The sequence below is a fragment of the Pseudoalteromonas sp. DSM 26666 genome, from assembly GCF_900116475.1.
GTDB classification, from domain to species: domain Bacteria; phylum Pseudomonadota; class Gammaproteobacteria; order Enterobacterales; family Alteromonadaceae; genus Pseudoalteromonas; species Pseudoalteromonas tetraodonis.
The window spans coordinates 145512-203182 of record NZ_FPAR01000001.1; the positions used below are offsets into that span (position 1 = coordinate 145512).

Annotated in this window: 44 protein-coding genes and 1 riboswitch (2 of these 45 cut by a window edge); of the genes, 18 read left to right on the plus strand and 26 right to left on the minus strand. The window is 40.8% G+C overall.

Annotated elements, in window-relative coordinates:
• From BM380_RS00685 to BM380_RS00705, 5 genes are all read right to left on the minus strand, one after another.
• Positions 1–870 carry the 5' portion of a sigma-54-dependent transcriptional regulator gene (locus BM380_RS00685; RefSeq protein WP_090492319.1) on the minus strand. Its footprint begins 459 nt before the window's first position, so only the first 870 of its 1329 coding nucleotides appear in the window; its start codon is at positions 868–870; its stop codon lies off the left edge, out of view.
• Positions 871–955: 85 nt separating this feature from the next.
• Positions 956–2161, minus strand: coding sequence for an ABC transporter permease (locus BM380_RS00690; RefSeq protein WP_175527442.1), 1206 nt, complete (start codon positions 2159–2161; stop codon positions 956–958).
• Positions 2162–2175: 14 nt separating this feature from the next.
• Positions 2176–3489, minus strand: coding sequence for an ABC transporter permease (locus tag BM380_RS00695; RefSeq protein ID WP_090492323.1), 1314 nt, complete (start codon positions 3487–3489; stop codon positions 2176–2178).
• Between the two features lie 3 nt (positions 3490–3492).
• The gene (locus BM380_RS00700) at positions 3493–4203 is read right to left on the minus strand and encodes an ABC transporter ATP-binding protein (RefSeq protein ID WP_013465175.1); all 711 of its coding nucleotides are present in this window, start codon (positions 4201–4203) and stop codon (positions 3493–3495) included.
• A 35-nt stretch (positions 4204–4238) separates the two neighbouring features.
• A complete protein-coding gene (locus tag BM380_RS00705; RefSeq protein ID WP_090492325.1) occupies positions 4239–5495 on the minus strand; it encodes an efflux RND transporter periplasmic adaptor subunit in 1257 nt (418 codons plus the stop codon).
• A gap of 726 nt (positions 5496–6221) precedes the next feature.
• On the opposite strand from BM380_RS00705, the gene gltB reads away from it, so the two are divergent.
• Together gltB and BM380_RS00715 are read left to right on the plus strand one after the other, a co-directional pair.
• The gene (gene gltB, locus BM380_RS00710; RefSeq protein WP_090492327.1) at positions 6222–10679 is read left to right on the plus strand and encodes a glutamate synthase large subunit; all 4458 of its coding nucleotides are present in this window, start codon (positions 6222–6224) and stop codon (positions 10677–10679) included.
• A 9-nt stretch (positions 10680–10688) separates the two neighbouring features.
• Positions 10689–12104 (plus strand): FAD-dependent oxidoreductase, encoded by a 1416-nt coding sequence (locus BM380_RS00715; protein WP_013465171.1) that lies wholly within the window; start codon positions 10689–10691, stop codon positions 12102–12104.
• Between the two features lie 224 nt (positions 12105–12328).
• Here the strand turns inward: BM380_RS00715 and BM380_RS00720 are convergent, their stop codons facing one another.
• From BM380_RS00720 to nadK, 4 genes are all read right to left on the minus strand, one after another.
• On the minus strand, positions 12329–12646 hold the full coding sequence (locus tag BM380_RS00720; RefSeq protein ID WP_013465170.1) for a hypothetical protein: 318 nt from the start codon (positions 12644–12646) through the stop codon (positions 12329–12331).
• A 48-nt stretch (positions 12647–12694) separates the two neighbouring features.
• Positions 12695–14368 carry a DNA repair protein RecN gene (gene recN / locus BM380_RS00725; RefSeq protein ID WP_090492329.1) on the minus strand — a complete coding sequence of 558 codons (1674 nt, stop codon included), beginning with the start codon at positions 14366–14368 and terminating at the stop codon, positions 12695–12697.
• A 75-nt stretch (positions 14369–14443) separates the two neighbouring features.
• Complete coding sequence (locus BM380_RS00730; RefSeq protein ID WP_013465168.1) at positions 14444–15001, minus strand: hypothetical protein; 558 nt, start codon at positions 14999–15001, stop codon at positions 14444–14446.
• A gap of 279 nt (positions 15002–15280) precedes the next feature.
• Complete coding sequence (nadK, locus tag BM380_RS00735) at positions 15281–16165, minus strand: NAD(+) kinase (protein ID WP_024602951.1); 885 nt, start codon at positions 16163–16165, stop codon at positions 15281–15283.
• 339 nt (positions 16166–16504) lie between these two features.
• On the opposite strand from nadK, the gene BM380_RS00740 reads away from it, so the two are divergent.
• Positions 16505–17470 carry an HrcA family transcriptional regulator gene (locus BM380_RS00740; RefSeq protein ID WP_090492331.1) on the plus strand — a complete coding sequence of 322 codons (966 nt, stop codon included), beginning with the start codon at positions 16505–16507 and terminating at the stop codon, positions 17468–17470.
• Positions 17471–17528: 58 nt separating this feature from the next.
• On the plus strand, positions 17529–18140 hold the full coding sequence (gene grpE, locus BM380_RS00745; RefSeq protein WP_013465165.1) for a nucleotide exchange factor GrpE: 612 nt from the start codon (positions 17529–17531) through the stop codon (positions 18138–18140).
• A gap of 27 nt (positions 18141–18167) precedes the next feature.
• Here grpE and BM380_RS00750 read toward each other — a convergent pair whose 3' ends face one another.
• The gene (locus BM380_RS00750) at positions 18168–19367 is read right to left on the minus strand and encodes a Bcr/CflA family efflux MFS transporter (protein WP_090492333.1); all 1200 of its coding nucleotides are present in this window, start codon (positions 19365–19367) and stop codon (positions 18168–18170) included.
• Between the two features lie 170 nt (positions 19368–19537).
• Between BM380_RS00750 and BM380_RS00755 the strand changes: the two genes are divergently transcribed.
• The gene (locus BM380_RS00755; protein ID WP_090492335.1) at positions 19538–20335 is read left to right on the plus strand and encodes a M48 family metallopeptidase; all 798 of its coding nucleotides are present in this window, start codon (positions 19538–19540) and stop codon (positions 20333–20335) included.
• Between the two features lie 77 nt (positions 20336–20412).
• Here the strand turns inward: BM380_RS00755 and BM380_RS00760 are convergent, their stop codons facing one another.
• Positions 20413–21201, minus strand: coding sequence for a nucleoside-binding outer membrane protein (locus BM380_RS00760; RefSeq protein ID WP_024602952.1), 789 nt, complete (start codon positions 21199–21201; stop codon positions 20413–20415).
• A gap of 118 nt (positions 21202–21319) precedes the next feature.
• Positions 21320–22633, minus strand: a complete 1314-nt coding sequence (locus BM380_RS00765) for a Na+/H+ antiporter NhaC family protein (protein WP_013465160.1) — start codon at positions 22631–22633, stop codon at positions 21320–21322.
• Positions 22634–23204: 571 nt separating this feature from the next.
• On the opposite strand from BM380_RS00765, the gene dapB reads away from it, so the two are divergent.
• The 5 genes from dapB (at position 23205) to BM380_RS00790 (ending at position 30492) form a co-directional block, all read left to right on the plus strand.
• Entirely contained in the window at positions 23205–24002 is a 798-nt protein-coding gene (dapB, locus tag BM380_RS00770) for a 4-hydroxy-tetrahydrodipicolinate reductase (RefSeq protein ID WP_090492337.1), read from the plus strand.
• Between the two features lie 362 nt (positions 24003–24364).
• On the plus strand, positions 24365–25501 hold the full coding sequence (gene carA / locus BM380_RS00775) for a glutamine-hydrolyzing carbamoyl-phosphate synthase small subunit (RefSeq protein ID WP_090492339.1): 1137 nt from the start codon (positions 24365–24367) through the stop codon (positions 25499–25501).
• A gap of 16 nt (positions 25502–25517) precedes the next feature.
• On the plus strand, positions 25518–28736 hold the full coding sequence (carB, locus tag BM380_RS00780; RefSeq protein ID WP_016900400.1) for a carbamoyl-phosphate synthase large subunit: 3219 nt from the start codon (positions 25518–25520) through the stop codon (positions 28734–28736).
• A gap of 50 nt (positions 28737–28786) precedes the next feature.
• Positions 28787–29263 (plus strand): transcription elongation factor GreA, encoded by a 477-nt coding sequence (gene greA / locus BM380_RS00785; RefSeq protein ID WP_010388635.1) that lies wholly within the window; start codon positions 28787–28789, stop codon positions 29261–29263.
• 170 nt (positions 29264–29433) lie between these two features.
• Positions 29434–30492 carry a S66 family peptidase gene (locus tag BM380_RS00790; protein ID WP_013465157.1) on the plus strand — a complete coding sequence of 353 codons (1059 nt, stop codon included), beginning with the start codon at positions 29434–29436 and terminating at the stop codon, positions 30490–30492.
• Between the two features lie 44 nt (positions 30493–30536).
• Here the strand turns inward: BM380_RS00790 and BM380_RS00795 are convergent, their stop codons facing one another.
• Positions 30537–31193: a nitroreductase family protein gene (locus BM380_RS00795; RefSeq protein ID WP_090492341.1), complete on the minus strand. Its 657-nt coding sequence runs from the start codon at positions 31191–31193 to the stop codon at positions 30537–30539.
• 127 nt (positions 31194–31320) lie between these two features.
• Between BM380_RS00795 and BM380_RS00800 the strand changes: the two genes are divergently transcribed.
• Positions 31321–32262 (plus strand): LysR family transcriptional regulator, encoded by a 942-nt coding sequence (locus BM380_RS00800; protein WP_175527443.1) that lies wholly within the window; start codon positions 31321–31323, stop codon positions 32260–32262.
• A 20-nt stretch (positions 32263–32282) separates the two neighbouring features.
• Here BM380_RS00800 and BM380_RS00805 read toward each other — a convergent pair whose 3' ends face one another.
• From BM380_RS00805 to BM380_RS00815, 3 genes are all read right to left on the minus strand, one after another.
• Positions 32283–33173: a dienelactone hydrolase family protein gene (locus BM380_RS00805; protein WP_090492345.1), complete on the minus strand. Its 891-nt coding sequence runs from the start codon at positions 33171–33173 to the stop codon at positions 32283–32285.
• Positions 33174–33301: 128 nt separating this feature from the next.
• Positions 33302–36451 (minus strand): efflux RND transporter permease subunit, encoded by a 3150-nt coding sequence (locus tag BM380_RS00810; RefSeq protein ID WP_090492347.1) that lies wholly within the window; start codon positions 36449–36451, stop codon positions 33302–33304.
• A gap of 3 nt (positions 36452–36454) precedes the next feature.
• The gene (locus tag BM380_RS00815) at positions 36455–37630 is read right to left on the minus strand and encodes an efflux RND transporter periplasmic adaptor subunit (protein ID WP_024602956.1); all 1176 of its coding nucleotides are present in this window, start codon (positions 37628–37630) and stop codon (positions 36455–36457) included.
• A gap of 171 nt (positions 37631–37801) precedes the next feature.
• Between BM380_RS00815 and BM380_RS00820 the strand changes: the two genes are divergently transcribed.
• Positions 37802–38065, plus strand: coding sequence for a YkgJ family cysteine cluster protein (locus BM380_RS00820; protein WP_008109286.1), 264 nt, complete (start codon positions 37802–37804; stop codon positions 38063–38065).
• A gap of 329 nt (positions 38066–38394) precedes the next feature.
• On the opposite strand, the gene BM380_RS00825 is transcribed toward BM380_RS00820, so the two are convergent.
• On the minus strand, positions 38395–40248 hold the full coding sequence (locus BM380_RS00825; RefSeq protein WP_090492349.1) for a TonB-dependent receptor plug domain-containing protein: 1854 nt from the start codon (positions 40246–40248) through the stop codon (positions 38395–38397).
• A gap of 202 nt (positions 40249–40450) precedes the next feature.
• Here BM380_RS00825 and BM380_RS00830 point away from each other — a divergent pair, with 202 nt between their 5' ends.
• Positions 40451–40957, plus strand: coding sequence for a peptide-methionine (S)-S-oxide reductase (locus BM380_RS00830; protein WP_090492351.1), 507 nt, complete (start codon positions 40451–40453; stop codon positions 40955–40957).
• A 5-nt stretch (positions 40958–40962) separates the two neighbouring features.
• On the opposite strand, the gene BM380_RS00835 is transcribed toward BM380_RS00830, so the two are convergent.
• From BM380_RS00835 to BM380_RS00855, 5 genes are all read right to left on the minus strand, one after another.
• Entirely contained in the window at positions 40963–41775 is an 813-nt protein-coding gene (locus tag BM380_RS00835) for a hypothetical protein (RefSeq protein ID WP_033103309.1), read from the minus strand.
• Between the two features lie 63 nt (positions 41776–41838).
• A complete protein-coding gene (locus BM380_RS00840) occupies positions 41839–42390 on the minus strand; it encodes a DUF4136 domain-containing protein (RefSeq protein WP_013465143.1) in 552 nt (183 codons plus the stop codon).
• Positions 42391–42494: 104 nt separating this feature from the next.
• Positions 42495–45287, minus strand: coding sequence for an AAA family ATPase (locus BM380_RS00845; RefSeq protein WP_013465142.1), 2793 nt, complete (start codon positions 45285–45287; stop codon positions 42495–42497).
• Positions 45284–45832, minus strand: coding sequence for a condensin complex protein MksE (locus BM380_RS00850; RefSeq protein WP_028835095.1), 549 nt, complete (start codon positions 45830–45832; stop codon positions 45284–45286). Before BM380_RS00850 ends, BM380_RS00845 begins: the two co-directional genes overlap by 4 nt.
• 5 nt (positions 45833–45837) lie before the next feature.
• Positions 45838–47109, minus strand: a complete 1272-nt coding sequence (locus BM380_RS00855) for a hypothetical protein (protein ID WP_090492353.1) — start codon at positions 47107–47109, stop codon at positions 45838–45840.
• Positions 47110–47305: 196 nt separating this feature from the next.
• Here BM380_RS00855 and nhaD point away from each other — a divergent pair, with 196 nt between their 5' ends.
• Together nhaD and lysC are read left to right on the plus strand one after the other, a co-directional pair.
• Positions 47306–48553 carry a sodium:proton antiporter NhaD gene (gene nhaD / locus BM380_RS00860; protein ID WP_013465139.1) on the plus strand — a complete coding sequence of 416 codons (1248 nt, stop codon included), beginning with the start codon at positions 47306–47308 and terminating at the stop codon, positions 48551–48553.
• A gap of 98 nt (positions 48554–48651) precedes the next feature.
• Positions 48652–48824, plus strand: a riboswitch (Lysine riboswitch).
• A 75-nt stretch (positions 48825–48899) separates the two neighbouring features.
• The gene (gene lysC, locus BM380_RS00865; protein WP_175527436.1) at positions 48900–50291 is read left to right on the plus strand and encodes a lysine-sensitive aspartokinase 3; all 1392 of its coding nucleotides are present in this window, start codon (positions 48900–48902) and stop codon (positions 50289–50291) included.
• On the opposite strand, the gene BM380_RS00870 is transcribed toward lysC, so the two are convergent.
• Positions 50268–51026 carry a 4'-phosphopantetheinyl transferase family protein gene (locus BM380_RS00870; protein ID WP_090492356.1) on the minus strand — a complete coding sequence of 253 codons (759 nt, stop codon included), beginning with the start codon at positions 51024–51026 and terminating at the stop codon, positions 50268–50270. The genes lysC and BM380_RS00870 overlap by 24 nt on opposite strands.
• A 166-nt stretch (positions 51027–51192) precedes the next feature.
• On the opposite strand from BM380_RS00870, the gene BM380_RS00875 reads away from it, so the two are divergent.
• Positions 51193–52515 (plus strand): sodium-dependent transporter, encoded by a 1323-nt coding sequence (locus tag BM380_RS00875; RefSeq protein ID WP_090492358.1) that lies wholly within the window; start codon positions 51193–51195, stop codon positions 52513–52515.
• Positions 52516–52610: 95 nt separating this feature from the next.
• Here the strand turns inward: BM380_RS00875 and BM380_RS00880 are convergent, their stop codons facing one another.
• Complete coding sequence (locus BM380_RS00880) at positions 52611–53591, minus strand: 2-hydroxyacid dehydrogenase (RefSeq protein ID WP_090492360.1); 981 nt, start codon at positions 53589–53591, stop codon at positions 52611–52613.
• An 88-nt stretch (positions 53592–53679) separates the two neighbouring features.
• Complete coding sequence (locus tag BM380_RS00885; RefSeq protein WP_013465134.1) at positions 53680–54222, minus strand: glutathione peroxidase; 543 nt, start codon at positions 54220–54222, stop codon at positions 53680–53682.
• Positions 54223–54342: 120 nt separating this feature from the next.
• On the opposite strand from BM380_RS00885, the gene BM380_RS00890 reads away from it, so the two are divergent.
• On the plus strand, positions 54343–55224 hold the full coding sequence (locus tag BM380_RS00890) for an NAD(P)-dependent oxidoreductase (RefSeq protein WP_090492362.1): 882 nt from the start codon (positions 54343–54345) through the stop codon (positions 55222–55224).
• A gap of 238 nt (positions 55225–55462) precedes the next feature.
• Here the strand turns inward: BM380_RS00890 and sbcB are convergent, their stop codons facing one another.
• Positions 55463–56908 (minus strand): exodeoxyribonuclease I, encoded by a 1446-nt coding sequence (gene sbcB, locus BM380_RS00895; RefSeq protein WP_090492364.1) that lies wholly within the window; start codon positions 56906–56908, stop codon positions 55463–55465.
• Positions 56909–57157: 249 nt separating this feature from the next.
• On the opposite strand from sbcB, the gene BM380_RS00900 reads away from it, so the two are divergent.
• A protein-coding gene (locus BM380_RS00900) for an alpha/beta fold hydrolase (protein WP_064662553.1) crosses the window boundary here: on the plus strand, positions 57158–57671 show its 5' portion. Its footprint extends 299 nt past the window's final position; 514 of the gene's 813 nt are visible here — the first part of the coding sequence; the start codon lies at positions 57158–57160; its stop codon lies off the right edge, out of view.

The following is a 57671-nucleotide window of genomic DNA, read 5'->3' on the forward strand; positions in this document are numbered from 1 at the left end:
TATTACACGGACATTAACTTTTCGAGTTTGGGTTGAACCTAAGCGCTCGAATTCTCCCGTTTGTAAAATCCGTAGGAGCTTCATTTGCCCTGATAAAGGGAGATTACCTATTTCATCTAAAAATAATGTGCCACCGTCAGCTGCTTCAAATCGACCAATCCTTTGTTTTGTGATCCCAGTAAAAGCGCCTGCTTCTGCACCAAATAATTCTGCTTCTATTAGTTGATGGGGAAGGGCACCTGCATTGACCGTAATAAACGCAGCATTTTGGCGAGGTGAGTTTGCTTGAATAATTTGTGCTATGCGCTCTTTACCACTGCCATTTGGGCCTGTTATTAATACTGAGACATCAGATTTGGCGACTTGTAATGCCATTTTAACTAATTGCTCCATGGCCGTACTGCGATAAATTAAACCTACTAAATTAGCATTTTCTAAAGATGCATCCCGCTCTTGCTGGTGGCGCAATAAGGTTTGATTTTGTTTTTTTGTCTTTCCTAGTTCAATTAGGTTTTTAACACAGGTAAGAAGCTTGGCATCATCCCATGGTTTTGGTAAATAATCAGCCGCACCGGCTTTGACAAGTTCAACGGCTGTTTCAAGCTCGGTCCATGCAGTGATCAGAATAATGGGCAGATGGGGATTTAGCTCTCTGAGTTGATAAAAGAGTAACTTTCCCTCTTCTCCTGAAGTTGTGTCGTTACTAAAGTTCATATCTTGAAGTACAAGTGCAATACGCTGGTATTGCACAATTTGAATAGCTTCAAATGGGCTATTTGCAGTAACCACTTTATAGTCGTGAATCTCTAGCAATAATGACAGAGCATCTAAAATTGCAGGATTGTCATCAACGATAAGTATTTTTTCCATGTTAATTTAATCGCTGTTTATTATTATTTAAATATTGAAAATGCTACACCGCGTTTAGCCAGTGTAGCATAGGTTGGGAGCTGTGCTATATGGTTCGGGTTGCGATACTCGGCGAAATATTTGCTGCGCGTTTAGCTGGGCCAAATACAGCCAAAAGACTCATTGTAAACACCATGATTGCCGTGACAGCAATATAACTTGATGGTAATGCCGCTATTGAAAAATGTTGCATTAATAACTGACCGAGTAAAAGTGCTGAAATAGCACCTAAAAATAAGCCAGCAATGCAAATCAGCGCATTTTCAACTAAAAAATAATTAACAATTGCAGATTTACGAGCGCCTAAAGCACGACGGGTTCCAATTTGCTTGGTACGTTTATTTATATTAAATAGCGTCAAACCAAAAATGCCCAGTGCGGTTACCAATACCAGTATGGTTATGAGCACAATTAACATACGCATCATCAATGTGTCTTCAGCCATGTATTCGGCTTTATCTTGGTCAAGGCCCCGAATTCGAATAATTACACGTTTGTTGTAATTTTCTAGCATCTCGTCTTCAATTCGTTTAGCAATATTTGCCCGCTCATTGGCTGCTGTGCGAACTAAAAAATTCCCCGAGATATTAGGATTTATATAAGGAATTAATGCGACATTATTTGGGCGGCTGTCTTTGAGCCATGGGCCTTTTGCATGCTTAATTACACCAATGACTTTCATTGGAATATCACCAAGGAATATTGTTTTTCCTAATCCATCTTCATCAGGAAATAGCTCATTTAATAATGCCTGTGTCACAATGGTAACATTGGCTCGCTGATCATTATCGTTAGTTACAACAACTTCGTCTTCTCTAAAATTGCGTCCAGCAATAAGTTCAACCCCAAGCGTGTTAATTGCATGATCATCTGTAAAAAAGTAAGCAGTTCTTGCAGAAAGCCCAGGCTCAGGGGCTGAGTTTATACTGAAGTCAGAAGAGCTACCACTTCCCGATAAGGGGATGTTGTTTATATAGGCGGCGTCTTTCACTGCGGGTAAAGCTCTTAACATCGCTTCATCAAGTTCAAATTGTTGGTGGCTTTTGACATCTTTGCCAAAGTGCATGACATGAAAAGCAAGTATTTCATCTTCGGGGTATCCTGTATCCTGATTAAGATAAGTCATTCTATCTTGAATAATAAACGCTGCGTTACTGACAATAGCAGTAGTAATAGCTATTTGGATAAGTAACAGCAGCGCACCAACTTTAGATCGACACAGTGCATGGAAAATAGGTTTAATTTCTAACATCATAGTGTTCGTCCTTATTGGCTTTTTAGGTAAATTGCAGGATTGGTTTTACATACCAGCCAAGCAGGGTAAAGCCCAGCTATTATGCAGGTGCTAATTGCAATGAGTGGGGCGCTCAATAACATGGTTAAATCCATGGTCGCTAAGCTTTCGTAGTAGCTATAGCTTTGGCGAACACCCAATAAGCCAAACTGGGCAAGGACAATACCAAGTAGCCCACCTAATAGTCCTAGCATGGCGACTTCGATAATATGTTGCATAAAAATCTGTCGCTTACTGGCTCCAAGTGCACGGCGTACACCGACTTCTGGAGCTCGACGTAAAAATTTTGCAAGTAATAAGCCGAGAATATTCGCCAAACATACAGCCAAAAACATAAAACTAAGTGCGACTAAAATTTTGTTATCTTCACTGACCACGTTGTTATAGGCCATCCACTGGTTAACATCTCGAATACTGTAAGCTAACTCTTTGCGATTAAAACGACCAAGCTTTTGTTGCTCTTGCATGTAGGCTAATAAATAATTTTCATAATCATTTTTTTGTTGTTCGTTAGTTAATTCAACCCAGAATTGAATCCACACCATTTCTGACTGTAACTTGGCACTAAAGCTTCTAACATCCTCATGTTTCCAACCATTGGTATTCCCCCAATTACCAAGCTGTTTTGCTTCAAGAAGACTAAATGGCATAAAAAGTTGTTCAGGGTCATTAAATGAACCATTATTTAAATCGTAGTATTTGATGGTTAATGGCCAGTTTCTAGTAACCCCAACCACTTCATAACTCGCATCATCAAGATAAATAATTTTACCCACTGAATTTTCGCCAGCAAAAAGCTTATTATTTAACTCTTCACTGATCACAACAACGGGAGCCGCGTTTTCTTCTTGCTGCTGAGACCATTTTTCACCATAGAGAAACTTAAGATCAAACATATTAAAAAATTCTGGGGTTGTTAGTCTTGCACTTTGGCTAAATGGTTTTACTGTGTCAGAATCTATGTAAACAGAGAATCCACTGCGCACCATTTTTAAACGCTTGCCACCTATTTCTGATTTATATAGGTTAGCAGCATCTTGATAAGTTAGTTGTTGCGGGAGGTTATCAGACGTCCACCAAGTGTGGCCATCATCCATTATTTGCAGCTGCACAGCATAGAGCTGGCTACTTTTATGCGCAATGGGATCCGCCGACATCATGTGATAAACGCTTAAACTGGTCATAGTGATGCCAATACCAATGGCAATCGCCAGTACCATTAAAAAGCTCACTAAAGGCGTGCGCTTGAAGCTGCGCCAACTTAAATCGAGGTAATGTAATAGCATGGCTTAGGCTCCAGCAACATTTTTAAGGTTTTGTGCACCTTGGTACAAGGTGAAATCGGCAAGTTGACCGTCGACAACTTGAATGTTCCGAGGGGCACGCCGAGCAAGCTCTGCATCATGGGTGACCATGACAATGGTTGCGCCATCACGATTTATTTGTTCAAGCAGCTCCATTACTTGACGAGCCATAAGGCTGTCGAGATTACCGGTTGGCTCATCGGCAAGTAAAAACCGTGGCTCGCCAGCAAGCGCGCGTGCTATGGCCACTCGTTGTTGCTGTCCGCCAGAGAGTTGCTGCGGCAAATGTTTTGCCCTAGAGGCAAGGCCAACTTGTTCTAAGCATTTTTCAATGCGACGTTTACGCTCTGCGGCTTTAATACCCCTATAACGTAGCGGTACTTCAATATTTTCATATAAGTTTAAGTCAGGTATTAAATTAAACCCTTGGAAGATAAAGCCTATTTTTTGATTTCGACAATCTGCACGTTGGTTATCGTTTAACTTACCGACATCAATTCCATCAAGTAAGTATTCACCTGCGGAGAAGGGCTCTAACATTCCAGCGATATTTAAAAAGGTCGTTTTTCCTGATCCGCTAGGGCCTGTTACAGCAATAAATTCGCCTTCATCAACGTGCAGATTAAAGTCACGTAATGCATGGGTTTGCACCATTTCAGTTTGATATACTTTACTTATATTATTCATCTTTAACATGCTTTTTCCTTTTATTATTTGGTTCTACGCGATTGTTAGCGAAGTAATAACGTGTGTGTGTGTTTGAAACTGTTATAGCTTGAGATAATCAATTCATCGCCAGCTTGAACCCCTGAAATTAACTCAACCGCATTAATGCTGGTTGCACCAATTGAAATATCAATGAGCTGAGCTGTATCACCGGTAATTTTATAAACCTGTGTGCCGCCTTGTTGTAAAAATGCCCCACGCTTAACCTGTAAAACATCGTCACGATTTTCTAATAAAATACGTGCGGTTAATCGTTGGTTTTGTCTGATGCCCGTCATGTCTTTGTTAAAACGTACACGCGTTGTGACTTCTCTATTATTGACTTCTGGTGAAATGGCAGAAAGGGTACCCATCACTTTGCTAGCGCCCATTGTTATCTCTACGTCCATACCTAAACCAAGCTCATTTGCATAACTTTCAGGGACTTGTAGTTCTGCTTCAAAATTACTCAAATCAACTAAAGTCATTAATGGTTGGCTTTGTGTTACCACTTCTCTTTGTTGAACTAGTAAGTTACCTACAATCCCTGACACAGTGGCTTTAATTGTTAAGTTATTAACTTTGCGAAGTAGATCATCGACAATCAGTTGTTGACGAGTGACATCTCGTTTAGCGGCCTGTAGTTCAAAAGAAAGTGTATCTTTGGACAATTCAACTTCTTGCTCTGCATGTTTATAAGAAAGTTTTGCACGGGCAAGCTCATCAATGGCTTTTTCATGATCAATTTGACTGATCACATTTTTTTGCATTGACAAAGTCGCTCTGCGATTTTCTCTATCGGCAGCGTTTAATTCTACTTGTGCTAGATCAAGCGCTTTATTTAAGCTTAATGATTGGCGGCGTGCCTCAAGGTGTTTACGTTGTAGCTCGCCCTCAAGACGAGCTAAAACAGACTGTTGCTGCTTTAATTCGTTTGTGAGCTCGGGGCTCTCAACCATGGCTATTACATCATTCAGTTTGACTGAGTCACCAGCATTTACCTTCAATGAAACAAAGCCTCGTTCAGGGCTGTAAACTTTTGGTGCTCTGGCGGCTACAATTTTACCGCTGGCTGCAACATCACGTATTAGTGATTGGCGCACCACTGTGGCTATTTGTAGGCTTACTCTATCAACCGAGATAGTACCTTCTTGATCAGTATTGAATAATGCATATACACATAGAGCAACTAAGCCCACAGTAAATATAAACAGCCATATGTTTTTTTTAAAATTTATAGGTCGTGAGATTTGCGTGTCTTGCCCGCTAGTGTCTTTAATCATTATTTGTTCTCTTTGCTTAGTGTTTTTCAAACACAGTAATCATTAGCGAGGCAATAAACAGAATAATTGGTGAAATTAAAAATAAGCCAATAGTAAACATTCAAATGCCCTCAAAATTTATATAGTTATGGGATATTCGAATAGCGTGCCATTTTTTATCTTGTTGAATTTAATTACTTTTTATTTTTAAACTTTCTTTTTATGTGTCCGCGGACATAAAAAGTGTCCGCTGCGGGCACTTTTTTGATTTGGCTGTGGGGTGAGATTACCTCAACGTAAAGCAAAGAAAGTTGTTAATTAATGCATAGCATAAGACTAACGTGCAAATTCATTGAATAAACTATGTGCTAATAGAAGTCGATGTAATTAAATGTCATGTTTAGATGTATTACGAATAAAGCAAAAATGATGGAATGATATCTGGTGAATAGTTATTCATTTCAAGCCTCCTTTACGTTTACGTAAACTGCCTGTTGTGAGGGGGTTTTATTTACAAGTTCTTAAAAATAACACCGGTGTCATTAAAGTTTTCGATCCAATATCTACTCAAATGTTAATATTTAGCATTATTTTATGATTTTTAATGAAGTTGAAATATATTCAATATAATGAATATGTATTCAGAAAGATATTGACTCAGGTTAGGAATAACGCTAATTTTGATCGTCTGTTAGCAAATCGTCGAGCCGTTCATCCACGTTAACAGTGCAGCAAGGGGAGGGGTCCATGTTATATGACTCAAAACTAGAAAAAGATAATTGTGGCTTTGGCTTAATAGCCCAAGTTAATAACCAAGCGAGTCACCGACTCATCCGTACGGCGATCACCGGTTTAGATCGCATGCAGCACCGCGGCGGTATATCTGCTGATGGTAAAACGGGTGATGGTTGTGGCTTGTTACTTCAAAAACCAGACAGCTTCTTTCGTGCTATTGCTGCTGAAAATAATTGGCATTTAGGTAAAAATTACGCCGTTGGGATGATTTTCCTCAATGCTGATCCGGTATTAGCACAAGCAGCTAAAGATGTTTTAAGCGAAGAACTAGAAAAAGAAACGCTTAATATTTTAGGTTGGCGTGTTGTCCCTACCGATCCATCAATGTTAGGACCTATAGCCCTAAAGCAATTGCCTGGGTTTGAACAAATTTTTATTAGTGCGCCTGAAGGGTGGCGTTCTAAAGATTTAGAGCGACGTTTATATGTTGCACGTCGTCGTGCAGAAAAGCGCTTGATGGATGATGAATCATTTTATATTGCGAGCTTATCTGGGCTAGTCACCATCTATAAAGGCTTAATGATGCCTGCGGACTTGCCAAATTTTTATCTCGATCTTGCTGATATTCGCATGACCAGTGCTATTTGTGTTTTTCATCAACGCTTCTCTACAAACACACAGCCTCGCTGGCCTTTAGCGCAACCATTTCGTTATTTAGCGCACAATGGTGAAATTAATACTATTGAAGGTAACCGCCAGTGGGCCCGTGCACGCTCTTATAAATTTGCTTCGCCGCTTATTCCTGATTTACAAAGTGCAGCGCCGTTTGTTAATGAAACAGGGTCTGACTCATCAAGTCTGGATAACATGCTAGAGCTATTTTTAGCCGGTGGTATGGATTTATTCCGTGCTATGCGTATGTTAGTGCCGCCAGCATGGCAAAAAAACCGTGCTATGGATGACGACTTACGTGCATTCTATGATTTTAATTCTATGCATATGGAACCGTGGGATGGCCCTGCAGGGATTGTTATGTCGGATGGTCGTTTTGCTGCCTGTAACTTAGACCGTAATGGCCTGCGCCCTGCGCGTTATATCATTACTCAAGATGGCTTTATTACTTTAGCCTCTGAAGTGGGTATATGGGATTACACCGCTGACGAAGTGGTCGAAAAAGGACGTGTTGGCCCGGGCGAACTCCTCGTTATTGATACTAAATTGGGTAAAATTTGGCATTCAGATGAAATTGACCAAGATTTAAAATCACGCCACCCTTATAAGTCGTGGTTAGAAGAAAACGTTAAACGATTAACGCCTTTTGAAGCACTTACCGAGCAAGATGCGGGCAATCGCTCATTTGATGATGAAACCCTAGTCAAATACCAAAAGATGTTTGGCTATACTAACGAAGAGCTAGACAGCGTCATTCGTGTCATGGGTGAAAATGGGCAAGAAGCCACTGGCTCAATGGGTGACGATACGCCGTTTGCCGTTCTGAGTGAAGGGCACCGTTCACTTTATGATTATTTCCGTCAAAAGTTTGCTCAGGTTACTAATCCGCCAATTGATCCGTTACGTGAAAACCATGTAATGTCGCTTGCAACGTGTATTGGCAGTGAGCAAAACGTATTTAATGAAACAACAGGGCACGCTAAACGCCTGCAATTTGATACGCCTATTTTAATGTACGCTGATATGCAGCAGCTACTTAACGCCGATGAAGCGCACTACAGCTATTGTAAGATTGATATTACTTACACCGTAGAAGAAGGCCTTGAGAATGCGGTTAAGCGCATCTGTGATGAAGCACAAGCAAAAGCCGCATCTGGCTGCATTATGCTGGTATTAACGGATCGTAACTTTGATGACAATCAATTACCTATCCCTGCTGCTATGGCGGTGGGTGCGGTACAAAAACGCTTGGTAGATAATAACTTACGCTGTGAGTCAAATATTATTATTGAAACTGGCAGCGTTCGCGATGCGCATCAATTTGCGGTACTACTTGGATTTGGTGCAACCGCAATTTACCCGTATTTAGCGTACGAGTCACTTGTGGCTATGAGCGATACCAAGGTAATTAATAAGTCATACTGTGAAGTTACACTGGCTTATCGTCAAGCAATCAATAAAGGCTTGTACAAAATCATGTCTAAAATGGGCATTAGTACCGTGGCTTCATATCGTTGTTCAATGCTGTTTGAAGCAGTTGGTCTATCGGACGCTATTGTTGAGATGTGTTTTAAAGGCGTGGCGAGTCGTATTAAAGGGGCGTGTTTTAGCGACTTTGATGACGATCAGCAAAGCTTGCATAAACTGGCGCTTAGTAAACGTAAATTATTAAGCCATGGTGGCTTGTTTAAATACGTTCACGGCGGCGAGTACCATGCTTACAACCCTGATGTGATTCAAACGTTACAAAAAGCAGTACGTAGCGGCGAGTACAGTGATTACAGCGAATACGCAAAGCTAGTTAATCACCGTCCAGTCGCGACTCTGCGTGATATGTTGGCTCTAAAACTGCCAGAAAAGGGTATAAGCATTGATGAGGTAGAGCCTGCCACTGAGCTTTATAAACGGTTTGACTCAGCCGCCATGAGTATTGGTGCATTATCGCCAGAAGCGCATGAAGCACTCGCAATTGCCATGAATCGTTTAGGTGGCTGCTCAAATTCTGGTGAAGGTGGCGAAGATAAGCTGCGTTACGGTACAGAAAAAAATTCACGTATTAAACAAGTAGCTTCGGGTCGATTTGGTGTCACCCCACATTACTTACGTAGCGCTGATGTTATTCAAATAAAAGTGGCACAAGGCGCTAAACCTGGGGAAGGCGGACAATTACCTGGTGAAAAAGTCACTCCCTATATTGCCAAGCTTCGTTACTCGGTACCGGGTGTGACACTTATTTCACCTCCGCCGCATCACGATATTTATTCTATCGAAGATTTAGCCCAGCTGATTTTTGACTTAAAACAAGTAAACCCGAATGCATTGATTTCAGTAAAACTGGTATCTGAACCGGGTGTTGGTACAATTGCAACCGGTGTAGCAAAAGCGTATGCCGACTTAATTACCATTTCAGGCTATGACGGCGGCACAGGTGCAAGTCCATTAACCTCGGTTAAATACGCTGGCAGCCCATGGGAGTTGGGACTTGCTGAAACACAGCAAGCATTGGTAGAAAATGGCCTTCGCCATCGTATTCGCCTGCAAACAGATGGTGGTTTAAAAACCGGCCTTGATATCATCAAAGCGGCCATTTTAGGCGCCGAAAGTTTTGGCTTTGGCACAGGGCCTATGGTTGCATTAGGCTGTAAATACTTACGAATCTGTCACTTAAATAACTGTGCGACAGGTGTGGCAACACAAGACGAAACATTACGTCAAAAGCATTATCATGGTCTGCCAGAAATGGCGATGAACTACTTTAAGTTTATTGCTCAAGAAGCGCGTGAAATTATGGCAAGTTTAGGGGTTGCAAACCTAACCGATTTAATTGGTCGCTTAGACTTACTCGAAGCCATTGAAGGCAAAACAGCGAAGCAGCAAAAAATAGATTTATCAGCGGTTATCGCTCAGCCAAATAACCCAACAGGTGAAACACTGTTTTGCAGTGCACCAAATAGCTCGCATTATTTAGGTGAGTTAAATGAGAGCTTACTAGGCAAGGCACAAGAGGCAATAGATAACTCAAGCGGCATTTCATTAGTAAGTCGTATTTGTAATACCGACAGATCAGTAGGTGCCATGCTTTCTGGGTATATTGCTGATAAACACGGTAATCAAGGCATGGCCGCAGATCCGGTAGTTATTGAATTACATGGTACAGCTGGTCAGTCATTCGGTGTATGGAATGCCGGTGGCCTTGAAATGACTTTGGTTGGCGATGCTAACGATTACGTTGGTAAAGGCATGGCTGGCGGTAAGCTAGTTATTCGCCCACCATTGGGTTCGTCATTTGAAAGTCATAAAGCAACAATTATTGGCAATACCTGTTTATATGGTGCAACCGGCGGTAAATTGTTTGCAGCAGGATGTGCAGGCGAGCGTTTTGCTGTACGTAACTCAGGCGTGCAAGCTGTTGTTGAGGGCGTAGGTGATAACGGTTGTGAATACATGACCGGTGGCGTTGTGTGTGTACTTGGTAATGTAGGAGTGAACTTTGGTGCAGGTATGACCGGTGGTTTCGCTTACATTTTAGATGAACGAGGTGATTTTGAGAAACGCATTAACCCAGAGTTGGTTGAAGTGGTTACTTTAGATGACTTAAGTTCACATCAAGAGCATTTACGCGGCTTAATTGCTGATCATTTAGAGCTAACAGGCTCATGCAGAGCAGAAACTATTTTAGCTAACTTTGAACTTTATTTACCGATGTTCAAATTAGTAAAACCTAAATCAAGTGACGTAAAAAGTTTACTCGGGCACCGCGCTCGCAGTAGCGCCGAACTACGTGTTCAGGCGCAATAAGGGGGCAGTATGAGCGAAAATGTATATCAATTTATAGACGTGCAGCGTGTAGATCCACGCAAAAAACCAATCTCGTCGCGTAAAAAATCGTTCGTAGAAATTTATGAACCCTTTTCAGAAAATCAGGTTAATTCACAAGCGGATCGTTGCCTTGATTGTGGTAACCCTTATTGTGAGTGGAAATGTCCAGTACATAATTATATTCCACAATGGTTAAAACTGATCCGTACAGGGCGCATTTTAGAGGCCGCTGAGCTATCGCACCGTACTAACAGTTTGCCAGAAGTGTGTGGTCGAGTATGCCCGCAAGACCGCTTATGCGAAGGCTCATGTACATTAGATGAAGAGTTTGGTGCAGTAACAATCGGTAATATTGAAAAATACATCACCGACACCGCGTTTAAAATGGGCTGGAAACCAGACATGTCCTATGTGACATGGACTGATAAAAAAGTTGCCATTATTGGCGCAGGGCCTGCAGGCCTGGGCTGTGCAGATATCTTAGTGCGTAATGGCGTAAAGCCTGTGGTATTTGACCGTCACCCTGAAATTGGTGGGCTGTTAACCTTTGGTATTCCTTCTTTTAAATTAGAAAAAGAAGTCATGCAAAAACGTCGCGAAATATTTACCGAAATGGGTGTTGAATTCAAGCTTAATGTCGAAGTAGGTAAAGACATTAGCATGGATGAAATACTTAATGAGTATGACGCTGTATTTTTGGGCGTGGGGACTTATCAGAGTATGCGAGCGGGGCTTGAGAACGAAGATGCACCGGGAGTACATGATGCCCTGCCATTTTTAATTGGTAACACTAATCGTGTTATGGGTTACGATGAGTCTAAACAAGCTTGCATTGATATGGCAAACCAAAAAGTAGTGGTACTAGGTGGTGGTGATACAGCAATGGACTGTGTGCGTACCTCTATTCGTCATAACGCGTTAAAAGTAACGTGTGCTTATCGTCGTGATGAAGAGAACATGCCTGGTTCAAAACGCGAAGTAAAAAATGCCAAAGAAGAGGGCGTCATTTTTACTTATAACGTTCAGCCTAAAGGGATTGTGCTTGATGACAAAGGTGCTGTAGCCGGTGTTAAAATGGTAAAAACTCAGCTTGGCGAGGCAGATGAAAACGGCCGCCGTCGCGCTGAGGAAGTACCGGGTTCAGAGCATATTATTGAAGCCACACAAGTGATTATGGCATTTGGTTTTAAGCCACATAAAATGGATTGGCTAGAGCAGTACGACGTAGAAATTAACCACTGGGGTGGTATTAATGCACCCGAGCAAGGTGAATTTACACATCAAACCACTAATCCTAAAATATTTGCTGGTGGCGATATTGTTCGTGGTTCAGACTTAGTGGTCACCGCTATATTTGAGGGGCGTAACGCTGCAGAAGGCATTATGGATTATTTAAAAGTGTAAATAATGCTTTTGTTAGAATGGAGTCAAAAGCAAACCTTCGGGTTTGCTTTTTTTATTTCCTCAGTTTTACAAACAAAGGTAAATATTTATGGTTCCATAGTCGGTGTTTAAGGTCTACAAAAAGGGACGTAGGTTTTGACCTAGCTATTTACAATTATAAGATTTTACAAATAAAAAAGCCCGCAATACATAGATTGTGGGCTTTTTTTTAAACGCACTGTTAGTTAATCCATCGAGAAGTGATCTAGGCTCGGTTTCACTCTGGCTTGTCGGCGTTTCACACTTTTATAGCAAATAACGTTACAAACAAGCTGTAGGCCAATAACTAACCAACTTAGTGTTATTAAGCCACTAATAGCTGTGCTGCTAAAAACTAACATAACAGCAATAACAATATGTACAATTAATGCCACATTTAAAAAACGATATAAGCTCTGCTTAAATTGTGTATGTTTAAACTTACTAAAAACAGCCAAAAGTATACTGACAATCAGTAGCAGCCAGTTAATTGCTAAGCCAAAATAAATGACCGTCGTTTGCATTAATGTATCCTCACCGTATCAAGGTAACGCACTATAAAGCGATTCACTTTATCCGTGCGCTTTTATAAGCTCTTTTGCATTTGCTTTAGCTGTTTTGCTAATGTTATCACCACCCAGTAATCGAGCAATCTCATTTACTCGACCATCTTTATTCAATGCCAGCATATGCGTAAATGTTTCACCGTCTGCAATTTCCTTGGCAACAAAAAACTGCTGATGAGCGCTACTGGCCACTTGCGGTAAATGGGTCACACAAATTACTTGCGTAGACTTACCTAGTTGGCGCAGTAGTTTACCAACAGCAGCAGCTGTTGGGCCAGAAATACCAACATCCACTTCATCAAAAATAAGCGTAGGGGTCGTGACTTTTTGCGCAATAATAACCTGAATAGCTAAACTAATTCGTGATAACTCGCCACCCGAGGCTACTTTTGCTAAAGGTTGCAATGGTTGCCCTGGGTTTGTTGATACTAAAAACGAAACATTATCAAAGCCTAAGCTATTTGGAGCGCGATCGTTTTGTGCAGTCAATGCTATTTCAAATACGCCATTTTCCATAGATAGATTAGCCATGCTTTCGCTGATCAATCCATTTAATGTATTCGCATACTGGTGGCGACTTGCACTTAATTGTTCACTGGCGTTTTGATAATCCTCAAGGGCATGTTCAATTTCACCTTCAAGTTGCTCAAGACGTGAGCTGTTATTACTTATCGACTCAAGCTCTTGTGCAATAGTTTGATGAAATCCAACGAGCTCTTGGGGTTTTATATGGTGTTTTCTGGCTAAGTCCATTGCACCACTGAGTCTGTTTTCTACTTCAGTTAATCGCTGAGGATCCAAGTCGGCTTGTTCAGTGTAATTACGAACTTCTCGGCTTGCTTCTTCAACTTGAACAGCGGCTTCTGATAATAATGTTGCCACACTGGCTAAGCTTTCATCATACTGTGCAAGTTCAGTAAATTGTTGGGCGCTGTGCTGTAAAATGGAACACGTATTTTGTTCATCATTTTCATATAAATGCTGCAACTCGCGCTGGCAGACTTGCAATATAGTTTGGCTATTGCTGAGTTTATAATGTTCGGCTTCTATTTGCTCAAATTCATCTGCCTGCAATGCAAATTCATCAAGCTCTGCGACTTGATACTCCAATAGTTGCTTTTGTGCGGCTTGTTGCTGCTGCTGTTGTTCTAGCTGTTTAAATTCTTTTTGTAAGTCAGCAAATTGTTTATAACGCTGGCTTACAGCATTAACAAGATTATGATGGCCTGCATATGCATCGAGTAATTGTAGCTGATGCTCTGCCTTTAATAGGTGCTGGTGCGCATGTTGACCATGAATAGAAATTAAATATTGGCCTAGCTCTTTTAGTTGTGCAGCGGTAACTGGGCTGCCATTAATGTAGCTTTTACTGCGACCATTTTTACAAACAACTCGACGAAGTAAACATTCGTTGTCGTCGTTATTAAGCATGTTCTCTTCTAAAAAAGCATGAGCGAGTGGTAAATTGCTTAAATCAAATTGTGCACTTACCTCTGCTTTATCAGTACCTGGGCGCACAGCAGACGCTTCTGCTCGCTCTCCAAGACACAATGATAATGCATCAATGGCGATTGATTTACCTGCTCCCGTTTCACCGGTGATAGCGGTCATACCCGAATGCCATTCTGTGCTTAAATTACTTACGATTGCAAAATTTTTAATTTCTAAACCAATTAACATACTGTTCATCCATCCAGTGAATTAACTGTTAATTTATACAGTGTTTTGGTTTTTTGCAAATTAAATTTCTATATTTTAAGCAAGGCTGGACTCAATTAATGTTTTTTTTTCTTCATCAATAGGGAGGTTTTCATCGTTAAGGTCAATACTATCAACTGGTTGCGCTATGTCTTCAGTTTTTAACTTTAAAATTAGCGTAGGAAGGACTTCTTGATAAAAGTTTTTATTATATAAAATACCTTGAGCTGGTAACTCTGCTATAAAATATTGAGTGGTATCGGAAAAAGCTTGGCTGTTATTATTTTTATAGGTTTTTATTAGTTCTTCGTTAAGTATATTAATAAGTAAATCGCATAGCGACTCTAGCTTATTTAAATTTTCATCAGTGTGTGGCTGTACTACAAAAAAATTACTGACAACGGCTTGAATTCGAGGAAGGTGTTTAGCGCTAATGACTTTTGCATCAAGTAACTCGTTAAGTTTTATTTTTAAACGTGATTGAGTACTTGCAACGCGCTCGTTAAACAGCTTTTTCTTTGCTTCAATAGTCTTTTTACGATTACTTTCAATGAGTAAGTAACTGCCAAGTAAAGTAATTAACAATAATAAAGCAAGAAATACTACATAAGTCATTGCTACAATTTCCTGATGGTGATGATTAATAATCTAGCCCGATATTTTGCTCTAAAGTTGCATGTTTGGCAATAACTGAGAGATTGTTTATCTATTGGGGTGAAACAAACATGCGCACTCAAAGAGACTCAGCCTTACCTACCTGTTTAGAGGCAAGGGATATGAGCATGCGTAGTAGTTTTAATCGCTTTTTACTTTGCCCACTCGATTAACTATCTCTTGCTGCGATTACATCGCCCCTCAATTAAACAACTCTCAGTCCTAAAAGCTCAACCGTTTTTAGTATAAACGGCTACCCCAGTTTAACTTCTTACGAAGCACATTATAATAAGAGTAATTTTTTGGGTGAATTAATCGTAATTTTCTATCTGCTTTGCGAATAACGACCTCATCACCGGGTAATACGGCAAGTACAACATGGCTGTCGCAACTTACCTGTAAGCTATCGGTATTTTCTAAACTAAGCTTTAAACGTACTTCGTTATCGGCATCTACCACTAAAGGGCGGCTTGATAAAGTATGCGGGAACATAGGAACCAATGACATGGCGTTGAGTTCTGGGGTTAAAATAGGGCCGCCGCCCGATAAAGAGTAGGCTGTTGAACCTGTTGGAGTCGATACAATTAACCCATCAGAGCGTTGTGAGAATACAAAATCATCGTTAATAAATGCTTCAAACTCAATCATGTGTGCTACTTTATCAGCATGAAGCACCGCTTCGTTTACTGCCGAATTAGCGCTTTTAAGTTCGTTATGACGGTACACTTCTACTTCTAATAAAAAACGTTTTTCTTCAATGTAATCGCCACTGAGTACTTGTTCTAAACTGCCTTCAAATCCTTCTGGATTTAAATCGGTTAAAAAGCCTAAATTGCCTCTGTTTACACCGATTACCGCAATATCAAAACGAGCGAGTACTCTTGCAGCGCCAAGCATATTGCCATCACCACCAACCACAATGGCTAAATCGGCGCGCGCTCCCAAATCAACGAGTTTTACGAGCTTGTCCTCAGGTACATCACTAAGTTGACCTCCCGTGCGTTTTTCAACAATCACCTCAAAGCCTAAAGCTAATAAAAACGTATGTAATCGTTGTAACGTAGCGGCTGCATTAGGATGATTTGGCTTACCAATCAAGCCAATAGTGTTAAAGGGAGAGTCCATAATAAATACACTGAAAGTTTCGGTATTGGTAGAGTAACCTAAAACAGAAGTGTTTGAAAACACAGATCTTAGGGTCTGTTGTCCTTTCAATGCGAAACAGACACTGACTGAAGGGTTTTGACTAGAGGCGATTAACTTTTTGTTATTCGGTTTTCACTTCGGCCACTAGGTTACAAAGCTCGTATCGCGATTAAATCGCCCCTAGTTTGAACAAATTTTAATCCGCAAAAATAACAGAGCTTAATAGTGACTAATTGATTTAATTAATTCACTGTAAAATTTAGATTTATTAAATTTCTTATACTTGAAATAATAATACCTAGCCCCGATATAACAGTCATGCGTAAAGATGTAGATAACATGAAACTAAATCCTCGAGACCAGCAAATTTTTGCCGCTGTTATGAGCCTGTACTGTAATGGTGATGGCTTACCTGTGCCTTCAACAAAAATTGCAAAACAAAAAGGTATGGCGGTGTGTTCTGCCACTGTTCGCAACGCGATGGCACGCCTTGAAAAAATAGGCTTATTGTATTCACCACATACATCTGCTGGGCGAGTCCCTACCAATGATGGCTTTGACTATTGGTTTGATGAGTTTTTTACTTTGGATGCTATTGCTAATTACTGGCAGCCTGAGCAGGCTGAGTTAGTCGAATTGGCACATGGCTTGAGTCAACGTTACCAAGTATGCTGTTGTGTGGGGCTACCTCAAGTTAGAACTCAACAGGTATTTAGAGTAGAAGTGCTAGACTTTGACGCTAATAACTGGCTTATCTTACTTTTAGACAGAGCAGGGCAAAGCCATAATATTTGCATTAACAAGCCTGATGATCCCAGTGACGGCCAACGCTACGAGTTTGCCACTTGGCTTAACACTGTATTTAGCCAGCAAACGCTCATTGAAGGGCTATACAGAATGCAGGCAATGGCAAATACGGCACCGCGTAATTGTCATGACTCTTTAACTCAATGGACGCGTGAACTAAGCCAAAAATTAGGTTCAGATAACAGTATTGTGGTGGGCGAAAACTACCTTTATAAAAAAATAGATTGTGAGCAAAGTCTTAATATTGGTGTTTCATTTTTAAATTTTGTGGAAGATAAGCTCGCATTTAAAAATGGGGTCTCTATTCTCAGTGCTGAAAACTTACCTTTTAGCACCTGTGATGATCTCATTGTGATCACTGTGCCGTACTTTCAAAATCAGGAATATCAAAGTCGTTTTTGTGTTATTTGTCCGAAATCAGCGCAATTAGAGAAAATAATCCAAGAATTTAAATTATTAGAGCCATCGGGCTCTTGAATCTTTTTATTCAATCCCCATAATTACCGCAGTTGTAAAGAATTGGAGCGTATATTTTATGTCTGAGCAGACACAAAACCCAGAGCAAGAAGTAGAATTGAACGAAGAAGTGGCGCAAATGGAAGCCGACGTTGAGGCTGCAGTAGAAGCAGCAGAACAACACGCCGAGCAAGAGCAAAGCCCTGAAGCAGAAATTGCAATGTTATATGCTGAGTTAGAAGCGGCAAAACAAACTATTGCAGATCAGAAAGATAGCGTCGTTCGCGCTGCTGCTGACGTTGACAATATGCGTCGTCGTGCTGCACAAGATGTTGAGAAAGCACACAAATTTGCACTTGAAAAATTTGCTAATGAATTACTCCCTGTTATAGATAACTTAGAGCGTGCTATTGAGTTCTCTGATAAAGAAAATGAAACGCTTAAGCCTTTGTTAGAAGGTATTGATATGACAGTAAAAAGCTTTAACGATGCAGTGGCTAAATTTGGCGTTGAAATTGTAAACCCACAAGGTGAGCAGTTTAACCCAGATTTTCATCAAGCAATGTCGATTCAGCCAAGTAATGATGTGACGCCTAATACTGTGTTAGCAGTAATGCAAAAAGGTTACACATTAAACGGTCGTTTATTACGTCCTGCAATGGTTATGGTATCTAAAGCAGCTGATGCTTAATTAAGTATACAATTAAAAAATGCCTCATTATGAGGCATTTTTTTTGTCTTTAAAATAATGAACTAACTGCACTAGGATAGTGAGTACAACTGCGCTGAACATTAAACTTGAAAATGGAACTGCACTTTTTGCATGCATTACCGCTAATATAGGGCCTACTAATGCGCCACTACCAAAACGTAAGGTGCCAATAACCGCCGTTGCAGTCCCTGTATTTTGCTCAAATTTCATCAAAATCAATGAATCTGCGTTACTTGCTATTATACCTAGGCTCATCATCAACGGAGCAATAGCCGCAACAATAAAGTAAAGTGACAAGTTTAATACGCTAAAGCTAAGTAATGCTGCGCCAGAGATAAGGCCACACATTAAGCCATAATAAAGCATTTTGCGTGAGCCAATACGTGGCACTACGCGAGTATTTAAAAAATTACCAAACATCAACGCCATTACATTAAAAGCGAATAACAGGCCAAACAATTGTTCTGATACTTTAAATAGGTCGAGGTAAATATAAGGGACGGACGTTAAAAAGCAAAAAAAGCCAAACGACACAAACATCGAGCTTAAAATATCGGCGCGGGCGTGCGTATTACTTAATACCACTTTATAACTTGAGAAGAATAATGCTAATCCTTTTCGCTCATTTTTAAATATTGGAATATCGATTAAATAACGTTGCACAAAGAGTAAAATAACAAAGCTATAGGTCGCTAAAACAATAAAAATAGTCGACCATACCGAAAAGCCTAAAATAACCGAGCCGATAGAGGGGGCAAGTAAAGGCGCTATCATCATAATCATAGACACGTAAGACATACCTTTAGCAGTATTTTTTTGATATATATGCCTAATGATCCCAGGGACGACAACCGTAGCGGCCGCGCCTGTAAATGCCTGTACAGCTCTTAACAGCCAAAAAGTATGCACTTCAGTGGTAAATGCTAACGCCAGTGAACTTAAGCCAAATAAACTGAGACCTATCCGTGCCAGTTTACGCCTGCCAATTTGATCCGCTATAGGACCAAAAAATAACATGCCCAATGCATAACCCGCTAAGTATATGCTCAACGATATTTGAACATTTGGCATGCTGGTATTGAGATCATTGGCAATCACCAGCATCGCCGGTAAATACATATCAATGGCTAAAGGCGTGATCGCGACAATACTGGCTAATAAAGGCAATAAAATGCGGGTGTTAAAAGAAGAAGCCGAAGCACTCATTTAAAAACTCAAAACAACGAATATAGGCCCAGCATTATAGCAGGGCAATAGCCTTGGATAAACTTAGTTTGCCTGCTAACTTAATTGTTTAATTGCAAAAAGCAAAGATTTTAAACTAACACCGCGTTTGGTATTCTATACTTAGTAACAAACTTTTTTAGGGTAACACAATGAAAAAATTGGTTTTGGTAGTTCTAGCCAGTGCAGTATTAGCAGGTTGTAAAACATCACCAACTGGGCGCACGCAAATTGCGCTTTACTCAGATCAGCAAATGACTCAAATGGGCACTGCCAGTTTTGCAGAGATGAAAAAAACGCAGCCGGTAAATAAAGATCCAAAAGTAAACAGTTACGTCAATTGCATTGCTGAAAAAGTAGTGGCCGTGCTACCTACAGAATATGCATCTCAAAATTGGGAAGTGGTGGTATTTGAAGATGAATCTGCAAACGCCTTTGCATTGCCTGGCGGTTATATTGGTGTACATACGGGGCTCTTAAAAATAGCCACAAATCAAGATCAGGTTGCCACTGTTTTAGGCCATGAAGTTGGACACGTGATTGCTGAGCATTCAAATGAACGGGTCTCACAAAGTTCTATTTTACAAACGGGTATGCAGCTGGGCAATGCGGCGCTTGAAATGGGTAACGTGCAATACCGTAATGAAATTATGCAAGGCCTTGGTTTAGGCGCTCAATATGGTGTGGTTTTACCCTTTAGTCGCTCACACGAGTCAGAGGCGGATACAATTGGTTTAGATCTTATGGCGCAAGCAGGGTTTAACCCTAAAGAGTCTGTAACACTTTGGCAAAATATGAGCCAAGCGGGCAGTGGAGCTACGCCAGAGTTTTTATCAACTCACCCAGCACCAACGAGCCGTATTGCAAATTTACAATCGCAAATGAGTAAAGCGCTTAGCGAGCAAAAAACAGCTAAAGCACAAGGTAAAAATCCGCAGTGTAGGTTGTGATTTAAATAGTCGTTAGACAATTAAAAAAGCCTGTAGATTTAAACTGACAGGCTTTTCAATTATCATGTTACTAGAACCTAGAACGTCCACTCTAAGTGGACTTGCGGCACGGATTCACTAACATCAGTACCAAATTTATTGTGCCAGTATTGCCATTCCATACCTAACAGTAAGGTATTTTCTTTCATTTCTAGCGCATGTCCCATATCCCATACAATAATAGGTTGGGCTAAAAACCAAGCACGCACATCGTTACCAAACTCATCTTTGCGTTCAGCAATGTACTCTGCATGGCCTTTTACGTTAAACTTTTGCGAGCCAATCATGAACGGGTAATCAAAGGCTACATCAAACATCCAGCTGTTAGTCTCAATGGGTGCACCGCCTTTTGCAACGCCTTCGCTATCATCAATGTATGCACTGATAAGGGTTGAAAAGAAATTAAAACCAGGCACATCCCAGCTTAATTTTACGCCTGGTAAATATTTAACTACTTTGGCATCGCCAGCAGCATTAATACCCATGGTTAGGCCAACATCAACAAGCGCCCCTGACGCTACTTTTTCGTCCATTACAGCAGATAAGCTAAGGGTAGAGTAACCTTCAAAGTAAAAGTCTTGATCTTGAAAGCCATCATCGTTGCTGTCGGTACTGTAATCAATAAAGAAAAAGTTATCGCCATAATCATGCCCAGAAGCATGCTCAATTGAGTACACCGTGGTATTAGATTTTTGTTCAGTAAATGGGTTTTTGTGGTTGCCGTTATTAATATGAAGCGCCGTATTGCTCCAATTAGCAGCGGTAGCTGTTGAACTTAAGGCACACGCACTTAGTGCAACGAGAGGAAGTAAGTTTTTAATTTTCATAACCATATTTTATGTGACACGCTGAATATCACATTATAGCAAACACGGTTAATTTGTTAATTATTTATTGTGATAAACAGTGCATTAGCACGCAGCTAATACACTGTAAAAAGGGAGATTATGCTTTATTGCGGCGCAAACAAATAACAGCAATAGCAGTAAAGGCTAAAATAAAGCAGTAGTAAGATGAGGTTGAAACATCCCACGGGCTAATTTTAAATGTAGCACCAAGTAATAATGCTTGCGCGCCATAAGGCAAAGACCCTTGGGTTACACAGGCAAAAATATCTAATAAACTGGCAGAGCGTTTACCACTAATTTCGCCATCATCAGCCAGTTTTTTAGCAATAGGGCCTGTCACAATAATAGACACGGTATTATTGGCAATACACATATTACTGGTGACAACTAATGCCGCGATCCCTAACTGATCGGCTACTTTACGGTGCCATTTGGCAATGACTTTAGTAATAGCTTGAATTTTTTGAGCGATGTAGTCGAGGCCGCCATTAATACGAATAAACTCAGAGAGGCCACCAATAAACATAGACAGTAAAAATATTTCCTGCATTTCACTAAAGCCTTTGTAAATATCTTTTACAAAGCTTGCACCTTCATAGCTGCCGGTAAAGCCCATTAATGCGGCAAACACAATACCGCTTAACAGCACGACAAACACATTAAAGCCCATTACCGCCAGGACTAAAATAAAGGCATACGGAAGTACTAATAAAATATCGTAGTCTTTGGTATCAACTACTTGTGCTGCAGGCGTTAAAAATAATAGCAATGCAATAGTGAGTATGGCGGCCGGAACAGCAATTTTAAGGTTTTCTTTAAACTTATCTTTCATTTCACAGCCTTGCGTGCGGGTAGCAGCAATCGTGGTGTCAGAAATTATTGATAAGTTATCACCAAACATAGCACCAGATACAATGGTACCGGCCATTAAAGCAGGATCAATTCCTGTTTTAATAGATACCGCATAGGCAATTGGGCCAATAGCACCAATAGTTCCCATTGATGTGCCCATAGCAGTAGAAATAACCGCCGCTATTAAAAATAAACCAGGTAGTAGTAACGAAGGGGGAATAAGTGAAAGTCCGGCATTAACAACCGCATCCACACCGCCGGTAGCACCAGCAACCGCCGAAAAAGCACCCGCTAGTAAGTAAATAAGACACATGGTAATAATATTGTTATTACCTACGCCCTTTATAAAGGTTTCTACGCTTTGGTTGATGCTGGTTTTATTTAAAATAAAGGCTAAAACAATCGCGGGTAAAATAGCGACTGGTGCTGGGAGTTGATAAAACGCGTAATCAACCCCTTGAGATTGTAAATATAAGCCTGAGCCTAAAAAAATAGCAACAAAGGTGAGTAGGGGAAGCAAAGAAAATCTTGCTTTATTTTTATCAAATGATGGCTGCATCATAATCCTCGTTAATTATTCATAGCAATCGAAGTCGATTGATATATTAAACAGCCAAAGCATCCCTCTTTTAGCTGAATTTAGTTGTTTGTTTTACTATCTAACCAGATAAGTAATCCAACAGCGCCCGCAAGCCAAAGACCAAATCGGCGCAAAAAAAGAAGTTTAAATGTATAGATGGCTAAATGCAAAGACTATCTGTTATTATTATGAGGGTCTGTTGATCTTTCAAGGTTAAATTTGCAGCAGTCTGTTTGGTATTTAGGCAAGGCAGAGCCTATGTGGTGTGGTTGTTCCCCATAAATAGGCGATAACGCATCATCAATGCCAAACAGGCGCTGCCCGAAGGGTTCTGCCTAGGGGCGATTTACTCTTTGTTGCTCGGTTTTTACTTAGCCCACTAGGTTACAAACCTCGCGCCACGATTAAACCGCTCCTAGTTTGAACAAATTTTAATCCGCAAAGGTCAACAGACCCTAAAATAATCGAAGCTTTTTTATAAGCTTTCCTGACTATTACATGAGTTTTAGATAAAATCTAGCTAACTAAAAAATACATAGGTTGTAAAAAGATGAATCGAGTAGGTGTGTTTGGTGCGAATGGCCGTATGGGACTGGCACTTGTAGAAGCAGCAACAATCAATAAAAATTCACAATTAGCGGCGGCCTATGTGCGCAGTCAGTCACCGTTATTAGACCTGCCCGTTAATCAGCTTAATAGCGCAGCGGCAAAAGAGATTAAGTTTAGCAGTGAACAGCAGGTTGAAAATGTAGATGTGCTTATAGACTTTACTTTGCCTGAAGGCATGAGAAATCATTTAAAAACAGCCGTTGAGCAAAAAACACCTATGGTAATTGGCACCACCGGCTTAACTCATGACGATATGGCGCTATTAACGGATGCCGCTAAACATATTCCGATTGTATTTGCGCGTAATTATAGCGTGGGCGTAAATTTACTGCTTAACTTAGTGCAAACGGCAGCGACAAAACTAGGCGATGATTTAGATATAGAAATTTTTGAAGCACATCATCGTTATAAAATTGATGCGCCATCGGGCACTGCACTTGCCATTGGCGAGTCGATTGCTCAGGCAAAAGGGTGGGATCATGATGAGGTTGCCGTTTATGATCGCAACAATATAGAGCAGGCCAAATCACAAAATGAAATTGGTTATTCGGTGCTAAGAGGCGGTGATATAGTAGGTGAACACACGGCCTACTTCGCTACAATGGGCGAAAGACTTGAATTAACCCATAAAGCAAGTTCGCGAATGACCTTCGCGCTAGGTGCTATAAGAGCTGCGCAGTGGTTGAAAAATAAACCTGCAGGACTTTATGACATGCAAGATGTGCTAGATTTAAAGTAGTTAAGTTCCTTTTTTAACGCTTTGAGGTGGTTTTTTGCTATAACTACTTATTTATTGCAATTTACTAATTAGCGTTAGACCTAAAAGCCAACTTCATGTAGAATGCAGCCAATTTGCCAAAAATTACTAAATGCGTGTTTCCAATTATACTCATATGGTTAGCAAAACCGGGGTTTGTGTGGGAATGAAAAGAGTTTTAGGCAAGAAAAATGAATGAAGGTTTAGTGGTTTACATCGGCATCATTTAAGACTGCGTAAAACAATTTAAGCTCACAGAAATCAGGTTTTGACCAATTATCTGAGTATTGGCGGGGTGTTAAGCAATTTGCTTACTCCCGTTTTTTACTGTTAGGAGGTTTAACTTGACTAAATCCGCTCTGTTAGTCCTAGAAGACGGCACAGTGTTTCGCGGTACTGCAATCGGCGCTGACGGCATGTCAGTCGGTGAAGTAGTATTCAATACGTCTATGACTGGTTATCAAGAAATTTTGACTGATCCATCGTACGCGGAACAAATCGTAACTTTGACGTACCCACATATCGGTAATACGGGTACCAACAGCGAAGACGAAGAAGCGAGTCACATTTGGGCTAAAGGCCTAGTGATCCGTGATTTGCCACTGCTAGCGAGTAATTTTCGTAACGAGCAATCGTTAGATGATTACTTAAAAGAACGTAATATTTTAGGTATTGCGGACATCGACACCAGAAAACTAACCCGTATTTTGCGTGATAAAGGCGCACAAAATGGCTGTATCGTTGCCGGTGACGAACTAGACGAGAAAAAAGCGCTTGAAGCTGCGCAAGCCTTCCCAGGCTTAAAAGGCATGGATTTAGCAAAAGTTGTCTCAACCAAGGAAAATTTTGAGTGGCGCGAATCAAGCTGGACATTAGGCGAAGGGTTTAAAATCTTACACGCTGATGATGAAAAGTTTCATGTTGTTGCCTACGACTTCGGTGTTAAACGTAATATTTTACGTATGCTTGTAGATCGTGGTTGTAAACTAACGGTTGTACCCGCACAAACCTCTGCCGCTGACGTACTAGCATTAAACCCTGATGGTATTTTCTTATCAAATGGCCCTGGCGATCCTGAGCCATGTACTTATGCCATTGATGCAATTAAAACCTTTTTAGAAACCGATACGCCAATTTTTGGTATTTGTTTAGGGCATCAACTATTAGCGCTTGCCTCAGGTGCTAAAACAGTAAAAATGAAGTTTGGCCACCATGGTGGTAACCACCCAGTTAAAGATCTTGAGCGCGATGTCGTAATGATCACCGCACAAAACCATGGTTTTGCTGCAGATGAAGCCACATTACCAGATAACCTACGTGCAACGCATAAATCGTTATTTGACGGCACATTGCAAGGTATTCACCGTACAGATAAACCAGCATTTAGCTTCCAAGGTCACCCTGAAGCGAGTCCTGGTCCGCACGATGCAGCCCCATTATTTGACCACTTCATCGATTTGATGCAAGCGCGTAACCACTAATTTAACCGGAGTAATAATGCCAAAACGTACCGACATAAAAAGCATTCTTATCTTAGGCGCAGGCCCAATTGTAATTGGTCAAGCTTGTGAATTTGACTACTCTGGTGCTCAAGCGTGTAAAGCACTTAGAGAAGAAGGCTACCGAGTTATATTAGTTAACTCAAACCCAGCAACTATCATGACTGACCCAGAAATGGCCGATGCAACATACATCGAACCAATTCACTGGGAAGTGGTAGAAAAAATCATTGAAAAAGAAAAGCCAGATGCTGTCCTGCCTACAATGGGTGGCCAAACAGCATTAAACTGTGCGCTTGATTTAGACAAGCATGGTGTATTGGCTAAGCATGGCGTTGAGCTTATTGGCGCAACAGCCGATGCAATCGATAAAGCAGAAAACCGTGAGCGCTTTGATGTTGCTATGCGTAACATCGGCCTTGAATGTCCACGTGCTGAAATTGCCCATTCAATGGATGAAGCGCGCGATACGATGACCCGTATCGGCTTACCGTGTATTATTCGTCCTTCTTTCACAATGGGCGGCACCGGCGGCGGTGTGGCTTACAACATGGAAGAGTTTGAAGAAATCTGTGAGCGCGGTTTAGACCTTTCACCAACCAGCGAGTTATTAATAGATGAGTCGTTAATTGGTTGGAAAGAATACGAAATGGAAGTTGTTCGTGACAAAAAAGACAACTGTATTATCGTCTGTTCTATTGAAAACTTTGACCCAATGGGTGTGCACACAGGTGACTCAATCACTGTGGCTCCAGCACAAACATTAACCGACAAAGAATACCAAATCATGCGTAATGCCTCTATGGCCGTATTGCGTGAAATTGGTGTTGAAACCGGCGGTTCAAACGTACAATTTGGTGTAAACCCCGTTGATGGCCGTATGGTTATCATTGAAATGAACCCACGTGTATCACGTTCATCGGCACTGGCCTCTAAAGCAACCGGTTTCCCAATTGCTAAAATCGCCGCTAAGTTAGCGGTAGGCTACACGTTAGATGAGCTTCAAAACGATATCACTGGTGGTAAAACCCCAGCATCGTTTGAACCGTCAATCGATTACGTTGTAACAAAAATTCCTCGCTTTAATTTTGAAAAATTTGCCGGTGCAAACGACCGTTTAACGACGCAAATGAAATCAGTGGGCGAAGTAATGGCGATTGGTCGTAATCAACAAGAGTCATTACAAAAAGCATTACGTGGTTTAGAAGTAGGCGCAACAGGCTTTAACCCAATTGTGGCACTTGATGACCCTAAAGCAAAAGAAAAAATCATTCGTGAATTACGTGAGCCAGGTGCAGAGCGTATTTGGTACATTGCCGATGCAATGCGCCATGGTATGAGCGTTGAAGATGTATTTGAATTAACTAAGATTGACCCTTGGTACTTAGTACAAATTGAAGATATCTTAAAAGACGAAGCTAAAATTTCAGAAGTCGGTATGGCCGGCTTAAATGCAGACTTCTTGCGTAAACTTAAACGCAAAGGGTTTGCAGATCCGCGTATTGCAGAAATTGCCGGTGTGTCAGAAGCTGAAATCCGTAAAAAGCGTCATCAACTCAATATTGTGCCTGTGTACAAACGCGTTGATACGTGCGCTGCCGAATTTAGCTCAGATACAGCTTACATGTACTCATCTTACGATGAAGAGTGTGAAGCGAACGCATCTGACCGTGATAAAATCATGGTGATTGGTGGTGGTCCTAACCGTATCGGCCAAGGTATTGAATTTGACTACTGTTGTGTTCATGCTGCGCTTGCGCTTCGTGAAGACGGTTACGAAACTATTATGGTTAACTGTAACCCTGAAACGGTATCTACCGATTACGATACGTCAGACCGTTTATACTTCGAACCAATTACCCTTGAAGACGTGCTTGAAATTGTACGTGTTGAAAAGCCAAAAGGCGTTATCGTACAGTACGGTGGTCAAACGCCACTTAAACTTGCGCGTGAGCTTGAAGCGAACGGCGTGCCAGTAATTGGTACTTCGCCAGATGCGATTGACCGTGCAGAAGATCGTGAACGCTTCCAACAACTTGTTGAGCGTTTGGATTTACTGCAGCCAGAAAATGCCACCGTAACCTCAACTGAAGAAGCTATTTTAAAATCAGTTGAAATTGGTTTCCCACTGGTAGTACGTCCTTCGTACGTATTAGGTGGTCGTGCGATGGAAATTGTATACGATGAGCAAGACTTACGTCGTTACATGACCGAGGCCGTATCTGCATCAAACGAAGCACCCGTGTTACTTGACCGTTTCTTAGATAACGCAATCGAAGTTGACGTTGATGCTATCTGTGATGGCGAGCAAGTCATCATCGGCGGCATAATGGAGCATATTGAACAAGCGGGCGTTCACTCTGGTGACTCAGCGTGTTCATTACCAGCTCACTCGCTAACGCAAGAAGTACAAGATGTAATGCGTAAGCAAGTAACTGATATGGCCCTTGAGCTTGGCGTAGTTGGTTTGATGAATACACAGTTTGCGGTTAAAGATGGCAAAGTGTATTTAATCGAAGTAAACCCACGTGCAGCACGTACAGTTCCATTTGTATCTAAAGCAACGGGTGTAGCACTTGCAAAAGTTGCGGCACGTTGTATGGCAGGTCAATCTTTAGCAAGCCAAGGCATTACTAAAGAAGTGATTCCACCGTACTACAGCGTAAAAGAAGTGGTATTGCCATTTGCTAAGTTCCAAGGTGTGGATCCTATCCGTGGCCCAGAAATGCGCTCTACGGGTGAAGTAATGGGTGTTGGTGATACTTTCGCCGAAGCGTTCGCAAAAGCACAATTAGGTGCAAGCAACACTTTACCACGTGGTGGTCGCGCGTTACTATCTGTACGTAATAGCGATAAGCCACGTATTGTAGAACTAGCTAAAACCATGACAGACCTTGGTTTTGAGCTAGATGCAACAGGTGGAACAGCTGCTGCACTTGAAGATGCTGGAATTACGGTTCGCCGTGTAAATAAAGTATATGAAGGTCGTCCGCACATTCTTGATAGAATCAAAAATGGCGAGTATAGCTATATCGTTAATACCACCGAAGGTCGCCAAGCGATTGAAGATTCGAAGGTGTTACGTCGTGGTGCATTGCAGCACAAAACCAATTATACTACGACATTGAATGCGGCATTTGCTAACTGTACTGCTAACCAAGCAGATGACCGCAGTAAAGTGACGTCTGTTCAAGAACTACACCTGCGATTGAACTAAGGAAATGTGCCAAGGCCGTAACCACGGCCTTGGGATTAAGTGAGAAAAGTATGCAATCAATTCCAATGACAGTTCGTGGCGCAAAATTATTGCGCGATGAACTTAACGAATTAAAAACTGTTACCCGTCCAAAAATTGTATCTGATATTGCTGATGCACGTGAACACGGTGACTTAAAAGAAAATGCTGAGTATCACGCTGCGCGTGAGCAACAGGGTTTTTGTGAAGGCCGTATTCAAGAAATTGAAGCAAAACTTTCAAACATGCAGATGATTGACGTAACAAAGATGCCTAATACAGGTAAAGTGATTTTTGGTACTACAGTAACCATCGTTAATGTTGAAACCGACGCTGAAGTTAAATATCAGATTGTTGGCGATGATGAAGCAGATATTAAAAGTAATTTAATCTCTGTCAATTCACCAATTGCTCGCGGCTTAATTGGTAAACAAGCGGATGACGCTGTGATTATCAAAACGCCAAAAGGTGATGTAGAGTACGAAATCATTGAGGTTGAGTATATTTAATTAGTTAACTCACTTTAACGTTTTATAAAAACCAGTGCTTAGCAATAAGCACTGGTTTTTTTATGCTTGGTTTTTATATTTGGTTTAGATACCGGTCAATTATTATTCATTGTTTGTAAATGTAGGCTATGTTGTTATGGTAGTAACCTATTCTTCAATAAGGAAATAATATGGCAAATATACTGTATCCAGCACCTTTAAAAGTGGGATCTAAAATCGCCGTGTGTTCTTTATCAGCGGGGATCAAATCAAAATATCACCCACGGTTAGACATCGTCATTAATGGCTTAAAACATCGAGGTTATGAGGTTGTTGAAGGGGAGTTTTTACGTCAAAACGAGCCGCGAACTCAACTTACTGCTAAGCAGCATGCCAAGCAATTAATGGACTTTTTATTGGATGATAAAATAGATGCGATTATGCCGCCAATGGGCGGAGAGCTGGCAATGGAAATATTGCCGTTACTTGATTTTGGCGCAATTAAAAATGCCAAACCTAAATGGTTGGTGGGTTATTCAGATGTCAGCACGATTGCTTGTGCACTGACAGCAAAATGTAATTGGGCAACACTGCATAGCGCCAATTTAATTCAGTTACACCCCGATGAAAAAGATCCGTATTGTTTACAAATTTTTGAAAGTCTAAGCTATGAGGCTAATAGTGAGTTTGAGCAAGCACCCTCGACTTACCATCAACATAGCAAGCCTGATTATGCACAAAACCCAAACGTATTATTTGATCACAGCGCGCCAACCCAGTGGCAATGTTTAAATTACACCGATAAACGCAGTATCGAAATGTCAGGGCGATTATTTGGTGGGTGTCTTGATACGGTTGGGCTGTTGCTTGATTCGCCTTTTTTAGCACTGCATGAGTTTAAAAAGCATAATGCCTCGCAAGGTATTGTGCTTTATTTAGAAAGCGCAGAGCTCACGCCTGCCACGGTTGCACGGTTTTTATTGTCACTCAAATTAGCCGGTATGTTTGATGATATAAACGGGGTGATTATTGGCCGCCATGTAACCTTACAGGGGCAAGATCCGGGGTTTGATTATCGCCAAGGCTTAAATGCCGCTTTTGGCGGGTGTTTATTTCCGGTGATCATTGATGCCGATATTGGTCACATCCCTCCTAATTTAAATTTAATCAATGGAGCTTTATGCACTGTTACCGCAGATGTTGATCAAGGCAAAGTTATTAGTGCGTCTGTGGTCACAAAACTAGCCTAATAAAGTGAGCTGCTCACTAACAATTTAAAGTGAGCAGCTTTGACTTATAAAACCTGAATTACTTGTTCTTTGCTTAAACGTGATTTTGGCAGCTTAGCATTGTAGTCTTCTTCTGCGTCATGGTAGCCCAGCGCAAGTGCGACATCACAGATGTAGCCGTCTAATTCGCTTGCGAACTCCTCACCAATCAGTTGTGCATCAACGCCTTCCATCGGTGTGGTATCAATCCCTAAGCGTGCTGCTGCATGCATAGTATTGCCTAAAGCAATGTAGGTTTGTGCTTTAGTCCAGGCGGCATTATTACCCTGCTCATCGGTATTTAAATCCACAAACGCAAAGGCGCCAAAAGCTTGCTCGCGGTTTTCTGTTTGAGTTCGGCCATTTTTTATATCAGCATCAATTACTTGGCCATAGTTTTCACGGGTATATTGCGGATTATGAGCGAATAAAATAATGTGTGATGCCGCTTTAATGTGTGGCTGATTAAATTGAAACTTATTAGCAAAGGTACTGTGCATACGCTCTTTTGCGGCATCAGATTCAATCACAATAAATTTCCAAGGCTGTGAATTAATTGACGAAGGAGAAAGACGCATAGCATTATACAATACCGCTAAATCGTCTTGAGAAATGCGCTTTGTAGCATCATAACGTTTAGCGGTGTGGCGGCTTTCAAGATCGCGAATAATAGGGTGAGTCATAGTCTCTCCATAATAAAAAAGGGCTGATAAATAGTGTTCATTGAGTGTATGAGCAGCATAATACAATTTGCTTTATTTAAAATAAACAGCATAATTATTGAATCATTATCAAATAAAAATAGATAATATGCAGGTTGATGACTTAAAACTGATTTTAAAAGTAGCTGAGTGTCGAAGCATTACGCTAGCAGCAGCCAAGTTAGATATGCGCACAGCAACGGCCAGTGCTGCTATTAAGCGTGTAGAGTTGGCACTTGGCTGTGAATTATTTATTAGAACCACTCGTCATTTGCGTTTATCTAGTGCAGGGGAGCGATACATTCCCCAATGCGAACAAGCTCTGGCCGTGCTTGAAACGGCAAGGCAAAACCTTAAAGGAGAACATGATGCCATTGAAGGGGAGTTACGGGTAGCTACCTCATCTGATTTAGGGCGCAACTTAGTGATACCTTGGATTGATGAAGTCATGGATAAGTACCCAAGTGTGAGCTTGCGTACGCACATTAGCGATAGCAATATCGATTTTTTTCGTGATTCGGTTGATATAGCACTACGTTATGGCTCACCCAGTGATAGTAGTGTATATGGATTTAAAATTTGCAACGTACCGCGACTACTCTGTGCTACACCTACCTATTTAGCTAAATATGGTGAGCCAGAGCACCCAGATGATTTAACGCAGCATCACGGATTATTTTACCAGCTGCAAGATATTATCAATAATGTATGGGAGTTTACCGGTGGCCAAAAAAAATACAAAGTAAAAATGCAGGGCAGACGTGCCTCAAACGATGGCGATTTAGTAAGGCGCTGGTGTGTGGCAGATAAAGGTTTAGCGGTTAAATCGGCGTTAGATATTGCTGATGACTTATTAAATAAACGCGTTGTTACTGTGATGCCAAACTATCAGCACACCCAAGGGGAGCTGTGGCTTATTTGCCCAAGCAGACAATCGATTACTCCCGCTGTACGACTACTACGCGATGTGTGCAGAGAAAAAACCGCTCACTTATTGAATCAGCTAGTAAAAGAGGGAATTGTTGATAAACGTGTATTAATTAACGAGTAACAAATACACGCTTAGTAATGTTAACTTAAGTGGTTATTAAAAAATGCTAATGTACGCTGCCATGCAAGTTCGGCATTTTTTTCATCGTAGCGGCCAGTTGAATCGTTATGAAAACCATGATTCGCGCCTTCGTACATGTGCATAGTGTAATCAACATTGTTAGCTTTTAAGCTTTGCTCATATTCAGGCCATGTGGCGTTAACGCGTTTATCAAGCTCAGCTAACTGAATCATTAATGGCGCTTTAATGTTTTTATGTAAGCTTTCACTTGCAGGTGTACCATAAAAGGGCACGCCCGCAGTCAATAAATTACTGTCTACGGCAGCTAAATAGTTAACAATATAGCCACCAAAACAAAAACCAACGGCACCTAATTTACCATTACTATTTGGATGCGCCTTCAAAAAATGCGCGGCGGCAACAAAATCATTTTGTATTTTAACGGGATCCATCGTGCGCTGCATGGCTCGACCTTCATCGTCGTTGCCTGGATAGCCACCCAGTGGGTATAACGCATCAGGTGCAAAAGCAATAAACCCGGCTTTAGCCAGTCGCCTTGCAACATCTTTTACATACGGATTTAAGCCGCGATTCTCGTGTACTACTAATACAACAGGTAGTTTGCCTTGTATATTTGTTGGAATCACTAAGTAGCCTTTGCCCGAACCATGGCCATCAGGCGAATCAAATTCTTGGTAAGTGGCTTTTATGTCATCGTCGTTAAATGAGACTTGCTCGGCTTGAGCGTAATTAGGTAATAATGCACCTGTAAGCACCGTCATTGAAAAGCCCAATGCGGCTAAGCCACCAAGCTTTTTCATAAAGGTGCGTCTATCAATTAAACCGTGAGCGTATTCGTCATACCAATCAAAAGCTTCTTGAGGAATGTGTTCAGACTGAGGGGAATTCATAGTTGTGCCTTATTTATTATGATTATTAAATACCATAACGTAAAAGGCATAAAAAACGAGCAGTTTAATGTATAAATAAAAAGCTCGGCATAATAATACCGAGCTTTTTGGTTGGGATTTTACTTAATTTAGTGATTCGTCGTTGCTGGTTGGCCATCGACTAGGGCATCTTTACCGCGCCATTTGCGGATCAGGCGTTTTGCATCTTCAAGCGCAACATACTGACACGGTATAAGAATAAGCGTTATTACCGTGGCAAACAGCACACCAAAAGCGAGCGATACCGCCATAGGTATTACAATTTTTGCTTGTAAGCTGGTTTCCATAATAATCGGCATGACCCCAATAAAGGTGGTGATTGAAGTTAGTAATATGGCTCTAAAGCGACGTGCACCGGCTTGCATTACCGCTTGTTTTATTGCCACGCCTTCAGCACGCGCTTTGTTTACAAAATCTACCATCACGAGTGAGTCATTAACCACCACACCGGCTACCGCAATAATGCCAAACATCGATAAGCTGCTCATGGTCATACCTAGTACCATGTGGCCAAACATGGCGCCAACCACACCAAATGGAATGACCGACATAATAATTAATGGTTGCGAGTAAGAGCGCAGAGGAATAGCCAATAATGCAAAAATTATGATCATCGATAGCGCAAAGTCACGTAATTGCTCATCAGCGCTATCCATTTCCTCTTGAATACGACCAGCCACATTACTTTGTACCCCTGGGTAGTTTTTAAGTAATGAAGGTAAGTACTCATCACGAATTTGTTGTGCAATGGCAAAGGGTTCTACTTGGTCAGTATTTACCGCAGCCCACACGTTTACTGTACGTTTTGAATTTTCACGGCGAATACGATTAACCCCATCAACTAATGAAATATTAGCAACTTCACTTAATGGTACTTCAGCGCCTGTGGGGGTGATAATACGTACGCTGTCGATATCGCTGATTGAGTTACGCTCATCTTCTGGGTAGCGGATCATCACTTTAATTTCTTCACCTTCGCGAAGAATACGTTGTGCTTCAAGACCATAATAACTAAAGCTTACTTGTGAGGCCACATCGGCAAGGGTTAGCCCCATGCTGTAAGCAAGTGGTTTTAAATCTAGCTGTACTTCCTCGGTAGCGCTTTGCATTGAGTCATTAACATCGCCTACGCCTTCCATACTTTGTAACTTGGTTTTAAGCTTACCAGCGACTTCTTTAAGTACTTGTGCATTTTTACCTTCGAGTTTAAAGCTTACATCGCCATCGTCTCGACCCCCGTTCATAATACTGTCTTGAATGGTTAGGGTTTTAACACCCGGTAAGTTAGGCATTTGTTCGCGCCATAAGGCACTCAGTGCAAAGGTATCAATAGGGCGCAGGTCGGGTTCAACTAAAATAGCCATAATGTTTGCTTGCGTTCGCCCACGTAAGCTAACTGATAAATCGCGGATCATCGGTTTACCGTATTGCTCTTTGAGCTGCTTATCAACGCTCAGTATTAGCTGCTCTACTTTTTTAGCTGTCTCAAGCGTTGCTTGCTCAGAAGACGCTAAGTTCATTTCTATATCAATGCGAGGAAAATCGTGCGGTATTTTAGGATTAGGCACAAATTTAACTAAACCACCGGCAAACATTCCCGCACTGACAATCAGTAAACACATAAACCCGACAATTACGGTATAGCGATAATGAATGCAGCGACCAACAAACGGGGTGTAGTAGTTATCAACAAAACTTTTTAGGCCGTTATCCATTACTTTACGTGCACGGTGAAGCGGGTTTTTTGGATTTGGTTTACGGTCTTTCATTGCCGCAATATGTGCCGGCAAAATAAGTTTTGATTCAATCAGTGAGAAAATTAAACATAAAATAATCACCCCACCAATGGCTTTAGAAAAAGCCGCACCTGGGCCTGTGGCAAGAGTTTGCGGTAAAAATGCCGCAATAGTGGTAAGTACGCCAAATGTGGCTGGCATTGCCACGCGCTTTACGCCGCGTACTACGTTATCGAGTGTATGGCCGTGTTTTTCTATTTCAGCACTAGCAGATTCGCCCACAACTATGGCGTCATCAACCACTATCCCAAGCACCAGTATAAAGGCAAATAACGAGGCTAAGTTAATGGTGACATCCAAAAAGCCAATTGGCATAAACAAAAAGGCACCTAAAAATGACACAGGTAAACCCATCATTACCCAAAAAGCTAAACGTAATGGTAAAAACAAGGCTAATACCAACATAACTAGTAAGCCACCCCAAATCATATTGTCGACCATCATATCGAGGCGACCTTCGAGGTAGTAAGTTAAATCAACAATAGGAGAGAGCTTAACACCTGCAGGCAGTTGCGATTCTTTTTCAGCCATATAGGTTTTAAGTACTTTAGCAACATCGGTAATATCTTGATCTTTAGAGGCGTTTACTTCAAACGACAATGAGTTTTTACCATTGTATTTTGAGTATTGCAGGCCTTCTTCAAAGCCATCATTTATAGTGGCAACATCACCTAAATATACTTGCGCGCCATCGGCAAGGGTGATCAGTGGTAGTTTTGCAAACTCGCTACCACGGTAGGCTTGTTTCTCAACGCGCATTGAAATATAGCCATTTTCAGAGCGAATTTGCCCAGCTGACATATTGGCAGAAAAGCTTTGCACTGCACTGGCAATATCTCTAAACGTTAATCCATAAGCACGCAGTTTGTCTGGGCTTACTTCAATACCAATTTCGTAATTAAGGCCACCATTAAAGTTAACTAAATTAATATTAGGCAGTGCCTGAAGCTCGTCTTTTATATCGTTTCCGAGCTCTTTAAGTTGGTAGTTACTCATGTCACCGTAAAGGGCAAGTATCATTACTTCTTGTTCGTACTTATCGCGACGAACAATAGGGCGCTCCATACCCGCAGGAAACGTATTAATTGAATCTACTTGTACTTTAATTTCATCGAGTACTTCTTGCGGGTCAAACTGCTCTTCTATTTCAATCCACGCTTGTGAAGAGCCTCTATTGGAGTAGGTGATAAGGCGCTTTATTCCCTCTATACCCTCAAGGTTCTCCTCGACTTTTATGGTAATGCCCTCCTCAACCTCTTGCGGGGCTGCGCCAGGGTATACCGCGGAGACACTGATCCAGTTACTTTCAAATTGTGGAAACATTTGTTTGCGAATAGTAAACGCCGTTAAAATGCCACCAATAAGTATAAATATCATCAATAGATTTGCTGCAACAGGGTTGCGCGCAAACCATGCAATTAGGCCTTTTTCACGTGTAGACATAAGTTACTCCTGTTTCAATGCAAGTTGAGTAACGTCTGGGGTTGTTACAACGTCTTCAATTTTTACCGCCATTCCCTCGGTAGGGTATTCAAGGGCAGAAGTAATTAGCTGTTCACCTTCATTAAGCCCTTGGTCTGCGATCACCATGCCGTTTTGTTCACGTATAATATTGAGAGTTTTAAACGACAGGGTTAAATCGTCATTTAATATCGCAATTTTATTTTCTTTGACTAAATGATGTGGCACAACAATGGCGTTATTAACTGCACGACCTTCTATGCTAGCGTTAACATAGGAGCCAAAACGCAATGGTTGAGTTTTGTTAGCATATGGGGTTGGTAATTGTGCCACTAAATAGCTCATACGGCTTTTTTGATCTATCACCCCTTCACTGCGTACTACTTTAGCCTGCCATGTGGTTTCTTTGCCCGCGAACTGCGCACTAAATAACACAGTTGCACCAATGCCGCCATTATTTAAGTATTGAAGCTCTTTATCGGCAACCGGTAAACGTACTTCAGCGACCGAAGTGGCGCTGAGTGAGCCAAAGCTATTACCTGGATTTACAACAGAACCCAAACTAATGCTACGCGCGTTTATAATTGCATCGTAGGGGGCTTTAATATAAGTGCGTTCTAAATTACGTTTAGCACGTTTTACACTTGCTTGTGCTGAGCGATAACGCGCCATTTTCTCTGCTAATTGCGGTTTACGTAAATAAAGCGCAGAGGCGGTGATATCACTTGAGTCTGCTTTAATGCGTTCCCATTCAGCTTTAGCAACATGCGCTTGAGCACGTTCAATCTCAAGCGCTGAACTTGCTTGGGCGAGCCCAGCCTCAGCTTCAATTAAATCAGCTTCGTAATCATTTGGGTCAATTCGTGCTAAAATATCTCCTTGCTTTACGAAGGCACCTTCAACAAATTGCCCTGCAACAGAAATAACTTGGCCACTTACCTGAGCAATCAGCTCAGTGCGGTCTTTAGGTTGCACAATACCGTACGATTTAACATCGAGAGTGATTGCATCAAGGTGAATAGGTTGTGCTGCAACCAATGGGCGAGTATCTTGTTCTGGTTTTTCTTCTGGTGGTTTTTTCATTGCTGAAAAGCCCGCTGCAAGGGCGATGCCACCAACAAGGACCGCGATAGGGAGTATTATTTGTTTTTTAGTCGCCACAGGGCATTCCTTCATAAATTGTGCTGATGAACTAATGATACGCAATAAAGTGTTTACAGTGTGTTTGAAGATGTAACAAGTCATTGCATAATGCGGTTACAAATAGAACAAATCGCTCTGTTTGTATGCAAAGCAGCAACAATATAATTGAAATTTATTACTGAGGTTATAATGAAAACACAATCAATGGCGTGCCGTTTAGGCTGTGGAGCATGTTGTATTGCACCAAGTATTAGCTCGCCAATACCGGGTATGCCAAATGGTAAAAAGGCCGGAGAACGTTGTATTCAGCTGGATGAGCGTAATTTATGTAAGCTATTTGGTGATGAGTCGCGCCCTAAAGTGTGTAGTGATTTTAGCGCCACTTTAGATGTTTGTGGGACGACTAATGAACACGCATTGACGTTAATTACAGAATTAGAGCAATTAACCTAATTTATTGTATTAAATACACATATATTTACAATTTATACGCCTGAAAAGTGTAGACACTTACTTTGTGTTTCTAAAAGTAGTACTGAGAGAGTTCAATTACGTATCCACTTAGCATTGTCGCTAGTGTTTTTTCTCATTCAATTCTCTTTGTTCATACCGTTTTTAATGATAAATGCACAAAGAGGGCGAAGAGGCGCTGCGCTTTTAGGGCACGTAAAGTAGAGCGAATTGCGGTATGAAATTTTTAAGTCAGCTTGTTACTAGTCTGTTTATTATTTCAATTTAAAAAACAAGCTCAGCGTGGGATACACCCTCGCCGAGCTAAATTGTTACCAGCTATACGTTGCGCTTAGCGTATATTGCTCACCGCGACCTGGCGTGCCTGGGATTTCTTCAAACGATTCATCCCACAAATTATCCGCAGCTAAAGTAATAAAGAAATTTTGCAGTGTAGCCGGGGTTATTTTTAACGTCAGCTGAGTAAATAGTGCCTCGTCATCTGAACGGCGCAGCGCATTGTTATGCTGTTTACGCCACTCATTATCTACTCGAAACTCTAACATATCCGTCGGGTTCCAAATTGCACCGAGCGTTACACGATGATCAGGAAAATTTAAGGCATAAAAGCTAGCATCAACATTTTCAGCGCCATAGGTTTCTGTTTTATGTAAGTAGGTATAGCTGGCAACAATTTCTGTATTATTAAATTGTTTAGTGGCTAAAAACTCAAGGCCTGTGGTGTCAATATCAACCGGCTGCGCAAATCGCGCTGAGCTTGAATCAAAGCTAAATGTCCAATCGGTTAGGTTGTTATCTTTACGATAAAAAAGTGCGGAATTAAGCTGCCAGCTTTGTTGCTCAAGCAATAAGCCCAGCTCTAAATTTTTAGTGGTTTCGCGCTCAAGATTAGCGTTACTTCTAAACAAACCACCTGATTCACTGCCACCAATAGCAGTATAACCGGCTACTTGGTTTGCCTCAGCATACGACAAATACAATGTTCGCTCAGTGCCATCGTTATTATGGGTATTTAAACTAACATCCCCAATTAGCGATAGCTCGGAATCATCACGACTGGTGTTATCAAATGCAGCCCCTAAACGCACCGTTAGTTGCTGGTTGCTTGCTAGTGCTGTTGTGTATTCTGGTAATACACTAAGCTTAAAGTAGTTACGTGAAGTAAAGTTATTTTCAAGGGTGGTGGAGTCAATACTGTCTCCTATATATTGCGCCGAGTAATTAACCGCAACTGACTTTGTTTGCGCATGGCGACCTGAAACAGCCAGTGATGTTACTTGTGTTTCATGAAATGCTTGGAACGCGCTTGGGTTCTCTCTTGAATAAACATAATGGTCGTTATGCTTGCGGTAATAAGCCGATACTTCAAATTCACTATTTATTGCATAAGCTTGCTTATGGTTAAGCATTAACAGTTGCGTTTCTAAGTCTTCGGTTTCATTTACACCAAAGGGGGTATAAAGGTTTGGCCAACCAAAAAACTTTTCTTGTAAGCCGTAAAATAAATCAGTTTGTGAATCGCTCCCGGTTAACTGCACTCTACCTGAGGTACGAGTAAAGTCATGATCGCCAAAATCAATCGAACCATCGCTTTGTGAGTGCGAATATTCACCTTCAAAACCAATACGCCAATTAGCGTTTGCTTCAATTGGAGTACTCACACCTGCATGAATTGTTTGTAAGTTAAAGTCATTTGAGCCTGCGCCCAAAGAGACACTGCCACCGGTTGTTATTGGTTTCCAAGCAAACGACACAGTACCCACAGAGCTATTCATGCCATAAAGTGCGTTATCGGCTCCGGTTAATACGCTAGCACCTGTTAGCATTTGTGGTGCAATAGGAATTTCTGCAAAGTAGTGACCAGACTGCGGGTCGAGTAGAGTTGCACTGCCGACTCTAAAGCCGGTATTTTCAAAAATACCCCCGCGTATCGTTACATCAGCTTGTGCTTCAGCCATATTGCGTGATTGCAAGTCAACACGCGGGTCGTATTCTAAATTTGAAATAGGTGAATCAAATGTACCAACGGGTAAGGTATTGGCAGTGGGAGACGCTTCAATTGTTATTTGTTCTATGGTTGCTGTTTCTTTACTCTGTTCTGCATAAGCAACAGTCGAAATACTGGCTAGTAAAGCCGGTATAATAAGGTGCGGGGCACGATTCATGTCATTATTCTCATTTTATGCAATGGCGCTAACAATTAAATACCTATCATTTTTTATCACATGATAAGGTAAGCTCACTAAGCTAGGGTGATTTTGGGCGCTATTGTACATTAATGATAAAAAACTGCATTTGATAATCAAACCTAGCGTTACAAAATAGTAACTCTGCATCCTATAAATTATTTACATTGGTCACTTTATTATGCAAACACAACAATCGAGTCATTCATTAAATCAGCACACACTTTATTTTGCTGGTGGTTGCTTATGGGGCGTGCAAGAATTTATGAAGTATTTACCTGGAGTAGTGACTACTGAGGCGGGGCGTGCCAATGGCACTAGTAACACAACACAAGGTGAATACGATGGCTATGCCGAATGCGTGAAAGTAACCTTTGATAGCCAAGAAGTGACCTTAAATGAATTAATCGGCTATTTTTTTGAGATTATTGACCCATACAGTATCAATAAACAAGGTGACGATGTAGGTGAAAAATACCGCACCGCCATTTTTAGCCAAGACAGTAATCATTTAAACATCGCCAGAGACTATATTAGCCAGCGTGATGATGCTGAAAAAATAGCGGTACAAGTAGCGCCATTGACTAATTATGTCCCTAGCGATCCCGAGCATCAAGACCGTTTAACCAATCACCCTGATGATTATTGCCATATCCCAATTGATTTATTGCACAAGTATAAATCGTGATAGCTTTAAGGGTACTCAGGCCTTTCAAAACGATATAATTTGAACGAGCCAGTTTGAAGTGTTGTGCCTTTGTGGTTTGAGTACATATAGCCTTTAAGTTCTCGGTTGTCTTTATGAATAATTAGCTTATTTGCGAAAAGTGGATGGCTGGTGGTTATTTCCAATATCCTCTCTTTTTCTTGAATATCTTGTGGCATAAAAGAGGTGCTAATTATGTCATTGGTCCCATTTGTAAAATAATTGAAATACGACTTTTTATTGGGGTGAAATTCAATACTTGCTAGTTCTTGCTTGCCGTCTAAATTTAATAATCCTACCCAAAAACCATGTAGGCCCGTCTTTTCTATAGCAGCTAACTCATCTATTTTAGAGCGGTATTTACCTATAAATGTACGAACGGTAGATTGCCCTTTTTGTTCTTCCAATCGGTACGTTTTTGACATTACAAAATTATCGTCTGCATTAGAATAAATTTCTAACACCTCGAATGAATTATCTAAAAAGGGGCTTAAAATCAATGTGAATTGCAGATGTTCTTTATTAGGGCTAACAAGTTTGATAGTGCAATTAATGCGACTGCATTTGATATCATTATTGCTAAACGCAATTGATTTATTTCTATAAAATGCATTGGCGATACTTGCTATTATTAAACGGTGTTCTCCGTTTTCTTTAATTTCCAGTACATTGTACTCAAAATGATCTTTATAAATTCCTTGCCATATACCAGGCTTTAACTGTAGTTGAGTGCCGTACGCATGGAACGCACAAAGCAGGGGTAAAAATAAGCTAAGGGTTAGGAGCTTTTTAAATGTCACCGAAAAATTCCTTTTCTCACAAAAAGCCCGCGAACATGCGGGCTTTTAAATATTAATTAAAATTTATTGCTGCGCTTTAGGCGGAAAGTTGCTTAAAATATTGGCAACCGTTTCTTTAATAGCGGCTTCACGTTGTGATGGTGTTTGTTTTTTCTTTAAACGACCATCTTTAGCACCACGCCAAATTAATTGGTTTGATTCACGATCAATAATATCGATAACTAACGTGCCTACTTCATACTCACGTGCGCTTACATCGTGGTTAAAGCCTGTGCCCCAGTAACCCCAACGTGCACCGTAGCCTACATTAAAGGTATCTACTTCTAGCTCTTTATCAACACTTGCATGGTAATTAACAAGTACATCAGCTTGCGCTACGTCAACCAATTGCATACCTAACTGTTGGCTTAGTTGGTTGTTTACCGCATTGCGAACGCGTTTTTCCATAAGGCCACTGATTTGGTAGTTATTCGTGTCTTTAGTTAGGCTCGCGTTTTCTACCCAAGCAAACGTTTTGTAGTTACTAAAGTTTGCTGATTTATCGTAATCCCAATCGGGCGTTTGTGTACAGGCGGTAAGTAGCGCCAGTGCTGCGACAATAAATATATGTTTCATACCGTTTGCTCCAATAAAGTGCGTTTGTTTAAACTACCATGGGCGAGGGTAATTTAAAATCTAAAAATAAGTGTAACTGGCTAAGATGAATAGCCAATTAACTCTTAGTCCAGTAGAGAGGCTTTATGTTCAACCTCAATCCAATCTTTTTCATCTACCCAGTTTTGTGCGCCGTTTTTTACCGAACGAATTGGCACAATATAATCACAACTTATTTGCGGTTTAACCGAAGCAAATATTGGCACAAAGCCAAAGCTCAGGGCGGTTTCTATAATTGCTTTTTGGTTTTGCGGATCGATATCAGCCGCTTCATCTATGTAAATAGGTATACGGTATAAGTTTTGTTCCTGATCGCTTAATAAGTAACGAATAAACAACATGCCACATAATAGCTTAATGGTGATACGCGTACCATTTGAACCAGCCGAATCTATTTTTTCAAAGTGCTCGGTTTCGCCCGCGCGGTTAACCACTTCAAAACGAATATCAAATAAATCGGTAAGGGTCAGGCCTGCTTTGTCTGAGGCGAGTTTAATTAAATGATCTTTTGCGTCGTTTACCGCACTTTCGCTGTACGGCTCTTGGCTAAGTAAATCAAGGGTATCGCCTTGTTCAATTTGGTTAGAGGTACTTATAATGGTATCAATGCTATCTACCAACATTTTGCGCGGGATAATATTAATTTTAAACGCTTGCAGGTTTGAAATACGATGCTGGCTTATGCCTTTATTAAAGCTATTCATTTCACGGCGTAGGCGGTCCAAATCTTCACGTAAGCCTTTAATAGTGGCGGCCACTTCGGTGAGGGCAACGCGACCTTGGCGCTCAACGGCATCACGCTCGTTATCAATATTATGAAACGCGCTAATAAGTTTTTGGTATTTACTAAACTCATCGTTTTCGTTATCGAATTTGGTAATACCTGCATTGTAAATATGCATATAAGTATTACGTACATTTATATCGAAATTACGTAGCTCTTGGCAGTCTTTGTTAAAGTGGTGAATTAAATCGCTTAAATTATCAAAATCGATTTTTATATCAATCATGTAAGGCGTCACTTTACCACTGTATAAATCTAACGTGTGGTCAATACGCTCGGTTTTAACTTGGCGCAGGCGCTCTGTTTGACGATTAATTTGCGCTTGTTTTGATTTAATTAACGAGCGTCTATCAGCAATTGAGCCACTGTTTTTTTGAATATCTTGTAGGTAGTCGTCAACTTGTTCGCGTTCGGCTAAAAGCTGCTCTTTTAGCATTGCTTGGGCGTCAACCGATTGTTGCATCACTTCAAATTGCTCTAAGCGTTTAAGTGCACTTTCAGCACTCATAAGCTCATCGTATAGCGCGTCTTTTTCTTTTTGCTTATCTGCAACATTGGCGGCCACTTCGCGCTGTTGTTTAAACTCTTTTAATGATTGCTCAAGTGCGGTTAATTGAGCACTCAGTTGCTCTTTGTTTTCGCCGCTTTGCATTTGCACAGGCGAGAGTTTTTTAAGCTTAATACTGGCACCGGGCAGGGTGAGTACACCGCCTTTTACGTTTTCACTAAGCTGCGCTAAAAATTCGCCGAAAGCGTCGTCATCATCAATAGTGATATCGCCATTGCTGGTGGTAGCAAAGGAGAGAAGATCGGGGTTTAATAGTCGCGATATTTCTTCAACTTCTTTCAGTGATAAGTCTTCACGCATACGAGTGAATAAATTAAATTCTAAGTTTTTAAGTTGTAACTTTAAGCTTTTAATTTGTTTTTGTGTTTCGCCAATGCGGTAATCAAGGGTGTGCAGGCTTTGACCTTGTGCACTCGTTATTGAGTGTGACAACGACTCGTAGTCATTTTTTAACTGCGTTAAGCTGGTTTTGAGCGTGGCTTTATTAACCAGCTCAAACTCACTTTTAAGAGCGTTGTAATCTAAAAACCACTGTTCAATTTGGGTTTGTTTGCGCTCTATATCGCGCGATTGTTGAACGTATAGGCTTTGTTTTTGTTCAAACTCGTGTTTTTCGTGCTCAATATCTTCAAGAGCGATGTTGAGCTCGCTTAGTTGCTCTTCCTGATACGTATCAAAATCAATCAGTGCTTGGTCAATTTTTGGTGCATAAGCGGCCAGTTTACCTTTAAGAACGGTTTGGTTTTCAAGCATAGATTCGAGGGCGGCTATGGGCTCTTGCATTGACTCAAGGGCTTTTAATTCACGTTTTGCGCGGTTTACTTTATCAAACGACCGGCGCCATACTTCGTAAAAGTCGACCTTTGAATTTGACATGTGGCGTTCAAACACACGTAACATAAAGCGCTTAACGTCATTTGCGCCTAATTTATGTAAATTAAGAATACGACGAAATATTTCTTTGTATATTGCAGAGTCTTGAACGTTGTTAAGGGGGATCATTTTTAAATTGATCTCACCATCAAATTGCGTTGCACCGCCAGTAAGTAGGGCGTTTAACTCTTGCGCTTTAAGCTCTATCGGGTTGTAACCTTGCTGCTTTAAGTGATTAAACAGCTTGGTAAACTTAATAATGGTATTGCCTTGGGTGTACTGGGCTAAATCAAGTTTGCCTTGATAGCAAAAGTATTGGTGTGCATAACCGGCAATTTTACCTAAGCCTGCTACGCCAATGACAACTGAGCCATGGGGTAAATCGGCTTGCAATAAAATGTACGATTGATCTGATGAAAAATAAAACTTACGGGTTTCATCTAAATCGTGGCCATCCCACTCGGTAAGGCGTAAATCGTTAATTAGCGGAAATTGCAGTGCATTAATAACTGAGCTTTTACCTGTGTTGTTAGGCGCACAAATCGAGCTACTTTTATCAAGTGGGATCACACACTTTGCATAGCCTGCAGTATTAAGTAGGGCGAGTTTACTCAGTCCGTATAAGTTTTTCATTCCTCGTCCTCTCCTAAAAAGGTTTCTTCATTTACTTCCATTAAGGCATCAATATAGCGATGAATTGGCGCCTGTAGCATAAAGCCGCCTTCCACTTCGCGGGCAAGGCCTAAACGTACCATGCGTAAATACACATCTTTGCGTAAATCAGAACCCGAGAATATTTCAAGCTGATCAAATAAATGTTTATTAAGTTGTACCAAGGTTTGCATTAGCTCTAAATCGTTTGGCTCATCAAATAATGCACGCATTGGGTCTTTACCTGTGTTGGCAAAGTGTTCGATTAAAATATAAATAGTGAGCGCTATCGCGCGCGATATTTTGCCCATATTGGGGGTGCTTTCATCGCTAGCAAAATAATAAAAGCCACGACTGTCGTGCTTTAAATCATGGCCTAATGCTGTGAATAAGGCGCTGTAAGCTTCAATTTGTTGGTCAAGCTCTTGCCACATTAGGGTGTCTTGTTCGCAAATGTGGTAACCCGCGACTAATTTTTTATTAATGGCTTGTAAGTGAGAAAGCTCATTTAAGTTTATCTGTGTCATGGTCATTACTCGTGCTCGGCTTTATCAGCCTGAGGCTCTGAATTAAAGGGGTACAAAGAAAAGTGCTGGCCTGCAATGTTAACGCGGGCTTTTTTATCGCTTTGGCTAATGTGTAGGGTGGTATCGCTCACTAGTTTTTGATACAAAAACAGCATTTCATCGGCTTCAAGCTCTGGGTAGCTTTCGTCTAAAAATTGCAGCAGAGGCTGTGGTTTTTTACGCTGCTTTTTGAAGCGTTTTGCAAACTGCGCTTTTACATCGTGATAGTCAGGAATGTTCGGCGTGACAAACGCAGGCACATCGTTTTGCTCTGGTAGCTGATATTCATGATGCTCAAATTCAGCCAGGCTTGCCATGTAGGCTACTATATGGCGCTGTTGACCCAATGAATACTTTTGCGCATCGCTTACAAAATTTGGCTGCACGGCGCTGAGCATATTATCTACTCCATTTTTACGTATTAGCCCTAATACTTTTGCTACTTGGCGGGTAATAAGGTTATTACGGCGCAGTTCTTCACGCAGTGGCATTAACATATCGGCACTTTTACGTAAGCTTATCCGGCCAACTAGGTGCATTTCTAGAATGCGGGTACGCAATTGTTCAAGCATGCGTTTATCGTTGTACGCTTTGCCTGAACGTTCAATATGTTCTATTTGGGTGCTAATTTGTTGCTCAATAAGGGTAAAGCAGGCATGAAAGTCGCCTCTAATATCCACCATTTCCAGCATGGGTTCTATATATTCATCAAACGCTTCTATCACGGCTTTATAGCGTTTTTGTAGCGACTGCACCGCATTGTTAGATTTGGCTTGCTCAACAATATTTAAAATAGCGTTTTCGTTGTGTAAAAACAGTTTGATTATTTTACGCACCCGATCATCCATAATACGGCTAAAGCGGCGTAAATCATCAAAATCTTCCATTTCACCGGCATTAGATAGCCGATTACCTAAACGGGCCAAATCATCAACCAAGACACTAATTTCTTGTGCTAAGCCTAAATGTTCTTCTTGCAGTAAAAAGGTGGCAAAGTCGGCAATGGCGCGGTTAATTTCCAGTTGTGACGATTTAGCCAGCGGAATAATAATTTCTTGATTTAATAACCGGTTGGTTTCTTTATAAATACGCTCATTATTCCACGTGGGTTGCTTTTGCTTAATGGCATTTTGAAGATCTTTAATACTAAAGTCGGCCATTTTAAAGCGCTTAAATAATAGCTCTAATACACCCCAGTGTTCATTTAGGGTATTAAGTAGCTTTTTAGCTGGGATCATAAGGCGTTGCAACTTCCTAGTATTCGTTATTTTATATTTCTCGAACTTATATGGTATTCGTTTTTGCGACGATTTAATAATAGTTTTTACACCCGCTTAGTGATAGTATCCGCGCCGAATATAGGCACATAGAGTTTGTGGGTATATTTTTTACATGGTTTCAATTTTTACTTAACCCCGAAGGTTGTTTAATATCATGGTTTCCTCGATTATCCTGACGCTGATAGCGATTGCATTTTTGCTTATCGTTATTGAGGATGTGATCCACGTAAACAAAGCAAAAACGACATTATTTTTTGGTACACTTTGTTGGATTATCTCCTTTATTTTTCCTCTTAATGGGCAAAGCCCCGAAACGATTCAAACCCTCCTAGACCACAATATTTTAGAAATTGCTTCTTTATGGCTGTTTTTAATGGCCGCAATGACCTTTGTCGCCTATTTAAACTCTAAAGGACTTATCGAAAATGTTGTGAACCGGATTATGCCAACCAGCATTAGTGAGCGTAAGCTGATGTTTTTGGTGGGGTGTTTTGCGTTTTTATTTTCATCTATTTCCGACAACGTTACGGCCACGCTAATATCACTGGCAGTGATTATGTCATTAAAGCTTGAAGCCAAAAAACTAGTTAAGTACGCCACGCTTATTGTATTTGCTGTAAACTCCGGTGGTGTATCACTTATCACGGGTGATGTAACCACACTTATGATTTTCCTTGATGGTAAAGTAACAATTAGCAATTTATTACTGTTAATTGTGCCTGCGTTATTAAGTGTATTATTACTGGCTACTTTGTTATCAATTGGCATGAATAAGCAACTCGAGTTTAAAAAAACTAAATTTAAACGTATTGAAAAAACCGACATAACCATTGCGGTTATTTTCTTTACTACGGTTATTGCTACGCTTACATTGAGTGTTTTATACAGTGTACCGCCTCTGCTTACTTTTTTATTGGGTTTATCTATTATGTTTTTAGTCGCGCAATTTTTAATGCGCAAAAAAGACATCAACAAAGATATGATCGATTTTATACGCGACATAGAGTACGACACCTTATTGTTTTTCGTGGGTGTGTTACTGCTTGTTGGTGCGTTAAAAGAAGTTGGGGTACTGAGCCAATTTACTAATTTGTATACGGTAATGGCGCCAGAGTACGCAAACTACTTAATGGGTATTTTATCCGCAGGTGTTGATAATGTGCCACTAACGGCAGCGTTATTAAAAGCCGACATTGTAATGAGTCAACAGCATTGGTTGTCGTTTACGTATGCAACCGGTGTAGGTGGCTCTATGCTAATCATTGGCTCGGCGGCCGGTATTATAGCCATGAGTAAGGTAAAAGAGCTGACGTTTGCAAGTTACCTTCGCTTATCGCTGTATTTATTACTGTGTTACACCTTTGGTTATGCGGGCTCTTACTTAATGGGTAGTTTTATTTGATTTTATAGTAAAACGACTTGACAGCTAGACGTCTAAACGATAACTTTCAAAGCCGCACTCTTAGTGCGGTTTTGTTTTATTAGCCACAGGTTAATAATACATTCAGAAGAGGTGCGATACTTAGGTACTTAATGTGAGGCAACGACAGCCTGCGACCATTAAGGAGGGAAGTACTCGCCGAGGAAAATAATGGGTCGTTACCATTGTTTTTCGGTTTATGGGGCTGAATCCTCAAAACTGTCACCAATTTAGGTGGAGAGCTTCTGGCAGTAGATTTTTCTTATCTTTATTTCCTGCCAAGTTCTTCTTGTTTTATTGCGGTTTGGATGCCGCGAAAGGAGACGAAATGACTACCCAATCAGTGCCACAAAGTTCACAGTGCACAAAATCAGATTACATTGTTGCCAAATTTGGTGGCACCAGCGTTGCTAACTTTGAGGCGATGAGCCGTTGTAGCGAAATTATCGTAAACGATAAAAATGTACGTATTGTTGCAGTAAGCGCCAGTGCCGGAGTGACCAATCATTTAGTGGAGCTTTGCAAAGCGGGTATTGAAGCCACTAAACGCCAACAGCATATTGATGGTGTTCTTGCGATTCAGCAGGCTATTTTAAATGACCTGTCGTTAGATGAGGATTTAGCCCTTGGGTTTAATCAAACGCTAGATGCATTTCAAACGTTGGCGGCACAAACACTCAATACTGAGCAGCAGTTCGATGAGCTACTTAGCTTTGGCGAGCGTTTATCGTCGTACTTATTTACCCAAGTACTAAGATTAAAGGGTTTAAATGCCACTCGTTTTGATGTGCGCCAGGTGCTTAAAACCGATAGCCAATTTGGTAAAGCAACACCAAATGTGGCCGCCACAGCGCAAGCCGCTCAAACACATTTAATTCCGCTGCTTGATGATAGCGTTATTGTGACCCAAGGGTTTATTGGTAGCGATGCAAACAATTTAACGACCACGCTCGGTCGAGGCGGCTCAGATTATAGCGCTGCACTGCTTGCTGAGGCTATTAACGCTAAAAGTGTGCATATTTGGACTGACGTAGTGGGTATTTTTAGCACCGATCCTCGTTTGTGTGTAAAAGCCACTCCTATTGCGCGTTTAAGTTTTGATGAAGCCGCAGAAATGGCGACCTTTGGCGCTAAAGTGCTGCACCCAGCTACAATTTTGCCTGCCAGTCGCAGCCATATTAATGTGTTTGTTGGCTCAAGCACAGAGCCAGAACTTGGCGGTACGTGGATTGAACGTGAAAAATCGCAGTTACCTGGTATTCGTGCGGTCACGCAGCGTAAAAACCAAATACTACTGACCTTAAAAAGCCCTGAAATGTTATTAGCGAGTGGTTTTTTAGCACGTATCTTTACTATTTTAAGTGAATGTAATATTTCGGTAGACTTGGTTACCACCTCTGAAATTAGTGTAGCAATTACCCTTGATAATGCGCCTAATGCATCGCGCCCAGAGCTAGATCAAGAGTGCTTGGATAAACTCGCTGAATTTTGCCATGTATCGGTTGAAAACAATTTAACGCTGGTAGCGTTAATTGGCTCTGAAATTGTTTTGCGCCAACATGAAATGAATTTAATGAAAGTATTAAGTGACTTTAATATTAGACTCATTTGCCATGGTGCAAGTAAACATAACTTGTGCTTTTTAGTTGAGCAAAGCGAGTCTGATGCAGTGGTTCAAGCGATTCATAGTCGATTACTAGAAAGTGATTGCGCTGCGTAAATCGTTAATAGTCATTATTGAGCACCGCCAGTCGGTGCTTTTTTTTGCCACAACGCTAATATCAAATATGTCGTTATGTGCTCCAACCACGGTATTGCTACAAGCTGTAAGCTGAGTGTTATTAAGTTCGTTAAACACATTAGGGCTTAATAATTGAGCAATGGGGCGGCTGGTGGCTTTAGCCAGCGCTTCTTTTAATGTCCAAATCCTAAAAAAATGATGTGCTTGAGTTGTTATGTTATCTGTATCGGTTATTAAACTCACTTCGGCTGGGTGGTAAAAGTGTTTAGCGAGTTTATTAAAAGGGCGCTTTAAACTAATTTTTTCAATATCAAAGCCAAATTGAGTTGATGCTACATTTAACGCTGCACCTACAAAACCATGAGAATGCGAAATACAGCAACTGATCACGCCTGTTGTATTTTTAATATGTAATTCTAATTTACTGTTATCGGGGTTAAATTCAGAACTAATATCACACAGCTTTAATGATGCATAAGAAGAACAAGCGGTTTTTACTAGGTATTTAAGCACTAAACGTGTGGCTAAATATTCTTGTTTAGCCTGTGGATTTTTACGCCGATTAATAACATTGAGCTCAAAAGGGCTTAAATAGTGGGGTAAATCAAATTCATCCACATTGAGGGTGGTTGCGTTAAGCAACGCAATGCAATGGCTGTTATTTGCTAAAGCGGGCGTGGCTTTTAGCTGGTTTTCAAAGTAAGTTACACTCATCATTGCTCATTATAAATGACGACCGATTACATATTTATTACCCAAAGCTGGATAGTTTGTGAGCGGTTGTTAGTTGTTGTGAGCGCTAAGTACATTTTTATTACTCAGTGGCTCTTAAATATGGTTTAATTCGCATTCGTTAAAATAATAACAGATTTGTAGGTGTATGGCACAAGTGCGTGATGGTTTTCAAAGTCGACTAGGTTTTGTATTGGCAGCAGCCGGTGCAGCGGTAGGTTTAGGTAATATATGGGGTTTTCCTACGCAGGCTGCTAATCATGGTGGCGGCGCATTTTTACTGGTTTACTTTATCGTTATTTTTTTGCTGGCGTTACCTGCTTTGTACACCGAGCTGTATTTAGGTTACAAAGCACAAGCTAATCCTGTTAAAGCGCTAAGCCAAGCATGGCAAGATCACGCCCCTAAAGTGGGAGCCGCAGCAGGCTATATTGGCCTTGCCGGTGCCATCGTTATGTTAAGTTTTTACTCTATTGTGGCCGGTTGGATGCTTTCCTACGCTATAGAGCCTATAAGTAGCTTTTTTGGCTTGCATAGCTTGAGTGAGTTTTTACATAGCGACTCTATGTTACGTAATTTTATTTTTACGCCGCTTATGCTTATTTTAACCGCCAGTATTATTTTAAAAGGGGTGAAGTCGGGAATAGAAACCTGGTCACGCCGTTTAATGCCGCTTTTACTTGTTCTTCTTATTGGGCTTATTATTTATATTGCAACGTTAGATGGCGCAAGCGAAGGGTTTGCTGCCTATTTAGTGCCTGACTTTAGCAAAATACTCGACCCTGATTTAATTATTGCCGCAATGGGGCAAGCGTTCTTTTCGTTGTCGCTTGGGGTAGGCTGTATGATGATTTACGGCTCGTACTTAAAACCCGGAGCTAACTTACCAAAATTAACCGCAAGTGTTGCGCTACTTGATACCAGCGTGGCGTTTTTGGCGGGCTTATTAATAATTCCGGCTATTTATGTTGCCCAGTACAATGGCGTTGAAGTCTTTAGTAACGGTAAACTAATTGGTGAGGGGCAACTTATTTTTGCCATATTACCTGAGCTATTTGGCACTATGGGTGAAATTGGTTTATTGGTTGGCTTATTATTTTTTGTTTTGATGTCGATAGCTTCAGTTACCTCAACTATTTCGTCAACTGAGATCCCTGTGGCATTTTTGGTTGAAAACCACAGTGTAGATAGAACCAAAGCAACATGGGCCGTTAGCGCCATTGTATTTGTTTGTGCCAGTACTATTATTGTTAATTTTGATTGGCTATTTGGTTTGGTTATTATGGTATTTACTCAATACCAACTTCCGTTGATGGGGCTTTTTTACTTTATAACGGTAGGCTGGCTATGGCAACGTGGTAATAAACTGCACAAGGCAAGTAGTGGGCCGCACTATTGGTTTGCTCAGTACATTCGTTTTGTCTGCCCAGTGCTAATGACCTTAGTATTTGCAAATGTAGCGTTTGGTTAAAAACTTTTAAACGCGAATTTAAAAATGCAGTTTTAAAAAGCGAACTATTGGGAGTCATCCGAAAGTTCGCTTTTTACAGTTTAAATGACTTGGTATTACAATACTTGATTGGTTAGCGTTTGCCCTTGAGCAAGCTCGTTTGCATTTTGTAATGTTATATTAGCGATTTCGGTTAGAGCTTCTTGAGTAAAAAAGCCTTGATGCCCTGTTATTAACACATTTCTAAAACTCACTAAACGAGAGAATATATCGTCTTGATTTATTTCGTCACTGTGGTTTTTAAAAAACAGCTCTGATTCTTGTTCGTACACATCAAGCCCTAAATACCCCAGTTTTTGTGATTTAAGTGCTTTAATACAGGCTTGGCTGTTTACCAGCGCACCGCGAGAAGTATTAATGAGCATGACGCCGGTTTTCATTTTATTAAATGCAGCGTCATCGATTAAATGATGCGTATCTTCGCTCAGCGGGCAGTGCAGTGAAATTATATCGCTTTGGGCAAGTAGGGTATTTAAATCGGTAATAGTGTAATTGCCTGGTTTTGCAAAAGGGTCGCACACTAAAACGTTAGCGCCAAAACCATTTAAAATGTTACACAGTGCCAAGCCTATTTTACCGCAGCCTATAATCCCTATGGTCTTGTTATGTAAGTTAAACCCAAGTAAGCCATTTAAATCAAAGTTGTCTTCGCGTACTCGGTTATAAGCTTTGTGTGTTTTACGGCTGAGGGTAAGCATAAGAGCAACACAATGCTCAGCTACTGCCTCAGGGCTGTAGGCGGGTACGCGTAATACGCTTAGGTTATGCTGTTTGGCAATGGGCAAATCAACGTTATTAAACCCCGCACAGCGTAATAAAATAGCGCTAACACCCAATGTGGCAAGTTGCTCAATCACTGCTTTATCTACTTTATCGTTTACAAATACGCACACAGCGTCAAAGTTTTTAGCTAATATTGCCGTCTGCGCCGATAAACTTTGCTCAAAATAAGTAATAGTGATGTTAGAAAAGCCATTTAAACTTTGCTCAAAAAAAGGTCGCTCATATTTCTGAGCACTAAAAAAAGCAATATCCATTAACTAGCTCCAAGTAATCAATTATTTTATTACCATAAACTATTCTTACTATAGATGCTTCACTCTTGTTGTTTTAATTACGACAGGATTATTTTAATACAGCCGAACGGACTCCTAAACGAGCGGTCGTCGGTTTTATAACGGGCACTGATTCTAAGCAGCTTGTTATTACATTATGTAATGACTCCGGTTTAGTTCGCGGTGCATAGCGAGCAACCAGCTGCCCTTGTGCATTAACTAAAAACTTAGTGAAGTTCCATTTTATTGCTCGGTTTTGTGCAATACCTCGTGTATGAGACTTTAAATAACTAAACAGTGGATGCGTATCTGGGCCATTTACCATGACCTTATTAAACACCTCAAAATTAATTGAAAAATGTTTTTGATAATAGTCTTTAATGGCCATTCCCTCTAATGGCTCATTTTTATCAAATTGATTACACGGAAAGGCTAAAATAGTAAACCCATCGTTTTTGTATTGTTGATATAGCTTTTCTAGCGCGCATAATTGCGCAGAAAAATGACATTTACTGGCGGTATTAACAATAAGAACCGTTTTTCCTTTTAGCTGACTCAAAGAAAAATCATCGTTATTACAAAGTGGTGCGTTAAATTGATAAATACTATCCATAGATTACCTACCTAATTTCCGTATGAGGGAAATTTTAAAAGACTTTCATTCGCTTTTTTAGCGGCCGATTGACATAATCGAGCTTATGTTTCTAAGTTATCAGTTAAATAGGTCATTTTTATGTCAGTAAAAATTGCATTTATAGGTTTAGGCGTAATGGGTTACCCAATGGCAGGGCATCTAGCAAAAGCGGGGCGCAGCGTATGTGTTTATAACCGCACAGCAGCTAAAGCACAAAAATGGGTTGAAGATTTTAACGGCAGTTTTGCACCTACCCCGCGTGAAGCTGCAAGTGGTGCCGATATGGTATTTATGTGTGTTGGGAATGACGACGACTTACGGTCAGTGGTATACGGCGATGATGGTGTTTTAGCTGGTATGGACAAAAACACGATTTTAATCGATCACACAACTACTTCTGCTGAGGTAGCGCGTGAAGTTGCGGCAAAAGCGGCTTTACAGCATATCGACTTTATTGATGCGCCAGTATCGGGCGGTCAAGCAGGTGCTGAAAACGGGGTATTAACCGTAATGGCTGGTGGCAACGAAGCGGTATTTGCTAAAGCACAACCTATCATGGCGGCGTTTAGCCGTTTTAGCCAGTTATTAGGGGAAGTTGGATCTGGACAATTATGTAAAATGGTCAACCAAATTTGTATTGCTGGTGTGGTACAAGGCTTAGCTGAGGGCTTACATTTTGCTAAACAAGCAGGGCTTGATGGCGAAAAAGTAATAGAAACCATTTCTAAAGGCGCAGCTGGTTCGTGGCAAATGGAAAACCGCTACAAAACAATGTGGGCAGGCGAGTACGAGTTTGGTTTTGCTGTAGATTGGATGCGTAAAGATTTAGGCATTGCCCTTGATGAAGCTAAAAATAATGGTGCAACGCTGCCAATGACTGCAACGGTCGATCAATACTACGCCGATGTACAGGCTCTTGGCGGCGGCAGGTACGACACATCAAGTTTACTAGCGCGTATTGAAGCACTGCATAAAAAGTAATGTAATTGGTAAAAGTAAACTTTTCACAAAAAGGGTAAGAGGTGCTGCGCTTTTAGAGAAAGTGATAAACATAAACAGTAAATGTTGGTTTTATGCGTTTCTCATTTACGCCTCATTTGCTTCTCTTTGTGAAATAAATTTTACTTTGTTTGTAGTGGTACAGTTACTTAAAACAAAAAACGCGACACTTTATTGCTAAAGTGTCGCGTTTTTCATGCGTTATATACACTAAAGCAAATTACATACTTTGCGCGTAGTTATATAAGGCCTTTAAAATTGTAAGATTTTTTTCGCTGTCGTCATGCTCGTGCGCTAGGTTTTCAAGAGTGATCATAAAATCTTGTGCGCTGATTGATGGCTGATCTTCGCCATGCATTAACTTGCTTTGGCAATATTGACGCCATTGATCAAGCTCTTGCTGGTTGAGCGTTTGTGGCCAGTTACGGGCGCGGTATCTAAACAGCAAAGTATTAAATTTAGGATCTTCAAATTCAAGTTTTAAGCTTGCTAAGTCTTCAGGCTTTGCATCACGAATAATCGCAAATTTAGCTTTATCAGCATGGCTAGTAAAGCCATCATATAATAAGTAATCTACGTTCGTGGTCGCGCTGTAATCGCCTTGCTCATTAAATACCTCAGTGACTTTATCGCGAAGCTCAGTATTGGCTTTTAAAATGGCTAAATTAGCCAAGCATTGCTCGCGGTCAATACCCAAGCGAGCAGCGTTTTCAGGCAGTAGCGTTTTAGCTGGCGCTAAAATAGGGCACTTGTTTAAATGCACCAATTTTAAACCTACGGGTAAATCACCCTCTGCTAAATCTATACGTTTGGTGTATAAACGCTTGCGTAACTCTTCTACATTTAAATCAAGTAATACCTGTGGGTTTTGGGTTAAATCAAAACAAATAACCGCGTTTTTATTAACAGGATGAAAGCTCATAGGTGCCACCCACGTGGTACAACCCTGGGTTGCTGGAATACGCGACGAGGTATGCACTAATGGGGTCATGTTAAACACGTCCACCAATTCAGCAAGGGCTTTCTTATTACGCAAACTAAAAAAGAAGTGATACAGCTTAGGCTGCTTTTCTTTTATTAATTTAGCCAGTGCAATGGTAGCCGTTACATCACTTAATGCATCGTGCGCAGCGGCATGTTCAATACCATTAGCGACAGTTAAATGCTCAAGTTTAAAACTTGGGCTGCCATCTTCTTTTAATGGCCACTCAATGCCCTCAGGGCGAAGTGCATAGCAGGCACGCACTAAATCTATAATATCCCAACGACTGTTATTGTTTTTATATTCACGCTCATATGGGTCGTAAAAGTTACGATAAAAGCTATATCGGCTTACTTCATCATCAAAGCGAATACTGTTATAACCAGCCACACAGGTATTGGGCACGCTAAATTCGGCATGAATTTTAGCAATAAACTCAGCCTCAACTAAGCCTTTTTGCATCGCCACTTGCGGGGTAATACCGGTGATTAAACACGCTTCAGGATGGGGTAAATAATCCGCTTGCGGCTTACAGTACTCAATAAGCGGCTCGCCAATAATATTTAAATCAAGATCGGTGCGCACACCTGCAAATTGGCTCGGCTTATCCTTTTGCGGGCTTGCCCCCCAGGTCTCGTAGTCGTGCCAGTAGATTGTTGCTTGGTTTTGCTCTTGATAAGCCATTAAAAAACCCTATAAGTTAGCTTGAAACGGTTTATATACCGCCAAGTTACTAAATTTATGAATTATTTAGATTATGGCATAGGGTTACAGAGGTTTATAGGCTTGAATAGGGAAATCTATCAGTCAAAACAGGATTTAAGAGTGATTGACGTGATTATTTATTTTTAAGGGTATGTGATAGAGAAATTATTTATAAACATAGTGCTTAATGTTATAAACTTAAGCTAACTACTAATTAGCTTTAACAACATGAAACTAATAATAAAAACGACTCTATTTTGGGTATTAATCACCTCTACCGCTGCGTTTGCTGAGCTTGCAAAAGTTAAAGTAAATGGCTTTGATATTGAATATGAAATAGCGGGTAGTGGTAAACACACTGTTTTACTCGAGGCGGGTGGCTCTGCAGGGCTGAGTGATTGGGATCCCATTTATAACTCGCTTATCAAGCATGCAAAAGTAATTCGCTATTCTCGAATTGGCAATGGCGGCTCAGCGCAAATAAAGAAAAACTATAGCTCAGAAGAATATGCTGCTGAGGCTTTACTACTGCTTAAAGCACTAAAAATTGATGAACCAGTAGTTTATGTGGCGCATTCTTATGGTGCTTATATCGCAAGGGTATTTGCAGCAAGCTACCCTGATAACATTAAAGCGTTAATGTTAATTGAACCCGCCTCAGAGCATGATGTTGATATTATGCGTAAGATTGATTTACCGCGCGCTGAAAAAGAAATTGCTGCTATAAAACGTGATGATATGA

What these genes read in the sequence shown, in the direction of transcription:
- BM380_RS00750 (WP_090492333.1), bottom strand. Translation starts at nt 19,367, where the DNA reads ATGAGTGCTTCGGCTTCTTCTTTTAACACCCGCATTTTATTGCCTTTA.
- nhaD (WP_013465139.1), top strand. Translation starts at nt 47,306, where the DNA reads ATGGTTTCCTCGATTATCCTGACGCTGATAGCGATTGCATTTTTGCTT.
- BM380_RS00700 (WP_013465175.1), bottom strand. Translation starts at nt 4,203, where the DNA reads ATGTTAAAGATGAATAATATAAGTAAAGTATATCAAACTGAAATGGTG.
- carB (WP_016900400.1), top strand. Translation starts at nt 25,518, where the DNA reads ATGCCAAAACGTACCGACATAAAAAGCATTCTTATCTTAGGCGCAGGC.
- sbcB (WP_090492364.1), bottom strand. Translation starts at nt 56,908, where the DNA reads ATGGCTTATCAAGAGCAAAACCAAGCAACAATCTACTGGCACGACTAC.
- BM380_RS00695 (WP_090492323.1), bottom strand. Translation starts at nt 3,489, where the DNA reads ATGCTATTACATTACCTCGATTTAAGTTGGCGCAGCTTCAAGCGCACG.
- dapB (WP_090492337.1), top strand. Translation starts at nt 23,205, where the DNA reads ATGAATCGAGTAGGTGTGTTTGGTGCGAATGGCCGTATGGGACTGGCA.
- BM380_RS00855 (WP_090492353.1), bottom strand. Translation starts at nt 47,109, where the DNA reads ATGATCCCAGCTAAAAAGCTACTTAATACCCTAAATGAACACTGGGGT.
- nadK (WP_024602951.1), bottom strand. Translation starts at nt 16,165, where the DNA reads ATGGACTCTCCCTTTAACACTATTGGCTTGATTGGTAAGCCAAATCAT.
- BM380_RS00850 (WP_028835095.1), bottom strand. Translation starts at nt 45,832, where the DNA reads ATGACACAGATAAACTTAAATGAGCTTTCTCACTTACAAGCCATTAAT.
- BM380_RS00795 (WP_090492341.1), bottom strand. Translation starts at nt 31,193, where the DNA reads ATGACTCACCCTATTATTCGCGATCTTGAAAGCCGCCACACCGCTAAA.
- BM380_RS00810 (WP_090492347.1), bottom strand. Translation starts at nt 36,451, where the DNA reads ATGTCTACACGTGAAAAAGGCCTAATTGCATGGTTTGCGCGCAACCCT.
- BM380_RS00825 (WP_090492349.1), bottom strand. Translation starts at nt 40,248, where the DNA reads ATGAATCGTGCCCCGCACCTTATTATACCGGCTTTACTAGCCAGTATT.
- BM380_RS00885 (WP_013465134.1), bottom strand. Translation starts at nt 54,222, where the DNA reads ATGGATAGTATTTATCAATTTAACGCACCACTTTGTAATAACGATGAT.
- recN (WP_090492329.1), bottom strand. Translation starts at nt 14,368, where the DNA reads ATGTTAATTGGTTTAGAAATTAAAAATTTTGCAATCGTAAGTAATTTA.
- BM380_RS00705 (WP_090492325.1), bottom strand. Translation starts at nt 5,495, where the DNA reads ATGATTAAAGACACTAGCGGGCAAGACACGCAAATCTCACGACCTATA.
- gltB (WP_090492327.1), top strand. Translation starts at nt 6,222, where the DNA reads ATGTTATATGACTCAAAACTAGAAAAAGATAATTGTGGCTTTGGCTTA.
- BM380_RS00880 (WP_090492360.1), bottom strand. Translation starts at nt 53,591, where the DNA reads ATGGATATTGCTTTTTTTAGTGCTCAGAAATATGAGCGACCTTTTTTT.
- BM380_RS00840 (WP_013465143.1), bottom strand. Translation starts at nt 42,390, where the DNA reads ATGAAACATATATTTATTGTCGCAGCACTGGCGCTACTTACCGCCTGT.
- BM380_RS00690 (WP_175527442.1), bottom strand. Translation starts at nt 2,161, where the DNA reads ATGTTAGAAATTAAACCTATTTTCCATGCACTGTGTCGATCTAAAGTT.
- BM380_RS00760 (WP_024602952.1), bottom strand. Translation starts at nt 21,201, where the DNA reads ATGAAAATTAAAAACTTACTTCCTCTCGTTGCACTAAGTGCGTGTGCC.
- BM380_RS00890 (WP_090492362.1), top strand. Translation starts at nt 54,343, where the DNA reads ATGTCAGTAAAAATTGCATTTATAGGTTTAGGCGTAATGGGTTACCCA.
- BM380_RS00870 (WP_090492356.1), bottom strand. Translation starts at nt 51,026, where the DNA reads ATGAGTGTAACTTACTTTGAAAACCAGCTAAAAGCCACGCCCGCTTTA.
- BM380_RS00790 (WP_013465157.1), top strand. Translation starts at nt 29,434, where the DNA reads ATGGCAAATATACTGTATCCAGCACCTTTAAAAGTGGGATCTAAAATC.
- BM380_RS00740 (WP_090492331.1), top strand. Translation starts at nt 16,505, where the DNA reads ATGCGTAAAGATGTAGATAACATGAAACTAAATCCTCGAGACCAGCAA.
- BM380_RS00800 (WP_175527443.1), top strand. Translation starts at nt 31,321, where the DNA reads ATGCAGGTTGATGACTTAAAACTGATTTTAAAAGTAGCTGAGTGTCGA.
- greA (WP_010388635.1), top strand. Translation starts at nt 28,787, where the DNA reads ATGCAATCAATTCCAATGACAGTTCGTGGCGCAAAATTATTGCGCGAT.
- BM380_RS00715 (WP_013465171.1), top strand. Translation starts at nt 10,689, where the DNA reads ATGAGCGAAAATGTATATCAATTTATAGACGTGCAGCGTGTAGATCCA.
- BM380_RS00730 (WP_013465168.1), bottom strand. Translation starts at nt 15,001, where the DNA reads ATGACTTATGTAGTATTTCTTGCTTTATTATTGTTAATTACTTTACTT.
- BM380_RS00820 (WP_008109286.1), top strand. Translation starts at nt 37,802, where the DNA reads ATGAAAACACAATCAATGGCGTGCCGTTTAGGCTGTGGAGCATGTTGT.
- BM380_RS00720 (WP_013465170.1), bottom strand. Translation starts at nt 12,646, where the DNA reads ATGCAAACGACGGTCATTTATTTTGGCTTAGCAATTAACTGGCTGCTA.
- BM380_RS00805 (WP_090492345.1), bottom strand. Translation starts at nt 33,173, where the DNA reads ATGAATTCCCCTCAGTCTGAACACATTCCTCAAGAAGCTTTTGATTGG.
- BM380_RS00755 (WP_090492335.1), top strand. Translation starts at nt 19,538, where the DNA reads ATGAAAAAATTGGTTTTGGTAGTTCTAGCCAGTGCAGTATTAGCAGGT.
- grpE (WP_013465165.1), top strand. Translation starts at nt 17,529, where the DNA reads ATGTCTGAGCAGACACAAAACCCAGAGCAAGAAGTAGAATTGAACGAA.
- lysC (WP_175527436.1), top strand. Translation starts at nt 48,900, where the DNA reads ATGACTACCCAATCAGTGCCACAAAGTTCACAGTGCACAAAATCAGAT.
- BM380_RS00765 (WP_013465160.1), bottom strand. Translation starts at nt 22,633, where the DNA reads ATGCAGCCATCATTTGATAAAAATAAAGCAAGATTTTCTTTGCTTCCC.
- BM380_RS00830 (WP_090492351.1), top strand. Translation starts at nt 40,451, where the DNA reads ATGCAAACACAACAATCGAGTCATTCATTAAATCAGCACACACTTTAT.
- BM380_RS00845 (WP_013465142.1), bottom strand. Translation starts at nt 45,287, where the DNA reads ATGAAAAACTTATACGGACTGAGTAAACTCGCCCTACTTAATACTGCA.
- BM380_RS00875 (WP_090492358.1), top strand. Translation starts at nt 51,193, where the DNA reads ATGGCACAAGTGCGTGATGGTTTTCAAAGTCGACTAGGTTTTGTATTG.